42 protein-coding genes and 1 pseudogene (1 of these 43 running past the window's edge) are annotated in these 57671 nt (G+C 64.6%); 29 read left to right on the forward strand and 14 right to left on the reverse strand.

All coding sequences use genetic code 11. The features are described from left to right. A pseudogene (locus J3489_RS28890) lies at positions 1–185 on the forward strand (ShlB/FhaC/HecB family hemolysin secretion/activation protein); the annotation flags it as partial. Between the two features lie 67 nt (positions 186–252). After that, complete coding sequence (locus tag J3489_RS28895; protein WP_207004110.1) at positions 253–1170, forward strand: hypothetical protein; 918 nt, start codon at positions 253–255, stop codon at positions 1168–1170. A 148-nt stretch (positions 1171–1318) separates the two neighbouring features. Here J3489_RS28895 and J3489_RS28900 read toward each other — a convergent pair whose 3' ends face one another. The 3 genes from J3489_RS28900 to J3489_RS28910 all read right to left on the reverse strand — a co-directional run bounded on the left by J3489_RS28900 (position 1319) and on the right by J3489_RS28910 (position 6010). Further along, entirely contained in the window at positions 1319–2674 is a 1356-nt protein-coding gene (locus tag J3489_RS28900; RefSeq protein WP_207004113.1) for a sigma-54-dependent transcriptional regulator, read from the reverse strand. Then, positions 2667–4529 (reverse strand): sensor histidine kinase, encoded by a 1863-nt coding sequence (locus J3489_RS28905; protein WP_207004115.1) that lies wholly within the window; start codon positions 4527–4529, stop codon positions 2667–2669. Before J3489_RS28905 ends, J3489_RS28900 begins: the two co-directional genes overlap by 8 nt. Before the next feature lie 110 nt (positions 4530–4639). Then, the gene (locus tag J3489_RS28910) at positions 4640–6010 is read right to left on the reverse strand and encodes a 2-hydroxycarboxylate transporter family protein (protein WP_309491439.1); all 1371 of its coding nucleotides are present in this window, start codon (positions 6008–6010) and stop codon (positions 4640–4642) included. Between the two features lie 312 nt (positions 6011–6322). Here J3489_RS28910 and rbsK point away from each other — a divergent pair, with 312 nt between their 5' ends. The 22 genes from rbsK (at position 6323) to J3489_RS29020 (ending at position 37078) form a co-directional block, all read left to right on the forward strand. Further along, positions 6323–7213: a ribokinase gene (rbsK, locus tag J3489_RS28915; RefSeq protein WP_207004117.1), complete on the forward strand. Its 891-nt coding sequence runs from the start codon at positions 6323–6325 to the stop codon at positions 7211–7213. A 159-nt stretch (positions 7214–7372) separates the two neighbouring features. Further along, positions 7373–7771, forward strand: a complete 399-nt coding sequence (rbsD, locus tag J3489_RS28920) for a D-ribose pyranase (protein WP_207004126.1) — start codon at positions 7373–7375, stop codon at positions 7769–7771. A gap of 16 nt (positions 7772–7787) precedes the next feature. Beyond that, positions 7788–9296, forward strand: coding sequence for a sugar ABC transporter ATP-binding protein (locus J3489_RS28925; RefSeq protein ID WP_207004129.1), 1509 nt, complete (start codon positions 7788–7790; stop codon positions 9294–9296). A gap of 72 nt (positions 9297–9368) precedes the next feature. Next, positions 9369–10319, forward strand: a complete 951-nt coding sequence (locus J3489_RS28930; RefSeq protein ID WP_309491440.1) for an ABC transporter permease — start codon at positions 9369–9371, stop codon at positions 10317–10319. 131 nt (positions 10320–10450) lie between these two features. After that, positions 10451–11395 (forward strand): ribose ABC transporter substrate-binding protein RbsB, encoded by a 945-nt coding sequence (gene rbsB / locus J3489_RS28935; RefSeq protein WP_207004131.1) that lies wholly within the window; start codon positions 10451–10453, stop codon positions 11393–11395. Between the two features lie 86 nt (positions 11396–11481). Continuing rightward, a complete protein-coding gene (locus J3489_RS28940; RefSeq protein WP_207004132.1) occupies positions 11482–12495 on the forward strand; it encodes a LacI family DNA-binding transcriptional regulator in 1014 nt (337 codons plus the stop codon). Positions 12496–12998: 503 nt separating this feature from the next. Next, complete coding sequence (locus tag J3489_RS28945) at positions 12999–13601, forward strand: fimbrial protein (RefSeq protein ID WP_207004134.1); 603 nt, start codon at positions 12999–13001, stop codon at positions 13599–13601. An 84-nt stretch (positions 13602–13685) separates the two neighbouring features. Beyond that, complete coding sequence (locus J3489_RS28950; RefSeq protein ID WP_207004136.1) at positions 13686–14546, forward strand: fimbria/pilus periplasmic chaperone; 861 nt, start codon at positions 13686–13688, stop codon at positions 14544–14546. A gap of 72 nt (positions 14547–14618) precedes the next feature. Beyond that, positions 14619–17444: a fimbria/pilus outer membrane usher protein gene (locus tag J3489_RS28955; RefSeq protein WP_242540394.1), complete on the forward strand. Its 2826-nt coding sequence runs from the start codon at positions 14619–14621 to the stop codon at positions 17442–17444. Between the two features lie 23 nt (positions 17445–17467). After that, entirely contained in the window at positions 17468–18091 is a 624-nt protein-coding gene (locus J3489_RS28960; RefSeq protein WP_242540395.1) for a fimbrial protein, read from the forward strand. 38 nt (positions 18092–18129) lie between these two features. Next, positions 18130–18828, forward strand: a complete 699-nt coding sequence (locus J3489_RS28965; RefSeq protein ID WP_207004147.1) for a DotU family type IV/VI secretion system protein — start codon at positions 18130–18132, stop codon at positions 18826–18828. After that, positions 18825–20468, forward strand: coding sequence for an OmpA family protein (locus J3489_RS28970; protein ID WP_207004149.1), 1644 nt, complete (start codon positions 18825–18827; stop codon positions 20466–20468). Before J3489_RS28965 ends, J3489_RS28970 begins: the two co-directional genes overlap by 4 nt. Positions 20469–20708: 240 nt before the next feature. Then, entirely contained in the window at positions 20709–21245 is a 537-nt protein-coding gene (tssB, locus tag J3489_RS28975) for a type VI secretion system contractile sheath small subunit (RefSeq protein ID WP_207004155.1), read from the forward strand. A 53-nt stretch (positions 21246–21298) separates the two neighbouring features. Continuing rightward, on the forward strand, positions 21299–22801 hold the full coding sequence (gene tssC, locus J3489_RS28980) for a type VI secretion system contractile sheath large subunit (RefSeq protein ID WP_207004163.1): 1503 nt from the start codon (positions 21299–21301) through the stop codon (positions 22799–22801). Between the two features lie 288 nt (positions 22802–23089). After that, positions 23090–23572 carry an Hcp family type VI secretion system effector gene (locus J3489_RS28985; RefSeq protein ID WP_207004165.1) on the forward strand — a complete coding sequence of 161 codons (483 nt, stop codon included), beginning with the start codon at positions 23090–23092 and terminating at the stop codon, positions 23570–23572. A gap of 216 nt (positions 23573–23788) precedes the next feature. Further along, positions 23789–24271: a type VI secretion system lipoprotein TssJ gene (gene tssJ / locus J3489_RS28990; RefSeq protein WP_242540401.1), complete on the forward strand. Its 483-nt coding sequence runs from the start codon at positions 23789–23791 to the stop codon at positions 24269–24271. Further along, complete coding sequence (tssK, locus tag J3489_RS28995) at positions 24268–25617, forward strand: type VI secretion system baseplate subunit TssK (protein ID WP_207004174.1); 1350 nt, start codon at positions 24268–24270, stop codon at positions 25615–25617. Before tssJ ends, tssK begins: the two co-directional genes overlap by 4 nt. Continuing rightward, the gene (gene tssL, locus J3489_RS29000) at positions 25614–26948 is read left to right on the forward strand and encodes a type VI secretion system protein TssL, long form (RefSeq protein WP_207004181.1); all 1335 of its coding nucleotides are present in this window, start codon (positions 25614–25616) and stop codon (positions 26946–26948) included. Before tssK ends, tssL begins: the two co-directional genes overlap by 4 nt. A gap of 14 nt (positions 26949–26962) precedes the next feature. Next, a complete protein-coding gene (gene tssM, locus J3489_RS29005) occupies positions 26963–30895 on the forward strand; it encodes a type VI secretion system membrane subunit TssM (protein WP_207004186.1) in 3933 nt (1310 codons plus the stop codon). A gap of 116 nt (positions 30896–31011) precedes the next feature. Beyond that, positions 31012–33297: a type VI secretion system Vgr family protein gene (locus J3489_RS29010; RefSeq protein ID WP_207004188.1), complete on the forward strand. Its 2286-nt coding sequence runs from the start codon at positions 31012–31014 to the stop codon at positions 33295–33297. 87 nt (positions 33298–33384) lie between these two features. Continuing rightward, complete coding sequence (locus J3489_RS29015) at positions 33385–33648, forward strand: PAAR domain-containing protein (protein WP_207004190.1); 264 nt, start codon at positions 33385–33387, stop codon at positions 33646–33648. Between the two features lie 16 nt (positions 33649–33664). Beyond that, entirely contained in the window at positions 33665–37078 is a 3414-nt protein-coding gene (locus J3489_RS29020) for an RHS repeat-associated core domain-containing protein (RefSeq protein WP_309491441.1), read from the forward strand. Here the strand turns inward: J3489_RS29020 and J3489_RS29025 are convergent. From J3489_RS29025 to J3489_RS29060, 8 genes are all read right to left on the reverse strand, one after another. Then, the gene (locus J3489_RS29025) at positions 36989–38374 is read right to left on the reverse strand and encodes a GlcNAc-transferase family protein (protein ID WP_207004192.1); all 1386 of its coding nucleotides are present in this window, start codon (positions 38372–38374) and stop codon (positions 36989–36991) included. The two genes, J3489_RS29020 and J3489_RS29025, sit on opposite strands and share 90 nt — an antisense overlap. Positions 38375–38420: 46 nt before the next feature. After that, the gene (locus J3489_RS29030) at positions 38421–39470 is read right to left on the reverse strand and encodes a fimbrial protein (protein WP_207004194.1); all 1050 of its coding nucleotides are present in this window, start codon (positions 39468–39470) and stop codon (positions 38421–38423) included. 65 nt (positions 39471–39535) lie between these two features. Further along, a complete protein-coding gene (locus J3489_RS29035; protein ID WP_207004196.1) occupies positions 39536–40657 on the reverse strand; it encodes a type VI secretion system protein TssA in 1122 nt (373 codons plus the stop codon). 17 nt (positions 40658–40674) lie between these two features. Next, positions 40675–41718, reverse strand: coding sequence for a type VI secretion system baseplate subunit TssG (gene tssG / locus J3489_RS29040; protein ID WP_207004199.1), 1044 nt, complete (start codon positions 41716–41718; stop codon positions 40675–40677). 2 nt (positions 41719–41720) lie between these two features. Beyond that, on the reverse strand, positions 41721–43601 hold the full coding sequence (tssF, locus tag J3489_RS29045) for a type VI secretion system baseplate subunit TssF (RefSeq protein ID WP_207004209.1): 1881 nt from the start codon (positions 43599–43601) through the stop codon (positions 41721–41723). Between the two features lie 136 nt (positions 43602–43737). Next, complete coding sequence (gene tssE, locus J3489_RS29050; protein WP_207004220.1) at positions 43738–44256, reverse strand: type VI secretion system baseplate subunit TssE; 519 nt, start codon at positions 44254–44256, stop codon at positions 43738–43740. Continuing rightward, positions 44243–45112: a type VI secretion system accessory protein TagJ gene (locus J3489_RS29055; RefSeq protein ID WP_207004221.1), complete on the reverse strand. Its 870-nt coding sequence runs from the start codon at positions 45110–45112 to the stop codon at positions 44243–44245. Before J3489_RS29055 ends, tssE begins: the two co-directional genes overlap by 14 nt. Further along, the gene (locus J3489_RS29060; RefSeq protein WP_207004222.1) at positions 45072–45623 is read right to left on the reverse strand and encodes a TagK domain-containing protein; all 552 of its coding nucleotides are present in this window, start codon (positions 45621–45623) and stop codon (positions 45072–45074) included. The genes J3489_RS29055 and J3489_RS29060 overlap by 41 nt, the downstream gene beginning before the upstream one ends. A 303-nt stretch (positions 45624–45926) precedes the next feature. Here J3489_RS29060 and tssH point away from each other — a divergent pair, with 303 nt between their 5' ends. From tssH to J3489_RS29085, 5 genes are all read left to right on the forward strand, one after another. After that, positions 45927–48599, forward strand: coding sequence for a type VI secretion system ATPase TssH (gene tssH / locus J3489_RS29065; protein ID WP_207004223.1), 2673 nt, complete (start codon positions 45927–45929; stop codon positions 48597–48599). Between the two features lie 37 nt (positions 48600–48636). After that, positions 48637–49359 (forward strand): response regulator transcription factor, encoded by a 723-nt coding sequence (locus tag J3489_RS29070; protein ID WP_242540397.1) that lies wholly within the window; start codon positions 48637–48639, stop codon positions 49357–49359. 483 nt (positions 49360–49842) lie between these two features. Then, positions 49843–50157 carry an MCP four helix bundle domain-containing protein gene (locus J3489_RS29075; RefSeq protein WP_207004229.1) on the forward strand — a complete coding sequence of 105 codons (315 nt, stop codon included), beginning with the start codon at positions 49843–49845 and terminating at the stop codon, positions 50155–50157. A gap of 157 nt (positions 50158–50314) precedes the next feature. Continuing rightward, on the forward strand, positions 50315–51622 hold the full coding sequence (locus J3489_RS29080; RefSeq protein WP_207004231.1) for a solute carrier family 23 protein: 1308 nt from the start codon (positions 50315–50317) through the stop codon (positions 51620–51622). Between the two features lie 343 nt (positions 51623–51965). Further along, positions 51966–53249 carry an EAL domain-containing protein gene (locus tag J3489_RS29085; RefSeq protein ID WP_207004233.1) on the forward strand — a complete coding sequence of 428 codons (1284 nt, stop codon included), beginning with the start codon at positions 51966–51968 and terminating at the stop codon, positions 53247–53249. 164 nt (positions 53250–53413) lie between these two features. Here J3489_RS29085 and J3489_RS29090 read toward each other — a convergent pair whose 3' ends face one another. The 3 genes in view from J3489_RS29090 to J3489_RS29100 are tightly spaced (at most 20 nt apart) and all read right to left on the reverse strand, a layout consistent with a single transcriptional unit that may run on beyond the window. After that, positions 53414–54268 (reverse strand): class I SAM-dependent methyltransferase, encoded by an 855-nt coding sequence (locus tag J3489_RS29090; protein ID WP_207004235.1) that lies wholly within the window; start codon positions 54266–54268, stop codon positions 53414–53416. Beyond that, positions 54265–57282, reverse strand: coding sequence for a salicylate synthase (locus J3489_RS29095; RefSeq protein WP_207004237.1), 3018 nt, complete (start codon positions 57280–57282; stop codon positions 54265–54267). Before J3489_RS29095 ends, J3489_RS29090 begins: the two co-directional genes overlap by 4 nt. Positions 57283–57302: 20 nt before the next feature. Then, on the reverse strand, positions 57303–57671 hold the end of the coding sequence (locus J3489_RS29100) for a thioesterase II family protein (RefSeq protein ID WP_242540398.1). Its footprint extends 402 nt past the window's final position; only the last 369 of its 771 coding nucleotides appear in the window; its start codon lies beyond the right edge, outside the window; it ends in the stop codon at positions 57303–57305.

Consider the following 57671-nt stretch of genomic DNA (forward strand, 5'->3'; position numbering starts at 1 on the left):
GCCCGCAACTGGTCGCGCTGGTCGGCACGCAACTGGCGGGCGCGGCGATCGGCGTGAAGGGCAGCGTCGGCACGCGATTCGGCGCGTATGCGTATGACCTGTTCGCCGGCACGCCGGTCTACCAACCATCGGGATTCGACACCGCGCGCATGACGTTCGGATTCCAGTTGACAGCCCAATTCTGACGCTCTCGCGTCGTCGTTCCCGCCGACGCGAGGGCGTCGGCGCGCACTCATCAAGGAGGAAAACTAGATGTCCAAGAACAACAAACCATGGGGTTGGCGTGCGTCGTCGATTGTGACGGCGTTGCTCGCAGCAGCGTTGGTCGCGGGCTGCGGCGGCGGACGCGACATCACGTCCGCCACGATCGTCGATGCGAGTTCCTCGATCAACTCGCAGAGCTTTTTTGACAGCGTCTTTTTGACCGGTGTGGGCGAAGGCTATTTCCAGTTCGACGCAGTCATGGATCCGACGACAGGGCGGCCGACCGCGGCAGGGCGCACCGAATATTCCGTGTCCGGCGAGACGGATGAGAATTTCAAGCCGAGGGATACGGTCGTCGCCGGCGAATTTGGACAGTCGATGATGATTCAGGTATACATCGCGGCGGATGGCGCCGTGGAGTCGACCAGCTCGGCGTATACCAACATGGGCTCGAGCTCCCGCATCTTCAAGCGGATGCCGCAAGGCTATCAACTTGGCATGGAGGGTCTTCCGTCGCCGCTGTACGACGTCACGCTGACGCCCGTCGACGTATCCGGGCAAGCGGTTGGCGCTGTGATTTCAAAGGACTCGGGTTCCGCGACGAACGGGTTGTCGATTCTGCTGGCGAGCGGTACCGCGCCGATGCCGAAGGGAGCCAGGATATTTCAGGTTTCAGAGAACGTCTTGACGACACACCTGTGGTTCCGCTTGTCGTGGATGGGTAGCGGTTGGCCGTCGCTCGAAGCCGCCCAGGCGGCCAACGGCGGAACGATCCGCACGTTGGGAGGCTACCGTTACCTCGACGGAGGGGCCAAGCAAGGTGTCTACATTGAATACAAGGGCGTCGTGCATAGCGGCCAGCTCTTCAATGCGGGTGAGACACATGCGGCGTTGCCGGGGGCGTACAACCGCATAGCGGCCGAGTTCATCGCGCAGGAAGAGCAGACGGCCATGCAGGCGCATTGATGCGTTGCGATCGTTTGCGGCCGTGTTCGGTTTTGAGCAAGGTATCGATTGGTGAAGAAAGCCTTATCACGGCGAGCCGGCCGTCCGGCGTTAGCGAAGATCAATGCCGCTATTCTCTGGACGGCGCAAGCGCAAGCGGCGCGCAGGACTACTCCACCCCCGCCGCCCCCTCGCCCGCGGCGAGCTTGAACTGCCGCATCTTGTGATAGAGCGTCTTCTTCGGCATGCCGAGCGCGGCGCTCGCGTCGCTGACGTTGCCGTGATGGCGGCGCAGCATCTCCTCGATCAGCACGAATTCGAAGTGCGCGAGCTGTTCGGCGAGCGTGCCGGCGGGAGCCGCGCGGCCTTCGCCGGGCACGAGCGTGTCGCCGGCAAGACCGAGCACGAAGCGGTCGGCGACGTTCTGCAACTCCCGCACGTTGCCCGGCCACTGATGCGCCATGAGCTCGGAGACTTGCGCTGCCGAGACGATCGGCGCGGTCTGCCCGAAGCGGCGTGCGGCGGCCAGCACGAAGTGCTCGAAGAGGAGCGGCACGTCCTCGCGGCGTTCGCGCAGCGGCGGCAGCTCGAGTTGCGCGACGTTCAGCCGGTAGAGCAAGTCCGCGCGGAAGCGCCCGTCCTTCGCGAGCCCGGCGAGATCCGCCTTCGACGCCGCCACCACCCGGCAGTCGACCGCAATCGGCTCGTTCGCGCCGAGCCGCTCGATCTGCCGCTCCTGCAGCACGCGCAGCAGCTTGATTTGCAGCGGCACGGGCATGGTTTCGATTTCGTCGAGAAAGAGCGTGCCGCCGTGCGCCCATTCGACTTTGCCGACACGGCTTTTTACGGCGCCCGTGAACGCGCCGGGCTCGTGCCCGAAGAGCTCGCTCTCGAAGAGCGGCTCCGGGAGCCCGCCGCAATTGAGCGCGACGAAATGATGGTCGCGACGGTTGCCGAACTCGTGCAGGCCGCGCGCGATCAGCTCCTTGCCGGTGCCGGTTTCGCCCGTGATCAGCACCGACACCGACGTATCCGCGAGCCGCAGGATCTTCTTGCGCAGCTCGGCGATGGCGGGCGACTTGCCGAGCACCGCCGCCTCGATGCCGCGCCAGTTGCGCAGCGCGTCGCGCAGGCCCTGGACTTCGAGCGTGAGGCGCCGCTTTTCCACGGCGCGCGCAACGCGGCTCGCGATGAGTTCGGAGGAAAACGGCTTTTCGATGAAGTCGTACGCGCCGACGTGCATCGCCCCGACCGCGGTCGAAATGTCCGCGTGTCCGCTGATCAGTACGACGGGGATCTGCGCGTCGGCTTTGAGCACGCGTTCGAGCAGCTGGAGGCCGTCGATTTCCGGCATGCGGACGTCGGACACGACCACGATCGGCGCGCCCGGCGCCGCTTCGGCAAGCGCCGCGGCCGCCGACGCATACGCACGCACCGGAAAGCCCGCAAGCGCAATCGCCTGCTCGACGCCGACCCGCACGTTCTCGTCGTCTTCGACCACTATCACGCTGATTTCGTCATCCATCGACCCCCCCTGTTTCCGTCATGCTCATGAATTCGATCGTGAACTGCGCGCCGCCGTCGGGCCGGTTCGAGGCCGAGATGCGGGCGCCGAAGCCGAGCACGAGCCGCGACGTGATCGCAAGGCCAAGCCCCAAACCGCGTCCGCGCGGCTTGGTCGTGACGAACGGCTCGAACAGATGCGCAAGGACGTCGGGCGCGATGCCCGCGCCGCTGTCGGCGATCGAGAACAGCACGCGGCCGGGCTGATCGGCCTGGTGCGCTTCGATCGCGATGTGGCGCTGCGGCTCTGAAGCGACTGCGTCGAGCGCGTTGCCGAGCAGGTTGACGAGCACCTGCTGCAATTGGCTCGGCTCGGCGCAGACCGTCGTGCCGGCCGGAATGCGGACGTCGACCTGCACCTCGTCCGCGCGCATCCGCGATTCGTAGAGCAGGAGCGCGTGCGCGACGGCGTCGTCGAGCGATACCGCGACCCGCTGGACATCGGATTTGCGCGCGAACGTCTTCAATTCGCTCGTCAGCACCGCCATCCCGTCGACGAGCTTCGAGATGCGCTCGAGATTCGCGATCGCCAGCGCGTGCTGATCGCGCTCGATAAACGAGCGCGCATTGTCCGACAGCGTGCGGATCGCGCCAAGCGGCTGATTCAGCTCGTGCGTGAGACCCGCCGCCATCTGCCCGAGCACCGCGAGCTTGCCCGCGTGCACGAGTTCCTGTTCGGTGCGCGTGCGCTCCGCGATCTCGCGCTGCATTCCGACATTGGCCGCCGTCAGCTGCGCGGTGCGCGCCTCGACGGTCGCTTCGAGGTGATCGTTCGCGAGGCGCAGCGCGTCCTGCCCCTTGAGCTTTTCGGCGATCGCGCGGCGGCGCTGGATCGCGTACAGCGCGTACAGCCCGGCGATCATGAAGAGCGCGGTGACGAATGCGAAGGCCGTGCGTTGCTGGCGCATCGCGGGCTCGACGTCGAGCAGCACCCTGATCGAGTCGCCGTCCTGCGGCGCGGACCGCGACAGTTCGAGAAAGCGCTTGTCGCGGCCGGGCCGCGTCCAGTCGGGATAGCGGACGAAGCGCGCCGACGCGTCCCAGCCGGCGAGCCGCCGATGCGGCAACAGCGGTACGGCGCGGCCCGCGTATTGCTGGGACGCTTCGATCTGCCGCTGCCGGTCCGGCGTGATCGGCGTGAGCGCCGTGAACTTCCACGCGGGCACCGTGGAGATCACGATCACGCCGTTGCCGTCGACCACCATCGCGGCCTCGCCGGGCGAGCGCCACGCCGATTCGAGCGCGTCGACGCTGACCTTCACCGCCACCGCGCCGATCGGCTTGCCGGCGTCGAGCACGGCGCTCGCGAAGTAAAGTCCGGGCATCCCCGTGTTCGTGCCGATGCCGAAAAAGCGCCCCGAGCCGCGCGCGAGCGCGTCCTGAAAGTAGGGGCGATAGGAAACGTTGGTGCCGATGAACGAGAGCGGCCGGTTCCAGTTGCTCGCGGCGATCACCTCGCCTTGCAGGTCGATTACGTCGACCGCGACGCCGCCGGTATCGCCGTTCACCGCTTCGAGATACGGGTTCACGGCCGGCAAGAGCGCGTCGCGCGCCGTGCCGGACTGGGTGCGCAAGAGCGCACGCACGCTGTCCTGCCGCGCGACGATGCCGGGCACCGTCTCGTAGCGCCCCAACTCGCTTTTGAGCGCAGCGGCGTAGAGATCGAGCCGATGGCTGCCGACCTCGGCGATCGAATCGATCGACCGCTGCCACGCCAATTCGACGGCGAGCCCCGCTGCAACGAGATACAGCACGGCCGCCGCTGCCCATCCCCACAGGGGAATGCCCCGCACTTCGATGCGCGCGAACGACCTCATCGATGCCCCGCCGGCGTTTGACGTCGGCTCATTTTGGCAAATCGCCGATGTGCCGTACAGCTTGCCGAACCGGCGCGAGGCTCCGAAAAGGCGCTCGGGGCAGTGCCGAATCATCCGGCATGCGCGAGCACGATCAGCGTCAGCGTGACCACGATCGCGCCGCCGATGCGCGTCGCGATCTGCGCGAACGGCATCAACTGCATGCGGTTCGCGGCGGTGAGGATCGCGACGTCGCCCGTGCCGCCCTGGCCGCTGTGGCAGGCGTTCACGATCGCCGTGTCGATCGGATACATCTTCAAGAGGCGCCCGACGATGAAGCCGGTGCCCATCAGCGTCGCGACGGTGACGACGATCGTGATCACGTTGGCGAACGTGAATGCGGCGATGAGCTTGTCCCACGGCGTCATCGCGACGCCGATCGCGAACAGGAGCGGGTAAGTCACGGCGCTCGAGAAGAACTTGTAGACGACGAACGCCCCCTCCTGCAGCTGCGGCGACACCGCACGCGCGAGCTTCACCAACACCGCGATGAACAGCATCGCGACCGGCGCCGGCAGGCCGAACAGGTTGCGGCACATGAGGCCGAGCAGGTATAGCGTGATCGCGGTGATGCCCGCGGCGGCGATATGGGCGACGTCGACATGGCCCGTGATCGCTTCTTTCGCGGTATCCAAGTCGTCGTGCTCGCCGGCTTGCAAGCGGCCCTGGCCCGTGAGGTGCGGCAGGCGTTTGCCGAGCATGTCGAGCGCGCCGGACAGCACGATCGCGGTGAGGCTGCCGAGCATCACGGGCGGCAGCACTGCCGCGAACATCTCGCCCTGCGGCAGATGCAGGATCTCCGCATACCCGACCGACAGCGGAATCGCGCCTTCGCCGACGCCGCCCGCCATGATCGGCGCGACGACATAGAGGAACGTGTGACGCATGCCGAGGCCGAGCGCGGTGCCCACGGCGGTCCCGACGGCCATCGCGGCAATCGTGCCGGCAGCGAGCGGCACGAAGATCTTGATGAAGCCGCGGATCAGCACGCGCCGGTCCATGCCGAGAATGCTGCCGACGATGATCGACGCGATGAACAGATATAGGAAGTTCGTCTGCTTGGTGAACTCCGTCGTCAGCGACAGAATCGGCTTCGGCAGCCAGTGGTAGTAGGTGAGCGCCGACGGAATGAAGGTGGCGAAGATCGCCGCTGCGCCGATATGGCGCACGAGCGGCAGGCGCTTGCCCAACTCCGCGCACGTGAAGCCGAAGAACGCGAGCACGGCGATCGCCATCGAAATTTCGCCCGGCACTTTGCCGGAAATCGTGAAGCCGCCGATCAGCAGGAGCAGCATCACATAGACCGGCAGCGGGATGATCCCGATCCGGTATTCCATCAGCTTCCACCAGCCTTCCGGCCAGAATTTCTGATGAGTGTCGGCTCGCGGAGCCGATAGCGCCGATTGGGCCGGCGCAGGGGTGGCGGACGAAGGGCTAGGCACGCATGTCTCCTCAGTTTTGTCGGCGAAGACGTTGCAAGGGGCATGCCATGCGGCAAAGCCTTGCGCCGTGTCGTACGCGCCGTTGATTTGATTGGGTTTTTCCGTCCTTCGCTGCAGGAGGGCGGAAAGCGCTGGCTTAAATCTCAGAATCGGGCCGTCCAGGCGGCTGAAATCTCAGCTAGGTAATTCCCTAGTGCCACTTCCCTGCGCCAGCCGGCTCTGGTATAAATCTGCGTCAAGCTGATTACGTTTTAGCCGAGAGAATAACGATGCCGCAGCAAGTACGGCGTCGAGGCGCTCAGGGAGGCTGCGATGGCACGCGTGGTGGTGGTGGGCAGCATCAACATGGATCTGGTGACGGAAACCGATACGTTTCCGCGCCTCGGCGAGACGCTGTTCGGCAAGCGCTTTGCGCAGTACCCGGGCGGCAAGGGCGCGAACCAGGCCGTGGCGGCGGCGCGTCTTGGCGCCGAGGTCACCCTGATCGGCTGCGTCGGCGCCGATGGGTTCGGCGAGCAGATGAAGGCGATGCTCGCGCGCGAGGGCGTCGATACGCGCTGGGTTTGCACCCGGCGCGAAGCGACGGGGATCGCGGCGATTACCGTGTCCGCAGGCGACAACGCGATCGTCGTGGTGCCGGGCGCGAATCACGACCTGTCGCCGGCGGATGTCGACCGGGCCGAACAGGCGTTCCACGATGCCGACGTCGTGCTGGCCCAACTCGAAGTGCCGCTCGCGACCGTGCGCCACGCCGCGCGCGTCGCGCACGCATACGGCAAGCCGTTTTTCCTGAACCCGGCGCCCGCCGTCCCGCTCCCCGGCGAACTGCTCGAACTGACCACGCTCTTCACGCCGAACGAACACGAACTCGCGACCGCGCTGCAGACGCACGGCACCGATTGGAAGACCGTGCTGCAGCGCATGCCGGGCCGCATTGCGATGACGCACGGCAAGGACGGCGCGTACTACACGACGGACGACGGCGACCTTCAGCATCAGCCGGGCTTTGCAGTGGAGGCGGTCGATACGACCGGCGCCGGCGATACGTTCAACGGCGCGCTCGCGGCGTTCTGGCATAGGGGCGTCGCGGAAGCGATGCGCCGCGCGAACGCGGCCGGCGCGCTGTCGGTCACGCGCGCGGGCGCGCAAGGCGGCATGCCGACGCTCTCCGAACTCGAACAGTTCCTCGAGACGCAAGGATGAACTACCCCCACGCTCACTATCGTTCGCTGTCGGCCGGAGTTAGCGCTTTAGCGCTTACTCCGGTCCCATGCAAAGCTCCCCCCGAGGGGGCGGATGCCTCCCTTGGGGCGGCCCGGCGGGAGGCATCATGAAAAAACTCGGCCACCTGAATCGCGACATATGAAAAAACTCGGACACCTGAATCGCGACATCGCGCGCGTCCTCGCCGGCATGGGCCATACCGACAGCCTCGTGATCGCCGACTGCGGCCTGCCGATTCCCGATGGCGTCGAATGCATCGACGTTTCGCTGAAGATCGGCACGCCGGGCTTCTTAGACGTGCTCGATACCGTGCTCGCCGATTTCAAAGTCGAGCGCGCGGTGTTTGCCAGCGAAAGCCTCACGCAGAACGCCGCCGTTGCGGGCCGCGCCGGGCAATTCGCGAGGACGGGCGTCGGCATCGAATACGTCGCGCATGACGATTTCAAGCGCCTCTGCAAGCAGGCCAAAGCGGTGATCCGCACCGGCGAGTGCAGCCCGTACGCGAATGTGATCCTGCATTCGGGCGTTATTTTCTAAGGGTAAGGGGCGCGACATGCAAGTCACGCTGCGCGGCATCTGCAAGGCGTTCGGCCCGGTGCGCGTGCTCGACGACGTCGACTTCAACATCGGCGCCGGCGAGATCCACGCGCTGATGGGCGAGAACGGCGCGGGCAAGTCGACGCTGATGAAGATCCTCGCCGGCGTCTACCAGGCCGACGCCGGCCAGATCGCGATCGACGGCAAAGCCGTGCAGATTCGCAATACGGTCGACGCCGAGCGTCTCGGCATCGCCATCATCCATCAGGAACTGAACCTGATTGCGCAGCTGACGGTGATGGAAAACCTGTTCCTCGGCCGCGAGCCGCGCCGTTTCGGCGTGGTCGATACGGGCGCGATGCGCAAAGAGGCGCAGAAGTGGCTCGACATGCTCGGCGCCGCGCGCATCGATCCGCAGATGGAGGCCGGGCGGCTGTCGATCGGCCAGCAACAGATGGTCGAAATCGCGAAGGCGCTGTCGCTCGACGCGCACGTGCTGGTCATGGACGAACCGACCGCCGCGCTCACCGGCCGCGAGATCGAGACGCTCTTCAAGATCATGCGCGACCTGAAGGCGCGGGACGTGGCGATCGTCTACGTGTCGCATCGGATGGAAGAGATCTTCGACATCTGCGACAAGCTGAGCGTGCTGCGCGACGGCAAGTTCGTCGGCGAGCGGGCGATCCGGGAAACGCATTTCGAAGAGGTGGTGCGTCTCATGGTGGGCCGCGAAATCGGCGCGCGCTTTCCGCGCCGCGACAGCACGCCGGGCGAGGTGCGCTTCAAAGTGTCGAACCTCGCCGACGACGGCCGCATCTCCGGCATTTCATTCGAAGTCCGCGCGGGGGAAGTGCTCGGCGTCGCGGGCCTGATGGGCGCCGGCCGCAGCGAAATCCTCAAGGCGATATTCGGCGCGAGCCGCAAGACGGCGGGGCAAATCACGCTCGATGGCCGCACGCTCGACATCCGCGAGCCCTCCGGTGCGATCGGCGCCGGGATCGGCTTCGTCACCGAAGACCGCAAGAGCCAGGGCCTCGTGCTCGGCATGTCGGTGCGCGAGAACGCTACGCTCGTTCGCCTGAGCCGCTACGCGCGGCTTGGCGTCGTCAGCGATTCTGCGGAACGCGCGGCCGTCGCCGAGCTGATCAAGCAATTGCGCATTCGCACGCGCGACGCCGAACTAGACGTCAAGGCGCTCTCCGGCGGCAATCAGCAGAAGGTGGTGTTCGCCAAGTGGCTCGCTGAACCGCCGAAGGTCCTGCTGCTCGACGAACCGACGCGCGGCGTGGACGTGGGCGGCAAGGCCGAGATCTACCACATCATCAACCGGCTCGCGGCGCTGGGCGCGGCGATCGTGATGGTGTCGTCGGAATTGCCGGAAGTGCTGGCGATGAGCGACCGCATACTCGTCATGCATCAGGGCCGGCAGAACGGCATTTTCGCCGCCGCCGGCGCCACCCAGGAATCGATCATGACCGCCGCCACGGGCGGCACGCCGGCGCAAGCCGCGACGGCCGCGGCGTGAATCGCATGTCCGTGGCGGCGCCATCGTTCATCCAACCGGCGGCCGCTCCCGCCAATAGCGAGTACCGAGACCGTGCAATCCATCCTGACACCCAGTAACAAAGCCACGCTGCAAAAGCTCGGGCCTTTCATCGCGCTCGTGATCGTGGCGGTCGGCTTGTCGTTGACGAGCGCCGACTTCCTCACGGTCGGCAACCTGCTCAACGTGATGCGCCAGGCGTCGATCAATGCGCTGATCGGCTTCGGCATGACGCTCGTGATCCTGCTCGGGGGCATCGATTTGTCGGTGGGCTCGATCCTCGCGCTGTCGTCGGTGATGATCGCGAGCCTGATGCAGACGGGCATGCCGCCGATGCTCGCGACGTCGCTCGGCATCGCCGCCGGCGGCCTGATGGGCCTCGTCAACGGACTCGTGATCAGCAAGGGCAAAGTTGCGCCGTTCATCGCCACGCTCGGCTCGATGACGGTGCTGCGCGGCCTCGCGCTGGTGGTCTCCGACGGCAGCCCGATCAGCAACTTCAACAGCGACTTCTTCTCGATGCTCGGCGGCGGCTACGTCGCGCGCCTGATCCCGATTCCCGTCGTGCTGATGCTGATCATGTTCTGCGTCTTCTGGTTCGTGTTGCGCAAAACCGTGTTCGGCCGCCATGTCTACGCGACGGGCGGCAACGCCGACTCGGCGCGGCTTTCCGGCGTCAAGGTCGATCGCGTCCAGCTTTGGGTGTACTCGATTTCCGGCGTGATGGCGGCGCTTGCGGGCGTGGTGCTCACCTCGCGCCTCAATTCCGCGCAACCGACTGCCGGCACCGGCTACGAACTCGACGCGATCGCCGCGGTGGTGCTCGGCGGCACGAGCCTGACCGGAGGCCGCGGCTGGATCTTCGGCACGCTCGTCGGCGCGCTCCTGATCGGCGTGCTGAACAACGGACTGAATCTGCTGGACGTCTCGTCCTTCTATCAGCAGGTCGTGAAGGGCGGCGTGATTCTGCTGGCCGTGCTGATCGATCGCGCGAACAAGAAGTAAGAGGCAAGCGCCGGGCAACCGTCAACACCGCAGGCGCTCGAACCACGCAGCACCGCAGGACCGGCCCCGCCGGGCAGTACGAACGCGATAAAGCCACTCACTACTCGATGGACATGAACAGGAGATCACACATGAAACGAATCATTTCGCCGCTCGTCGCCAGCTTGCTGGTGCTCGTCATCGCCGCGTGCTCGAAGCAGGGCCCGGACAGCACGGCCGCAGCCGCCGGCGATCAGGCATCGGGCAGCACGGCCGGCGCCGCGGCGACCGTGGGCCTGTCGATTTCGACGCTCAACAATCCGTTCTTCGTCTCGCTCAAGAAGGGCGCCGAAGACGAAGCGAAGAAAGACGGCATCACGCTCATCACGGTCGATGCGCAAAACGATCCGGCCAAGCAGCAGGCAAGCGTCGAGGACCTGATCCAGAAGAAAGTCAACGTCATCCTGATCAACCCGACCGATTCGTCGGCCGTGGCCAATGTCGTGAAGGAAGCGACCGACAAGGGCATCAAGGTGGTGTCGCTCGACCGCAGCGTGAGCGGCGCGGACGTCAGCTCGCACATCGCGTCGGACAACACGGCAGGCGGCAAGATGGCCGCCGATTTCATGCTCCAGAAGCTCGGCGGCAAGGGCAGCGTGGTCGAACTGCAGGGCATTCCCGGCTCGTCCGCCGCACGCGAGCGCGGCGCAGGCTTCGACACGGCCATCGCCGCCGACAGCGGCGTGAAGGTCGTGACCAAGCAGCCGGCCGACTTCGACCGCGCGAAGGGCCTGTCGGTGATGGAGAACATCATCCAGGGCAACAAGGACATCCAGGGCGTGTTCGCCCAGAACGACGAGATGGCGCTCGGCGCGGTCAAGGCGATCCAGGCAGCGGGGCTGAAAAACGTGATCGTGGTCGGCTTCGACGCCACCGACGACGCCGTGGCTGCCGTCAAGGCCGGCAGCATGGCGGCCACCGTGCAGCAGCAGCCGGAGCTGATCGGCCAATACGGCGTGCAGACGGCGAAGAAGCTCGTCGACGGCCAGCCGGTCGACAAGTTCATCCCGGTTCCGCTCAACCTCTACAAGCCGTAAAGCGGCTGCGCGATTATTTTGCGCGCCACGCTGGCGTAGTACTATTTGGCGCTGACATCGCCAGTTTGCCCAGAGGAAACGCCAGCGTGACCCAGTTCGAGCGCCTGACCATCGACGACATTGCCCGCCTCGCGAAAGTCTCGCGCACGACGGCGAGCATGGTGCTCAACGGTTACGCCGAACGCTACCGGATTTCGGCGGCCACTGTCGAACGTGTGCTGCAGGTGGCGAAGGAACATCACTTCACGCCGTCGCAATCGGCCCGCGCGCTGCGCTCGCGGCGCAGCAACACCATCGGCCTCGTCATCCCCGATCTCACCAACTCCGCGCACGCGGCGCTCGCGCAAGCGATGGAAACGCTGTGCCGGGACGAATACGGCTATCAACTGGTCGTCGTGACGAGCGACGAAGACCCGGCACGGGAAACCGAAGGCATCGCCCATCTGGTCTCTCACCAGGTGGACGGCATGATCGTGGTGCCCTGCACAGCGGAGGCGAACCGCTATCAGAAGTGGGTCAAGCGGCTGCCGCTCGTGTTCGCCGACCGGCGCGTCGAAGACAGCGATATCCCCTACGTGGTGACCGACGCCACCGAAACCGTCGCGACGCTGATCGGCGACGCGCTCGCGCAGGGCGCGCGCGAGGTGGTGTACTTCGGCGGCCAGCCGGAGCTCTCCGCGAGCCGCGACCGGCTGGCGGGCTATCGCCAGGCGCTGGCGGCCCACGGCTTGACGGAGCGCGACGACTGGGTGTTCCAGCGCGACTACCAGCGCGAGTCGGGGCATGCGCTGATGGAGGCCTGGTTCGCCTCGCACGGGCGCTATCCGGAAGTGCTGTTCGCGGGCTCCATCACGCTGCTGGAAGGCGTGCTCGCGTTCATCAACCAAGCGCACAAGCTCGGCCTGGCGCCCGGCCGGCTGATGACCTTCGACGATCATCAATTGCTCGACTGCCTGCCGCTCTCCATCGACGCCATCGTGCAGGATAGCCAGCAGCTCGCGGCGCAAAGCCTGGAGCGCGTGATCGGCATGCTTGAAGGGGCGGGCAAGCCGGAGTCGCTGCTGGTGCCGGCGCATGTTCATTACCGGCGGGGACGGTAGCCGAGAGCCGGCTGCCGGGAACCGTACCGGGCAACTATTCTCGCAGCCTTGTCAAGTGGTCCGTTGGCTATCTATTTCGGTGTATTTGATAGGCATCCTAATTTTAGCCGGGCGATAAGAAGTCTTAAAGACCAGTTTGAGATAAGCCGCGCGATTTTTAAGATGGCCCGTGCGCCATGTGCCTCTGAATGAAGAGGCGGCAAGTTAAATGGTTTAGCGAGTTTAAGCAAATTCTTATTTCACTGGGTGTTCCCGCTCGGTAACCTTCCTTCAGGCTACGGAAGCTGCAACCGAAGCGTCCGTAGCTCTTTCCAGGCCGTGGGTGTGTCGCTCGCTGCCTCTGTCTCGCGCTCGCACTTAACTTACGGAAATCGCGGCGGTGCGCGCATGTTGCCTGAAGTCAGGGCGACCTGCGGCTCGTCTGCCGACAATCGACTTCCAACAGGTGAGGTCAAGCGCGATCACTCTCAAGTCATGCCTCTTTAACACCGAGGAGATTGCAATTGCAAGCCAAACTTAAAAAGCTTTCGCTGATCGCCGCGCTGGCCGGCGTGTTCGCTACACCGGCAGCGTTTGCGCAGAGCCGCCCCACTCCGGTTGATGCGGGCCAGGGCACGGTCCAGTTCATGGGCCTGTTGCAAGCCAACACCTGCTCAATCGCTACGGGTGACGAGAACAAATCGGTGACGCTGCCGACCGTCAATACTTCGTCGCTGGCGTCAGCTAACAATACCGCCGGCGCTACGTATTTCAATCTGTCGGTCACGAACTGCGATGCGTCCATTAACAATGCGCGGGCAAATTTCGAACCGGACAATATGGATGGAAGCGCGAGCGGTGCCGCTGCGGGCACTTATAGCAATCTGTTTGCGCCGAGAGATACTGACCCTAAGGATGCGACGGCGGCAAAGAATGTCAACTTGCAATTGTTGAACGAAAATGGAGCTGCGATTACTGCCGGCGTGAATCCGGCGTTCTTCGCTGTTAAGGGTACCGGCACGGCGCGCGGCGCCACGTTGACATATGGTGCTCGCTACTATTCCACCGGCGCGGCTTCGGCTGGTAATGTTAGAACGTACGTCAAGTACACGATGGCATATAACTAAGCAATACTAATTCAATATGCTGTTGGGCTGCTCCTCGCTGTAGCCGGGGCAGCCCGAATGCTTGACGGATCGGAGAAATTCAGCATGCGTTCCTGGAAGTGCCGTGTATTTGCGGCAGCTGTATTGGTTTGTAGTGTGATGGCATCCGCAGCGCATGCGGCCATCGTCATTACCGGCACGCGCGTGATTTACCCGGCCAAAGCACGAGAGGTCAACGTGCGTCTCAGCAACGTCGACAAAACGCCTGTATTGGTTCAGGCCTGGATCGACGACGGTCACCCTGGCGCTGCGCCCAGCGAGATTCGCGTGCCGTTCTTGCTGATGCCGTCGGTATTTCGCGTCGAGCCGAACAAGGGGCAATCGCTGCGGATCATGTTCACTGGCGCAGACCTGCCGACAGATCGTGAGTCGGTCTACTGGCTGAATGTGCTCGAGATTCCCCCGAAGCCTGCGAATTCGGATGACCGAAATTTGATACAGATTGCGTTTCGAACTCGCATCAAGATGTTCTATCGTCCGGCGTCGCTGACCGACGACCCAACCGCATATCGTTCCCAGCTCACTTGGCAATTCGCTTCAAACGACAAAGGCGAGCGTGTCTTGCGCGTGGAAAACCCGTCGCCTTACTACATCTCGTTGAATAGCGCATCGTTGGAGGCCGGCGGCAAGGCGATCGAACTGGTGCCCGAAATGGCGCCGCCATTTGGTCGTGTCGATCTGAAGCCGGTAGCGGGCGCGCTCGACGCAAAGGTTCCGGCGACCGTGTCTTTTTCCGTTCTCAGCGACTTTGGAGCGGAATCCAAGACCTCCGCTCAGGTTGGCGGCTCGGCTCAAGCGAACGGCTCTTCCACGAAGGTTGGTGGTGCAATTCAAGCGGGCAGCGCCGAGAAGGCAAGCGACGCGGTTCAAGTTGACGACGCAGAAAAGATAAAGCAAGTTCAGTAAGCCGGTGACGGGGTGCTTTGAGTGGAAAGCAACAAAAGATCGGCAAAGGTGCAACGTGGCGTGCGAGGGCCTTTGCGCTACCATCCGCTGGCATGGGCGGCGGTCGTAGCGTCGGGCGGTTGGGCGTTCAGCGCCGACGTATCGGCTACGGAATGCGGGCCAGCCGTTTCTCGCGAGAACGGCGCGGGGGACTGCGGTGATGCAGTGCCGGCGGTGCCGCCCGCACTCGCTTTGCCTTCCTCGCAGCCGGCGGACATTGCCGGAACGGCGGCACCGAAAGACGCCGCCGCGCCAGAAGCGCCTCCACAATCCTCCGTTCCCCAAGAAGTCGATTTCAATCCGGCGTTCTTTAGCGGCGATGTGGCAGATCTGTCGCGTTATACGCGCGGCAATCCTGTCTTGCCTGGACGCTACCCAGTCGACCTGTCCGTCAATGGGCAGGCGAAGGGGCGTTACGACGTTCAATTTCTGGAGGTACCGGGCTCGGACATCGCGGCCCCATGCTTTACGCTTTCGAATCTCGAGCGTATGGGAGTCGATGTTGAGCGCGTGATTCAACGGCTCAAAGCGGAGGGAAAGAATGACATTGCGGAACCGTCCCCGTCGATTTGCATTCCTTTTGCACAAGCCGTGCCCGGGACGGCGGTCAATTTCAATACCGCCGATTTGCAGCTCGATCTTACGGTGCCGCAGCTGGAGCTGCGTAAGGTGCCGAGCGGATACGTCGATCCGTCGCGTTGGGACAGTGGCATTACTGCGGGTTTGGTGCAGTACAGTCTATCGACCTATACGAGCCATGTGAATTCCGGCCAAGATCTGAGCAGTGCTTATCTCAGCTTGCAGAGCGGGCTCAACGTGGGCGGCTGGCGCTTTCATCAATGGTCCAATGCAAGTTGGCAGAATAGCGGGTCGGGTGTCCACTGGCAAAGCGTGCAACTGTACGCGCAGCACGACATCACGGCACTGAAGGGCCAACTGACGCTCGGCGACAGCTCGACAAGCGGTGACGTTTTCGATTCCTTCAACATCCGCGGCGTCCAGCTCTCGAGCGACGACCGCATGCTGCCGGACTCCGTGCGTTCGTACGCACCCGTTGTGCGTGGCGTGGCGGACACGAACGCACGCGTGAAGGTGCGCCAGAACGGCATCGTCGTTTACGAAACCAGCGTTTCTCCTGGGCCGTTCGAAATCCCCGATTTGCCGGCGACGGGCTATGGCGGTGATCTCGAGGTCACGGTGACGGAGTCGGACGGCCGCGAGCGGCGTTACCTCTTGCCGTTCGCAGCGGCCCCTCAACTGCTGCGGCCGGGCATTTCGCGCTACAACGTCAGTACGGGCGTCTATCGTGACGGGTCGCTGGGCGCGCAGCCGTGGGTTGCGCAGGCGGTGTACCAGCGCGGTCTCACCAACCTATTGACGGCGTATTCGGGAGTGCAAGCGTCCGAGGGCTACGGGGCCGCGCTTGTCGGCGTCGCGCTCAATACCCATCTGGGTGCGTTTGCATTCGACGTGACGTTTGCAAATACCCGATTGCCCGCCGGCGCGGGCGGGACCGGCTATAGCGGCCGCATCAGCTACAGCAAGACAGTCCCGGGCTTCAACACGAATTTCGCGCTTGCTGCGTACCGATATTCGACCTCGCGCTTCTATAGTTTGCGCGACGCGGTCTATGCGCGTAACCAGTCGGCAGCGCAGAACAACAACCTGCTCGACTTCCGTACGCGCAATCGCCTGCAGCTGAACATCAGCCAACCGCTTGGCGGAAGCCGTTTCGTCTATGTTTCGGGTAGCACCCAGGATTATTGGGACGGCTCGCGAGGTAACGATCTGCAATACCAGGCCGGCTTCAGCAGCACGTTCAAGCGCGTGTCCTATACGCTGTATGCGCAGCGCAATCGCGTTGTGAACTCGGGTACCAATACGCAAGTCGGGCTGAACCTCACCATACCGCTCGGTCGGACGGACTCGAACAAACACAGTATGTTCGACGCCGTGACGGTCAACGTGTCGCGCGGTTCGGGCGGTGTCAGCCAGATCCAGGCGAGCGCGGTCGGGAATACCGACGGCGTCACGCCGATCACCTACGGCATCAACGCGTCGCGCATGGTCAGCGGGGATGACAAGACTGTCCAAATGGGCGGCTATGGCACGTACCGCGCGCCGTTCGGCACGTATTACGGCAACGCGTCCGTCGGCAATCAAGGGCGTCAGGCATCGCTGAACGTCAACGGCGGGATCGTGGCCCACCAGGGCGGCGTGACGCTTACGCCGCCTCTCGGTCAGGCATTCGCCTTGGTCGAGGCGAAGGGAGCGAAGGGCGGCACGATCATCAACGGTCAAGGCGCGACGATCGATCGCAATGGTTATGCCGTGATTCCGCAGCTTACGCCGTATCGCGTCAACAGCGTCGCGCTCGATCCGCAAAATGTGCCGCTCGACGTCGAATTGGGGAACACGAGCGAGGAAGTCGTTCCGCGAGCGGATTCGCTTGTGTTCGTGAAGCTGGCGACCGTGCAGGGACGGCCGACCTTCGCCGAAGTGGAGGACGCTTACGGCAAGTCGCTGCCGATGGGGGCCGATCTCATCGACGCATCAGGAAAGTCGGTGGGCATGGTCGGTCAAGGGGGGATGGCTTATCTTCGCGGCATCGAGGGCAATGGCAAGCTGCGGGCCAAGTGGGGCGCCGGCCCGAATGACGCATGCGTGATGCCGTACTCCATTCCACCGGAAGAAAGATCCGCCGATGGCAAGTTGAACATCGTCGCGCGTGTGAAGTTGCACTGCGATTCGTCGCTGATGTGGGCGCCTTTGTCGCAACAAGCATCGGACCATGCGTCCGAGGCGGTCGAGACGCATCCGGTCGAGTCCGATGGGGTTGAGACGAATCCCGTCCATTGATCGAAGTCATCGCCCGGATACCTATGAAAATCATGATCGAGCAAGCGATCGAATCCGCTGAGGGGCGCGACATGGAGAATTTTGCAGGCGGTCGAGTCGGCGCGCGAGTTGCGGGCTTCGCTATCACGCTGGCGGCCAGCGTTGCCATATTGGCTGGTGCAAGTGCACATGCCGAGGCGTCGCCATCGGTCGAGCTCCGTTTCAAGGGGAGCTACGTGGCGGCCACCTGCACGGTGGTGGGCTCGGCAAACATCTCCGTGACCCTTCCGACAGTCAATACCCGTTCGTTGGCCACGTCCGGCAATACGGCTGGCGCGACCGTATTCACCATCCCGGTTCAATGCGACGGCGGATTGAGCAGGGTGCGTGCGTATTTCCAAAGCGGCGCGACAACAGACGCGAACACGGGCAATTTGATCGTACAAAGCGTGGCTGGCGAGACATCGGCAAGCAATGTGCAAGTAGCGCTGAAAAATATGGATGGCACCGCGATCAAGGTCGGCGACCGCAGCACGATGAAAACCGTGCCTATTACGTCGGCGAACACGACGATTCCGATGAATTTCATTGCCTCTTACTACTCGACTGGTGCGGCGACTGCCGGCGCCGTGCAAACCTTCGTGACGTACGTCCTGGAGGCCGACTGACTTCAATCGGCAGATACAACGGAACCCGCTAAAGAACGATGCTCGATTCACCCGCCACCTCGCTGCGCGCGCTCCTGCGCGATACCGCATTGCACGTCGCGCTGCTTACCGGCGGCGCGCAGATTCCGGCCGTCCATTCCTGGCGCGCACGCTGCATTGCGCTCGTCGACGGCCTTCAGCAGGCCATGCGCGATGCCGGATATCTCGACGCGGAAATCGACGAAGTCAGCCTCGCGCAATGCACGTTGCTCGACGACGTGACGTTGGGCGCGCTGCCCGCGGCGCAGCGCGGCGACTGGTCGCGCGAGTCGTTGCAGGTACGCTTTCACGACACGCAAGATGGCGCCGAGATCGTCTGCGAGCGTATCGATGTGCTGCTGCTGGGCGAACCATTGACGCCGGCGTCGCTGGAGATGTATCGGCTCGTGCTCGAGCTTGGCTTCAAAGGCGGGCAAGCCGAGCGTGAGTCCTATCGTCAACGCGTGTCGGCGGCGCTGAACAAGATGGGGCGCCTGGAAGATCCTGAGCCGATGCAGACCTTGGCCGAGACGGCGGCAGCGGTGGTGCGTGATCAAGGCGATACGCGCCGGCGCCTGCCGACGTGGGGCGCGATTTTCGCCGTGGCGGGCGCTGCCGTGCTGTGGCTGCTGCTCGACTCTCACCTGGATCGCTCGGTCGCCCGCTTGCCTGAGCCGTTGCCCGAGCACCTCGGTTCTCTCTCGCAAGGGCGTTCATGAATATCCCAAATCATCTTCGTGCGCCGCTGACATGGGTTGCCATTCTCGCGGCCGGCCTGACTTGGCTCTTTTTGCCGCTTGCGGTGCAGCCGTACTGGGTCCTCGTTTTCGGCATGGTGCTTGTGGTCGGACTCGGCATCATCGGACTGTCTGTCTATCGGCAACAGCGGCTTCGCCATCTGTCGACGGACGTTCAACTGAGCGCGATGCGGGAACTGCCGGTCGTCCTGGTGGTGGGGCCTTACGCGGCTGCGGCATTTCTCCGCGGCGCCCAGGAAGCGACCCTGCGCCGGGATGGCCGTGCGGTCTGGCTGCTCGTCAAAACGCCGGACGAGCTGGCTGCGACGATGGCCAGGGTCAAGGAATCTCACGGCCGCTTTCCGGATGCCGCATTGATGCCGGTCGTTCCCGAGGGCAATCCCGACGATGCCGTCATGCGCCGCGAATTCACGCAATGGCGGCGCGCGCTGGAGGAAACGTCTCGCTATCGCGCGTGCGTCTTGCCGTGCTATCTCGCTATCTTTGCGTGTCTCGGCGCACGCGACGCCAAGCTGGCGAAGCCGGTGTGGTTCGGCGATGTGATCGACATGACGATCACATCGCCCAGCATGGATAACGCCCGGCAGCGCGTGCAAATGATCCGGCGGCAACTCGATCAGGCCTCGCCGACGCCCGCGCAAGCGGGGCGCATGACCCGGGACGCATTGGGGCAATCGGTGCTGGACTGGCTGGAAGATGCGGCGCTGCTATCTTCCCTGGCTGCTTTGGCCAATACCGCGCCTTTCGCGTTGCACGGGCTTCTGCTGGCCGACATCGGATACACGCCCACGCGTGCGGGCGCGTGGACGCGTTGGCTAGTGCGCAAGACCGGCTTGCAGCCGCCCGTGGCCGCGCTGGCCGCGGAGCCTTTGCCGCTGCCCGAAGTCATTCCCATGCAGGTCGTGCGGACGAAGGCGTATCGCCAGATTGCGTCGCGCCATACGGTCCAGCATGCCGTCGCCGCGATGGCGGTCGTGCTTGCCGTGTCGTTTGCTGCATCTGGCTGGAAGAACAGCCAGATGGTCGAGCGCATTGCCGGCGACCTGAAGATCTACTGGGACACCGCCGACGAGCAGTTCAACGACAAGCGTGAAATGCTCCGCATGCTCCGCGGCGACTATGCCGAAGTGCAGCAATACGCGAAGGGCGGCATACCTGTGAGCCTCGGATGGGGACTCCATCGGGGCGGTGCGCTGCAGCCCGCCCTGGAGCGCGCGATCGCCGCCTATCGGCCACCGCCCGTCGTGTTGACGCTGGATAGCCTCTCGCTTTTCGACAGCGGAAAGACTTCGCTCAAGGCCGGCGCATCTCAGAAGTTGCAAGACGCACTCGAGCTGATACTGTCTAACCCGGATAAGCGAATTCTGATCGCGGGCCACACAGACAATATCGGTTCGAGCGATGCGAATTTTAAGCTGTCCGAGGCGCGCGCGAAGGCTATTCGCGACTGGTTCGTTGCGGAATCGTCGTTGCCGGTTACGCGTATTGCGATTCAGGGCTATGGCGACACGCGTCCGCTGGCCAGCAATCAAGATGTTGCCGGTCGTGCGCGGAATCGGCGTGTCGAAATCACCCTGGTTCCGGAAGTAAATTCCCGCTGACGCCCCGATGTCTCAGGGCGCCAGTCCTCGTTCCGGCGTCTTGAGAGTGGGTGAATCGTGACGCACATCGGCCTTTTTAAATATTTAGGATCGCGAATGGACTGGTGTTTAGGAATTGTCCTATATTCCGCAAAAACTTTCCGACATACGATCCAACCGGTTGCGATTCTGTTTTTATGCAGCTGTCTTGAAGCGCCGTTTTTTAAATACTTTTTCGCACGACATCAGGCCGGAGTACACATGTCAGCATCCAATAGTTCGCAGAAGTTCATTGCGCGCAATCGCGCTCCTCGCGTACAGATCGAATACGACGTCGAAATCTATGGTTCGGAAAAAAAGGTAGAGCTGCCTTTTGTGATGGGCGTTTTGGCGGATCTGTCGGGTAAGCCGCTCGAGCCGCTTCCCTCTGTCGGCGATCGCAGGTTCTTCAACATCGACATCGACAACTTCGATGAGCGCATGAAGGCAATGAAGCCCCGCGTGGCGTTCTCGGTGCCCAATACGCTGACGAACGAAGGTCAGTTGATGGTCGATATCACGTTCGAAAGCATGGACGACTTCTCGCCCGCGGCAATCGCGAAGAAGGTCGACGCGCTCGCGCAATTGCTGGACGCGCGCACGCAGCTTGCGAACCTCCAGACGTACATGGACGGCAAGTCCGGTGCGGAAAGCCTCGTCAGCAAAGTCTTGAAGGACCCGGCGTTGCTGAATGCGCTCGCAAAGGCGCCGAAGCCCTCGCAAGCGAGACCGGTCGATGAATCGGCGAGCAACGAGTGAATTTCGCGAATTAAGGCGAAAAGCAAATATTGCCTAATAGTGTTGGGGAAAACATGGCTGAACGTTCATCACAGGCTCGAGTTCAAGAGACATCGAGCGCAGCTGCACAATCCGATTTCAATGCGCTGCTGTCGCGCGAATTCAAGCCGAAAACCGAGCGCGCGCGCGAAGCAGTGGAAAGCGCCGTCAAGACGCTGGCCGAACAGGCTCTCATGACGTCGGTCACGGTGTCCGACGATGCTTATAAGAATATCGAAGCCATCATTGGCGAAATCGACCGCAAGCTTTCCGAGCAGATCAACCTGATCCTGCATCACGAGGATTTCCAGCAACTGGAAAGCGCATGGCGCGGCCTGCATCACCTCGTCACGAACACCGAAACGGACGAAAAGCTGAAGATCCGCTTCTTGGACGTGACGAAAGAAGATCTCCGCCGCACGATGAAGCGCTACAAGGGCGTGGCCTGGGATCAAAGCCCGTTCTTCAAGCAGATCTACGAAGAGGAATATGGTCAACTGGGCGGCGAGCCGTACGGCTGCCTCGTTGCCGACTACTATTTCGACCACACCCCGCCCGATGTCGACCTGCTCGGCTCGATCGCCAAGGTCGCCGCGGCCGCACACGCACCGTTCATCACGGGCGCGGCGCCGTCGGTGCTGCAAATGGATTCGTGGCAAGAACTCGCGAACCCGCGCGACCTGACCAAGATCTTCACGCAGAACCTCGAATATGCGCCGTGGAACTCGCTGCGTAATTCGGAAGACGCGCGCTATATCGGTCTGGCGATGCCGCGCTTCCTGTCGCGTCTGCCGTATGGCGTGAAGACCAATCCGGTCGACGAATTCAACTTCGAAGAAGCGACGGACGGCTCGGATCACCGCAAATACGTCTGGTCGAACGCGGCGTACGCGATGGCCGTGAACATCAACCGTTCGTTCAAGCACTACGGCTGGTGCACGCTGATTCGCGGCGTGGAGAGCGGCGGCGTGGTCGAAAACCTGCCGTGCCACACGTTCCCGACCGACGACGGCGGCGTCGACATGAAGTGCCCGACCGAAATCGCCATTTCCGATCGTCGCGAAGCGGAACTCGCGAAGAACGGCTTCATTCCGCTGATCCACCGCAAGAACACCGACTACGCAGCCTTCATCGGCGCGCAGTCGCTGCAAAAGGCGACGGAGTACTACGACGCGGATGCAACGGCCAACGCCAACCTGTCGGCGCGTCTGCCGTACCTCTTCGCGTGCTCGCGTTTCGCGCACTACCTGAAGTGCATCGTGCGCGACAAGATCGGTTCGTTCAAGGAACGCGAAGACATGCAGCAATGGCTCAACGAATGGGTCATGAACTACGTCGACGCCGATCCCGCGAACTCGTCGCAGGAAACGAAGGCGCGTCGTCCGCTGGCGGCCGCTGAAGTGGTCGTCGAGGACGTGGAAGGCAATCCCGGCTACTACCAGGCCAAGTTCTTCCTGCGCCCGCACTTCCAGCTGGAAGGCCTCACGGTGTCGCTGCGTCTCGTCGCCAAACTGCCGTCGGTGAAGGAAGCCGCTTAAGCGCCGCGCCACCCACCCTGTGCAGCAGGAGGCATCCGATGAAGCATCGCTTCGGGGTGCCTCCTGATCACCATCGCTTCGAGCCCATAGCCTGCACCCACCTTGGCCCGCAGCATGCCGCGGAAGCGGGGTGGTAACGCTCGACCGGACTAGGGTCGAGCAAGGCTGCGTCATGGGCATTGAAACGCCGGTGTTTCTGTCCGGATGAGCGATGGGCAGGCGCTCACAAAAAATTCCTGACTTTTGTGGAAGCAACGTAAATCTAACCAGGCACTAAGGAGCCAATCCATGGCGCAAGACATCTTCATCAAGATCAACGGCATTGACGGTGAATCGGAAGACGCCACGCACAAGGGCGAAATCGAAGTTCTGAGCTGGGGATGGAACGTCTCGCAGCAGTCGAACATGCACGCCGGTTCGGGCGGCGGCGCCGGTCGTGCGACCGTCGACGATCTGGAGTTCGTTCACTACATCGATCGCGCAACCCCGAATCTGACGCAGTACTGCCTGACCGGCAAGCACATCGACGAAGCCAAGCTGGTGGTGCGCAAGGCCGGCGGCAACCCGCTCGAGTACCTCAAGTTCACGATGGGCGACGTGCTGGTGACGCAAGTCACGCCGTCCGGCGTCAGCGACAGCGAATCGCGTCCGTCGGAAACCGTCCGTCTGTCGTTCTCCCGCATGAAGCAGGAATATGTGGTCCAGAACGCACAAGGCGGCAGCGGCGGCGCAATCACGGCAACGTTCGACATCAAGAAGAACACGGCCTAAGTGGCATAACCGGTCTTCCCAGATCGTGACCTCGCCGACGCTCGGCGAGGTTTTCCGGGCTGCTGACCACAGTGCCTCGCATGCCAGGGGCAATGTGGTCAGCACATCGCCTGACCACGATGATCGCGACAACCTTGACTCACTCCGATGGTTCTGAACTTTCTTTCTCGATTCGCGGCCGGGCGCGGTTTCTCCGGTTGGCTTGCCATCGGCGGAATGGGCCTGTGTCTGACCGCGTGCAGCAGCGGCAGCCCGACGGTCAAAGCGCAAACCGACCTGCAGGTGCAGGTTGTCGCGAGTGCGAATGTCAATCCGGACGATTGGGGGCGGGCCGCGCCCATCATGGTCCGGGTGTACGAATTGAAGTCGGCCACGGCATTCGAGAGCGCAGATTTTTTTACGCTGCAAAACGACGGCAAGAAGGCGCTGGGCGATGACGTGCTTGCCGTCGACGAATTCATCTTGCGCCCTGGAGATCGGCGCGAAATACGCCGCAAGTCCAATCCGGCCACTACGGCCATCGGCGTGCTGGCGGGTTATCGGGAGCTTGGCAAATCGGTCTGGCGCGATGTTTTCCGCTTGCCGACGGCCCCGGATGCCTCGTGGTACAGCGCGGCCATTCCAGATAAGAAGCAGAAGCTGACGATACGTCTCGATCAGCGAACTGTATCGATTACCGAGCCGGAGTCATTGCAATGAGTTGGTATAACAAGGTCGTTTGGAGTGAGGGGCTGTTCCTGCGCCCGCAGTTATTTCAGCAGCAGGAGCGTTACTTCGAGTATTTCGCACATAAGCGCAGTGCGGCCCTGAGTCCCTTCTTCTGGGGGTTCGGCCAATACGAAATCGACCAGGGGTCGTTGTCGTTCGGCAAGCTTGTTTTCAAGAGCGGGTCCGGGATTTTTCCCGACGGTACCCCGTTCGACGTCCCCGGACACACCCCGCCGCCGCAGCCGCTGACGATCGCGCCTGAGCACCAGGATCAAGTGATCTATCTGGCCGTCCCGCTGCGCCTGCCGAACATGGAGGAAACCGCGTTCGTCGAGCAAAGCGGCTCGCTCGCGCGTTATATGGCTTTTGACGAGGAGCTGCGCGACAGCAATGCGATCGGCCAAGGGCTGAAGCCCGTTCAGCTGTCGAATCTGCGCTTGCGCTTGATGCCCGAGAAGGAGCTCACGCAGTCGTGGATTGGGATCGCGTTGACGCGCGTGAAGGCGCTGCATGCGGACGGCGCCGTGTCGCTGCATAGCTCCGACCACATTCCCCCTGTCACCGGCTACGGCGCGAACCCGTTATTGCGCGAATGGGCGTTGCAGTTGCACGGCCTCGCCAAGCTGCGCGCCGATGCGCTCGCAGCACGCTTGTCCGGCGGCGACGGCAAGGCCGGAGCGGCCGCAGAAGTCGCCGACTACCTGCTGCTGCAGGTGCTGAACCGGTACGAGCCGCTGCTCGACCACATTTGCAGCATCGACGAAACCTCTCCGGTGGACCTGTATCGCGAACTCGCGATGCTGGCCGGCGAGCTTTCGACGTTCGTGCGTCCGCAAACCCGCCGGCCGCTCGCGGCGCCCGGATACGACCACGCGCAGTTGTACGGCAGCATCAAGCCGCTCGTCGACGAGATTCATTTCCTGCTCAACCAAGTGCTGATTCGCGGCGCGCAGCCGATTCCGCTCACGGAGCAGGCGCACGGCATTCGCACGGCCAGCGTGCTGCCGAACGAGCTCGCGGGCTACTCGAGCCTGGTGCTCGCCGTGGGCGCGCAGATGTCGCCGGACGTGCTGCAGCAGCAATTCGCCGCGCAGACCAAGATCAGCCAGCCGCAGCGGTTGCCGGAACTCATCCGCTCGCATTTGCCGGGGCTCACGATGACGCCGCTGCCGGTGCCGCCGCGGCAGATTCCGTTCAACTCGGGTTTCATCTATTTCGAACTGTCGCGCTCGGGTCCGTTCTGGGAGCAGATCGCGCAGCAAGGCGGCTTGGCCATGCACATCGCGGGCCACTTCCCCGAGCTCAAGCTTGAACTGTGGGGAGTGCGGCAAAAATGAATACCAACGCGTTCGACGATCGCGCCTTCGATTTCTTGAACGGTTCCGATGAATCGGGCATGAACCGCGGCGGCGCAGCGGCGTTCCAGCCCGGGCGAAGCCTGGCGGGCGCCGGCTTCGAGCGGGAGCCGGTCGCCGACCTCGGCGCCTTCGATCCGCCCGAGGATTTCCAGACCCGTCTCGAGAACGTGCTGGCCGCTCAGAACCCTGTGCAAGAAGCCGCGCAGCCGTTGTTGCGGATGCTCGCCGACATGCCGGCCTCGCTCGACTCGCAAGCGGCGATCGCGAGCTTGCGCGCGCTGCTCGTGCGCGAGGTCGTCGCGTTCCAGAAGCTGTGCGACAAGGCGAACCTGCCGTGGAAGCACATGGCGGCCGTGCGCTATAGCCTGTGCACCGCGCTCGACGAGGCGGCGAACCGCACGCGCTGGGGCGGCGGCGGTGTGTGGGCCGTCAAGAGCCTGTTGATTACGTTCGAGGGGGAAGTCGACGGCGGCGAGAAGTTCTTCCTGCTGATCGGCCGCATGGCGACCGATCCGCAAGCGTATGTCGACGTGCTCGAAGTCATGTACCGCATCCTCGGCTTGGGCTTCGAGGGGCGCTATAGCGTCGTGGTGGATGGCCGCCGCCACCTCGAACAGATCCGTCAGCGTCTATTGACGCTCATCAGCGGCGCGCGCGATACGGTGCAGCTCGAGCTGTCGCCGCATTGGCGCGGCGTCGAGCCGGGCAAGATGCGCCTGCTCCGCAGCGTGCCCGTCTGGGCGACGGCCAGCGTGGCCGTGTTGACCATCTTTGCGATATTTGCCTGGTACAAGTATCAGCTGCTGACGCAAGGCAATGGGCTCGAGGCACGCATTCTCGCGATCAGCAAGCTTGCGCCTCCCGCACCTTTGCCGCCTGCCCAGCGCTTGCGTCTCTCCGTTCTCTTGAAGAACGAGATCGCGCGCGGCCTGGTGACCGTCGACGAGGACGACCGCCATAGCAGTGTGGTCTTCAAGGGCGACTCCATGTTCGTGCCGGGGCAGGCTCGGGTTCGTCAGGAGATGGACCCGATTCTCGCGAAGGTGGCGCGAGAAATCGCGCGGGTTGGCGGCGAAGTCGTGGTGATCGGCCATACGGACAGCCAGCCGATTCGCACGAAGGCGTTTCCTGATAATCAGGTGCTGTCCGAAAAGCGCGCGGCGTTTGTCGCACAGGTCTTGAAGCAGTACGGAACGCCGGCTGATCGCATCCAATCGATCGGCAAGGGGGATACGCAGCCTGTTGCCGGCAACGGCACCGCGGAAGACCGCTCCCGCAATCGACGCGTGGAAATTCGGGTCACGCAATAACGGGAAGGCCTGACATGTCCGATGTGAATCGCTTCTTTAGATTTGTTTTTTCGCGCCAGACGCTGATATTCGTGGCGATCATCCTGGCCGCCGCAGCCGTCTGGTTCATCGGCCCGTTGCTGGCGTTCGGCGAGTCCCGCCCGCTGGAGAGCGTGTCCGCGCGCGTGATCGTGATCGCCGTGCTGCTGGCGCTGCTGCTGCTGTGGCTGCTGAGATTGCCGCTGAGCCCGGTTTGGGCCGCCGTGGCATCGCTGGCGTTCTGGCACCTCGGTCCGCTGCTGGCGTTCGGCGAAGCGCACCCGTTCGAGCCGATCTGGACGCGCGTGCTGCTGATTTCGGTGCTGGTCGCCGGTTACGCCGCTTATGGGCTGTACCGTTTGTGGCAAGCCATGCGCAGCAGCGATGCATTCTTGCAGCGCATCCTCAATCCGTTTGCCGGCAAGTCCAAGCCTGAAGTCGTCGCGCGCAACGAAATCCGTGTCGTCAATTCGGTGGTCGCGAAGGCCGTCGACAAGCTCAAGCGCATGCGCAACAGTTCGACGATGTTGCGCCGTCTGCTGCAAAGCCAGCGCTACTTGTACGAATTGCCGTGGTACATGGTGATCGGCTCGTCGGGCGCGGGCAAGACGACGATGATCCTGAACTCGGGGCTGAATTTTCCCGAAGCCGATCAGATGAGCGCGTCGTCGATCAAGCGTCGCGTCGAAACGGCCAATTGCGACTGGTGGTTCACCAACGAAGCGGTCCTGATCGACACGGCCGGACGCTATACCGTGCAGGACGGCGCGACGGCCGATACCGCAAAGGACGGCGAGTCCGCCAAGGCGAATGCGGCCGAATGGCAGGGATTCCTGGCGGCGCTGCGCAAGCGCCGTCCGCGCGCGCCGATCAACGGCGCGCTGCTGACGGTCTCCGTCGAGGAACTGCTGCGCAAGTCGCCGACGGAGCGTACGGCGCTCGCAGCTGCGATGCGCGCGCGCCTTGGCGAGTTGCGGCAGCAGCTCGGCATCCGGTTCCCGGTGTACGTGCTCGTCACCAAGCTCGATCTGCTGCCCGGCTTCCCGGAGTATTTCCAGTCGCTGACGGCGGAAGGCCGCGCGCAGATTCTGGGCTTCACGTTGGCCTACCAGGACGATGGCGAACCAAACGACCGTGAGGATTTGCGTCAGCGCTGCTTGGGCGAAATGACGCTGCTCGAGCAGCGGCTCGAGGACGGCATCAACGTTCGCCTGCAAGAAGAGTACGAGGCTGACCGGCGCAAGAAGCTCTACGCGTTGCCGGGCGAATTCCGCAGCCTGGCATCGCAACTGGTCGAGCTGATCGGTCTGGCCTTTCTCGATTCCAAGTACGACGACACGCAGTTGAAGAGCACGCTGCGCGGCGTGTATTTCAGCAGCGCTGCGCAGACCCACAGAGTCGTTCCGGCCGACCGGACCACGCTGCTCCAGCGTTTGCGGCGCGGTCTGGCCGGGTCGACGGGCGACGCGGCGGCCGCCGCCGATGCCGCGTCGAGCAACGCGCCGACCGGATATCGCGGCTACTTCCTGCGCAACCTGTTCCAGCGCGTCATTTTTGCCGAAGGGCATCTGGTGCGGCCGAACCTGCGCTGGGAGTTGCGCTTCCGGACGCTGCGCGTCGTCGGGCATGTGCTGTCTATCGCCGTCGCCGTGTGGCTGATCGGCTCGCTGATAGTGAGCTTCGACAACAATCGCGAGTATTTGGCCGCGATCGGCAAGAAGACCGATACGCTGGATTCGCAAGTGAAGACGTTCCGCAAGACGCCGCAAGCCGGCGCCATGGCGGCGGTGCTCTCGGCGTCGCACGATCTGCCGCAGTTCCGTCACTTGAACCTGGACAGCCCCGGTGGTGCGTATCGCTATGGCTTGTACACGGCGCCCGGCGTCGCGGGTGTGTCGAGCACGACCTACGGCAACTTGCTGAACCAGATGTTGCTGCCGCAGATCGCCAGCCGTCTCGAAGCCGTGTTGGGTGCGCAATTGAGCATGGGCGATGCGGATAGCGTCTATCGCACGCTGACGATCTACCTGATGCTCTTCGACAACGCTCACTACGACGCGAAGGCGATCAAGGCCTGGGTGCTGCAGGATTGGGAGAAATTCGATAGCGCCGCTTCCATGGGCGATCGCAACATCATGGCGGCGCATCTGGATGCGCTGTTCGCAGACGGCAAGCCGGTGACGCCGCGCGCCTCGCAGAACGCCGATCTGGTGCAGCGCGCGCGAGATTTTCTCGGTCGCAACCCGGTGCCGGGGCGGCTCTACGAACGCGCCACTGCTGAGATGGCGAAGGACGCCCCGGAGAACGTCACGCTGGTGCGAGCGGCCGGGCCGCAGGCGGGGGCGGTGTTCGCCTTGTCGGCCGGCTCGCCGCTCGGGGGCGGCGTGCCCGGACTCTATACGTACGAGGGGTATCACGAGGTTTTTAATCAGCGCCTGCCCGAGTTCCTCGCGCAGGCGCAAAGCCAGGATGCATGGGTGATGGGCCGGACCGGCCTGAGCGCGCAGGTGGACGGCGCCGCGCAGGGCGGGGCGTTGCGCACGGGCAAGGAGCAGCTCGCAAACGAAATTCGACGCCAGTACCTGACCGACTACGGCAACTATTGGCAGCAGTTTCTGGCGGACATCCGCCCGGTGGCCGCCGATTCCGACGGCACGCTTGCGCTCGACCTGCAGACGCTGCGCACGCTGGCAGCGCCCGATTCGCCGCTCGCGCGGCTCGCGCGCACGGCCGTGCACGAGACGTCGCTGTCGGCCGCCAGCGGCGGCGACGATCCGTCGCTTGGCGACGCGGCGATGTCCGCCCTCGCCAAGCGCTCGCAGGCGGCCCGCGCGGCGAGCTCGCTCAACGCGGCCACCGCGACGATCGGGCAGCTCGCGCAGCAAAAGATGGAGAAGGAATTAGTCGACAACCGCTTCGCCGCGTTGCGCGAAGTCGTGACCGGCCAGGCCGACACGGGCCGTGGCCCGGCAATGGACAAGGTGGGGTCCGCGAGCGGCGGCGCCATGCAGCTCGACGCCATCATCGGCCTGATCAACGAGCAGTACGCGCGGCTGATGGTGGCCGGCAACGCGCTGTCGACCAACAGCATGCCGCCCGCGGCGGATATCGGCACCTCGCTGCAGATGGAAGCCGAGAAGCTGCCGGCGCCGTTCCGCGCAGTGCTGGCCGGCATCGCGTCGCAATCGATGCGCAAGGTCGATCAGGGCGTCGGGGCGCTGCTCGCGATGCAGGTGGATTCGAGCGTCGGCGATCCATGCCGCCGTATGGTCGAGGGCAAGTACCCGTTTGCCGACAGCGCGCAGGAGGTCGATATCGACGATTTCGAACGCGTCTTCGCCGCTGGCGGCTTGCTCGACGACTTCTTCCAGAAGACGCTCGCAAGCCAGGTCGACGCGAGCATCCGGCCGTGGCGCTACAAGCCGGTGAGCCCGGGAATGCCGCCGATCAAAGGTCCGAGCCTGGAGCCGTTCGAGCGCGCCGCGGCGATTCGCCAAGCGTTTTTCCGCGACCCCGGCGCCAATCGCATGGCCTGGAAGACGGGCGTGAAGGTGGTGTCGATGGACCCGGAGATCACGGAGCTGGCGCTCGATATCGATGGGCAGGGCGCGCGGTACGCGCACGGCCCGGTGACGGTGTTCCCGGTGACGTGGCCCGGTCCGCGCGGCGGGGCGATGGCGGGCATCACCGCTAATCCGCGTGTTCGGCCCGATACCTCGACTCTCATGGCGGAAGGCCCGTGGGCGCTGTTCCGCTTGACGGACCGCGGCCGGGTGACCGGGACGGCATCGTCGAGCCGCATGTCGGTGGATTTCAATTTCGACGATCGTCACGCCGTGCTCGAACTGGTGTCCAGCGGTCAGGCCAATCCGCTGTCGAGCAATCTGCTCAAGGGCTTCCGTTGCCCCGGCAGCGCGGCGGGAGGCTGAGGTTCGCGCGGGGCCGCCGGCATGGCGGATCGCGCAAGCGTTGTCGATGCGAAGACCGGCGCTGGGAAGCCCGGCACAAGGAAATGGTTTGCGATGCGTAGGATCGAGAGGAGTGCATGTCAAATAATCCTTTAAAAAGAATTGTTTCAAAGGACCGCATCGTAACGGTCTCGAGCGCGGCCATGCCGCAGCTGATCGGTCAGCCTGCCCTTCAGTTCTTGTCGATGAGCGGCGGGGAGATGCTGAGCCGGATCGACTACTCGTACACGCTGCAGCTGCGTACGCCGGACGACTACCACGTCCCGCTTTCGTCCAGTGCCAATCTGGATCTGAAGGCGCTGCTCGGCAAGGAAATGACCGTCACGATTCAGCTCGAAGGCATGGGCGAGGGCGTGCTCGGCGGCGTCGGCGCCGGCAAGCGGGAGATCAGCGGCCTCGTCGTCAAGGCGGGGTACTTGCGCAAGGAAGCGCGCTACCACGTGTACAGCGTGGAGCTGCGCCCGTGGCTGTGGCTCGCCACGCTGACGACCGACTACAAGATCTTCCAGGATAAGACCGTCATCGACATCATCGACGAGGTGCTGAAGGACTATCCGTATCCCGTGGAAAAGCGTCTGGATGTCGCCAAGTATGCGGTGAAGGGTGACAGCGAGCGCAACGAGCCGCGCGCGTTCCAGGTGCAGTACGGCGAAACGGACTACGGCTTCATCCAGCGCTTGATGGAAGAGTGGGGGATCTACTGGTTCTTCGAGCACTCCGAGGGCAAGCACCGGCTGGTGCTGTGCGACCACATCGGCGCGCACCGCAAATCGGACAGCGAGGCGTATCAGACGATCGCCTATCAACCGCAAAACGGCAAGAGCGATGCCGAATACATCAGCGCGTTCAACACGTACGAAGCGATTCGTCCGGGATGCTATCTGACGAGCGACTACGATTTCATCCGTCCCGGCGCCGATTTGAGCGCGGTCAACCAGCAGCCGCGTGAAACGAGCTGGAACACGCAAGAGCGCTTCGAATGGCCGGGCAACTTCGCCGACAGCAAGCATGGCGAACGGGTCGCCCGCACGCGCATGGAAGAACTGCGTGCGCCCGGCACGCGTGCTCACGGCGAGGGGAACGTGCGCGGGCTCGGCTGCGGACAGACGTTCGTGCTGAGCCACTACGACCACACGGACGCCAACCGGGAATATCTCGTCATCTCGTCGAAACTCACCTTGGTCGAGATCGCGCAGGAGTCCGGCAGCGGCTACCAGTACGACTGCGATACCAAGTTTGAAGTCCAGCCGACGGCCGAAGTATTCCGGCCGCCGCGAGTGACGTCCAAGCCGCTTGTCAACGGGCCGCAGTCCGCGATCGTGGTCGGACCTGCCGGCGAGGAATTGTGGACCGATGAATTCGGGCGCGTGAAAGTTCGCTTCCTGTGGGACCGCTATGCTCAGGAGGACGAAACGGACTCGTGCTGGGTGCGCGTCAGCCAGGCTTGGGCCGGTTCCAACTTCGGCGGCATCTATATTCCGCGGATCGGCCAGGAAGTCATCGTCGACTTCTGGGGGGGCGATCCGGATCGGCCGCTGATCACCGGCAGTCTCTACAACAACACCACGCGGCCGCCTTGGGATCTGCCCAAGAACGCGACGCAAAGCGGTTTCATGAGCCGTACGGTGACCGGCGGCCGCGAGAACTACAACGGCTTCCGCTTCGAAGACAAGGCGGGCCAGGAAGAATTCATGATGCAGGCGGAGAAGGACATGAACCGCCTGACGAAGCATTGCGAATCGCATACCGTTGGCTTCGACTTCTCGCTGGGCGTGGGGCTGGCCTACGGCCTCAACGTCGGCGGCTTGCTTGCCTGCAACGTCGGCGGCGCTGCTGCGTATACCGTTGGCGGTGCGCAGTCTGTCTCCGTGGGGGGCGCTGCCGCCATGAATGTCGGCGGCGCTTACGCGATATCGGTGGGCAAGGACTTCTCCATCGTGTGCGGCGATGCATCGCTGACGATGAAGTCCGACGGGACGATCAAGCTGATCGGCAAGAAGGTCAAAGTCGAGGGGGCTGACAAGGTCATCGTTCAGGGTTCGCCGCTGGACTTGAATCCGGGTGATTCGGATTCGGGCGACGGATTTGGATTTGGCTTTGGGGCTCTGCTCCCGATGGTCACGATGCGGATGGGTTCCATGCGGAGTGGACCGTTGCCGCCGAAGCCGACGGAGTCGACGAAGTTCCCGCCGCTGACGGAGCCGCCGCCGACGGAGCCGCCGCCGACGGAGCCGCCGCCGACAGAGCCGCCGCCGACGGAGCCGCCGCCGACGGAGCCACCTCCGACAGAGCCGCCGCCGACGGAGCCACCGCCGACGGAGCCGCCGCCACCGCCGCCGCCGCCGACAGAGTCGGAGATTTAAGGAATGACTAGAGAGCGCGTGCATCGGAACGCTTCATGCACCCCGATGCACGCACCCCTCGTTTTTTCCAAAAAAGGAGTATTTGTCATGCCAAAGGCAGGAAGGCTAGGCGATTCGATCGCACACGGCGGATCGATTGTCAGTGGTTCTGGAGATGTCTTTATCAACGGCAAACCGGCCGGTTACGCCAACGGGAGCGCCACCGTCTGCTCCATTCACGGAGGAGGCTCGGTGAGCTCCGGTGCGAGCACCGTGTTCGTCAACGGATTCCCGGCTGCCATCATCGGCGGTTCGACAGGATGCGGCGCAGAGGTAGTCGCCGGCTCGCCGGACGTGAGCATCGAAGGCTGATCGCGAGGACGATGAAGTGAGTGGAATCGGTGGATTGGGCGGTGTGCTGGCCAAGTTGCCGGTGATGGTGCTGCCGTCCGTGAACGCGGCGCGGCCGGGTGACATCTGCCTGCGGCTGGGCGACATCGCGGATCGCTACGGCGTGCGTCGCGCGCTATCCGGCGTGCTGTGCGGCTCCGTCGACATGGTCACCGGCAGCAAGATCTGTCCGCCGGCCCGTGAAGCCGACTTCGCGTTGCGCGGCCGTTTGCCGCTCGAATGGTCGCGCTGCTACTCGAGTGCGGTGCGGACGGCCGGCGTGCTGGGCGCCGGCTGGCGAACCGGTTGGGAGATCACGCTGCGCCAGGCCGGCGGCCAGCTTACCTATGCCGACGAATACGGCCGGCTCCTCACGGTGCCGCTGCCCGAGCCCGGCTCGCAAGTCATCGTCTTATCCGAACAGTTGCATATTGCTTGTCTGCCCGACGGCCGCATGGTCGTCGCCGATCGGACGCCGCGCTATCGCGTATTCGGCGAATTCGACCCCAACGGTGTCGCAAGGCTGAAATACATCGAGGATCTGCACAAGCAGCGCATCGGGTGCATCTGGGATGCGGAAGGCCGCTTGCTGCGCATGCGCGGCACGTGCGGACACGAGCTGAGGATGCACTACGACCCCGTGACGGGCACTCGCCTTGGCGCGATCGAATGCGTGGCCGGCGGGCCGACGGGGATGCTCGCCGAATACGGCTACAACGAGAACGGCGAGCTCGCAGAGGTTCGCAACCGGCTCGGCGAAACCGTCCGCCGGTTCGCTTACCGCGACGGACGTATCGTCGAAGAGGCGGGCCCGCTCGGGATGGCCGCGCGTTACGTGTGGCAAACGGTGGACGGCGTCGCGCGCGTCATCGAGCGATTCACCTCCGAGGGCGCGCGCGAGCGCTGTTCGTATAGCGCCGAGAACCGCTCCAGCCAAGCCACTGACGTCTTCGGCAATTCGGCCTATTGGCAGTGCGACGCGCAAGGCCATGTCGTCGCGTTCTCGGATTTCGACGGACGCCGCTATACGTTCGACTATGACGAGACGGGAGCGCCGAATACGCTTGGGTTGCCGAATGGCGGCGTGGTTCGCCTTACCTACGATTCGCTCGGGCGAGTCGTGCAGGAAATCGACCCGATGGGTCAGACGAGCACCACGGTGTACGCGTTCGCTTCGCGCCAGCCGGTGGTCGTCACCAGGTCGGACAAGCGCACCTGGACCTGGCATCGCAACGAGGCTCTCGATCCCATCAAGCGCCAGGCTCCTTGGGGGGAAGCCACGAACGTCGAATATGGCGAGGACGGCTTGCCCTCGCGGTGTACGGATGCCGGCGGTGCGGTGACCACGCTGGAGCACAACGCGCGTGGACAAGTGACCCGGCGCATCGATGCAGACGGGAACGCCACTCAGTACGACTACGATATCAACGGAAACATCGCTGCTGTCGCCGACCCGTCGGGCGCGGTCACGCGCATCGAATGCGACGCGCTCGGGCACCCGCTGACCGTGACTCGGCCGGATGGCCGGCATGAGCGCCATGTCTGGAACGCCGCGGGCCAGAGAACGTCGTTCGTCGGCGCGAGCGGCCAAAGCCGGCATTGGCACCGCGACCGGCGCGGCAACGTGGTGCGCGCCGTCGATGAGGAGGGGCACCTCACGGCCTATCGCTACGACGCGCATGGCCGGCCGATCCGTATCGAAAGCGCTAACGGCGCCGTGCGGACGCTCGAGTGGGGCGCGATGGGCTGCGTGTCCATTACGGACGCGGACGGCGTGATCCGCGCGTTCAACTACACGGAGTCTGCCCAGATCCGGCGCACGACGACCAGGGCCGGGCCGCACGAGCGCCATGAAACGTTTGCGTACGACGTGATGGGCCGTTTGGCGCGGCGCGATACGCAGCACAATCACTATGTCTATCGCTATTCGGCGCGAGGCAAGCTGGAGCAGATCAACCGCACGCCCACGAAGGAAGGGGAGCGGCTCGGCATGACGTCCGATGAAATCCGCTTCGAATACGATCCCGGCGACCGGCTGATTGCGGAACATGGCATCAATGGCGAGCTGCGCTATGCCTACGACGATTCGGGCGCCCTGGCCGCGGTGACGTTGCCGCAGGGGCAGGTCGTGCGGATGCGGCGCTATGACAACGGGACGGTCGGTTTGATCGAGATACGCGAGCGTCCCATTGCTCAATTCTGGTATGACGCGATGCGCCGCGAAACCGTGCGCACGCAAGGCGCGCTGCATACCAACACCGGCTATACGGAACTGGGCTGGCCTGCATGGTGGCGCTCCGCTTCCGCCCTCGACGATTCCGGCCGCGGCAAGCCGACCGGCGACGATATGCAGCTATGGCGGGATGTGAGCTATAGCGCGTCCGATGTCGTGGTCCAGACGAATGGCCCGGCTTCCGGCCAGACTTACTACGACTACGACAAACGCGGCTGCTTGCTGCGCCGTGTTTCGGACCAGTTGGGCATCGAATATTTCACGTGGGATGCCGCGTGCAACTTGCTCGATCCCCCCGCCGGGAATGGGTTTCCGGCCGTCTATTCCAATCACCGCATAAAAGAGTGCCGCGGGTCCCGCTACGAATACGACGCGTGGGGACAGGTCGTCCGGAAGAGTGGCCGCGATCATGCGTTGTCACTCGATTGGGATGCGGAAGGGCGCGTCATCGCAGTGCGCCGTAAAGGACGGACCATCCGCTATCGATACGATGCGTTGGGGCGGCGCATCGAGAAACGCGTCGAAGCGTCGCCGGCGAACGGGCCGCTCACACGGACGGGGGCCGATAGCACGCGATATGTCTGGCAAGGCAACCGCCTGCTGCAAGAGCTGCGTTCGGGAACGGTGCGGACGTACCTGTATCGGCCGACCGCGGGCGATTCGCTCGGATATGCGCCGTTGGCGTGCATGGATCAGTCGCGTCCCGAAAGCGGCGAGCTGAACGACACGCGGGTGTATCACTATCACGTCGACCCCGCGGGCACGGCCGTGGCGTTGACCGACGATGCCGGCAAATTGGTCTGGCGCGGACGCTATCAGGCCTGGGGCACGCTGTTCGCGCAGGAGTGGGGCGGCGGCAAGCAGGTCTATCAGCCGCTTCGGTTTGCCGGCCAATCTATCGACGAAGAAACGGCGCTCCACTACAACGGCCGGCGATTTTACGATCCGGATGCCGGGCGTTATATCAGCCCGGATCGTATGAGCCCGGGCGGCGTGAGTCCGTATCGCTACGCGCCGAATCCACTGACATGGAGCAATCCGCTTGGAGGCGCCACCCCGGTGCGCTTCGCCGACGTGGGGGCGAATGCGTCAGGTTTCGATTGTCTGCTTGACCCGAGCCAGCAAGTGGCCGGCATCATCGAAGAGATCGACAGTGAGGCGGGCTGGAATTTTCTCTAGTTCGCCTTCGAAGACAACATTAAAATCAAGCCAACTGTCTTTTGCGTGCTCGGCAAGCGCGCCGGAATCCAACGATTTGGTGTGCAGCGCCGTATCGTTTTGATCGTATAGGGTGGCGACGCCGGATGACGCTGATTCCAATACGCCAAGCTCGCTTGGTTCGATTGCGCTTTGGTCGAGCGCCGGCAGGTACACACACACTCGAATGTCGTTGGAGCGCAGCAGGGATGCTTTCCAAGCAGCTTCCGAATCGGCAATCGGCGCGTTCAAAACGGGCGGCACGCGATCAAGCGTGCGCTGCTGTACGCCGCGATGCTCAAAGCTGATACCCGCATAGCGTTCGTATTGAGTCAGCGTTCGTTCGGAACCGAGGCCATACTTGCCGAGTTCGACCCCCGGTTCAACATCGTGGCTCATGCCAAATAGCGCGCGATTGCGACGATGCGAGCGATCGTTGCGCTCTACCCAGTCCTCCGAAATGTCGCCGCTTTCTTTCGCTTGGGGCGTGTGGTCGTTCCACATTTTCGGGCGATATTTTCGCTGGTACTCGTGCCAGGCGATCAGTCGATGCGGGTGGTAAAGATCGTAGCCGTGAGTGAATGCGCGTGCCGCTATGGAAATTTCCTCGCCATGGAAGAATAAGAAAGGATCGTGTGGGACGACTTCGGCAAAGTGCCCTTCGGCGAATGCGAAGTGTGCGCTATAGAACCTGGCGGGTATGGGGCGTTCGCACGTTTCCCATTCATCGAGGGGGGCGGTCCTGAAAAACACCGCGCCTTCCGGGCTGAAGCGGCTAAACCTCATGATGGTCGGGTAGGCTTTACGCGCGTCGGGGTCGTTTTCCGGATCGAACGGCGGGAGATACGTGGTCAGTACGGGGCGCTGACTCACCGGGCGGAGCGAATTCAGCATCTCGATCAACTGGCGGTCCCATTCAGGAACGAAGCGATGGTGCGAGTCGAGCTGCAGCATGTATCGTTCGCCGCGGTAATGCTGTTGGATCAGATTGCGCGCCCAGCATGCCCCCTGCGTTTTTAAATGGGGCACGTCGATCAACTCGAGCTTTGCCTCGCCGTACCTCATCGAATGAATCTGCCAATCGCCCACGGTTTTACAGTGCCAAGCACCAAACCCGCGGCGCCAGAATTCCGCGAGTGTCTCTTGCTGAGCGTGCTGCCAGCAGACGACGATGCGCAGCAGTTCCGGTCTCGTCGATTGCCGGATCAGATCGACGAGAGTCGGTACCAGCTGGGAGTCGCGGTAGCTGGCCATCTGGACGAAAATTGTGTCTTCCATCGCGTGGTCAGATGCGCTGCTCATGAGTTGGCCGCGCGTGGTGCGATTAGAGAATCGACAACGTGATCGTCGCCGTAGCGTCGATCTTGCCGGTGGTCGGTGCGGCTGTGCCGGTGCGAAGGACCGTTGCCTCGAGTGCAAAGGCATCCTGCTTCGCGCCGCCGGGCAGGTGCACGATCGCACTGGTGATGTCGTTGGGAACGAGCATCTTTCCCGATGATGTCTCCTTCAGCTGGATGCCCAGGTTTTGGGCCCCCGTGTCCGAGTTCTTGATCAGCTTCCGATTGGTCGTGTCGGGCGTAGCGGCCAGTGTCGCGGTGATCGACGCCGGCGGGGTTGGGCCCGAGCAAGTCAAATTGAAGTTGACGGGCCGGGTGGGGCCGCTTGTGGTCGAGACGTCGCGCGGACCGAACGTGCCGAAATCGATGTCCAGCGTGTTGGCGTTGACGGCACATTTGGGTAGCACCTTAACTTTCATGCTGCCGCTGCCTGATATGGTCACGACCGGAGAAGTTGCTGTGGCTCTAGCGAGCGATGGCAACGTCACCGTCGCTTCGCTGGCGATCGGTCCGGTTTTGACAAACTGAAACACTATCTTTCCGCGTGCGCCAAGGCCGATGAAGTATTCCTGACCAGGTAGGCCCGTGGGATTCACTTTAGTCGTGAATTCCAGCAGGCTGGGGTCCCCGGTGTTTACATAAGAGACTTTGACTCCAACGCCTGGAACGCCTGTTTCATAGGCGCCGTCTACTGTTGCAGACCTATTGGCAGACGTGAAAGTCCAAGCCAATTCGCCGCCATTGATACAGACCATGATGTAGGTGCGGACACCGATTTGCGGAGATTCCGCTGTGGCAATCGTTCCGCCGATCGCCAGATCGGGGTCGATGTCCGCCGTCGCCGGCAGGCTTACATTGAACTCGTACAATTGAGTTGCTGCTCGACTCTCCAAGTTGTCGACCATTCCTTTTTGGATGGCCTGCACCTGAGTGGCGCTCAATTGACTGCAAGCGGCGAACGCGGTGTTCGAGAGCGCGACACCGGCGAGAACGGCGCACGTGGCGACGCTTTTGAACGTACCGAAGCGTTTAATCATGAAGGTGCTTGGAAATCCGGATTGAAATTGATGGAAGACGCCTGTGCAGGCGCAGCAGACCGACCTCAAACGTCGACCTCATCCCATTTGGCGAGCAAATCGGCCGGAATGATATGAGCAAGTTCTGAAAAACGCTTCCCGACCATACGCTCCGATTGCCGAAGCAGCACGACGACCGGGCTGCTCGGCTCGTTTTGCTCGAACCACATGCGTGTCTCCTGGATTTTCGCGAGCGCGCTCCAGCGGTCCATGCGCTCGGGCTCGGGGGCGACGGGCTGTGTCGGTGCCTCATAGGCGGCGATGGGCGCGGAAGCTGGCGCATCCGCGGCGCTCGAGGCGCTCGAGGCGGCGGCTGCCGCCGCTGGCGCGTCCCCGGCGGTTTCGGTTGCCGGCTTTGCTGCCACAGGGGCCGGGGCCGGGGCCGGGGCCGGGGCAGGCACCGCAGCCATGCCGCCACCCTCCGCTTGAACCTGGCCAAACGGCTGCAGTAGCTTGATTAGCATGCCAAGATCCGGCGCATCGGCATCGAGCGTCTGTTGGCACCAGTCAGTTGTCTCTTTGAGCAGTTGCTGCGCCTCGACGAGCGCTGCCGTCACCGTATCCCGCCGCCCCCACAGTTCCTTGAGCAAGCGGCTGACCGATTCCTGCGCAAGCGCATCTTTCTGCCGCGGCACGGCAAACGACTTCTCGATATCGCGCAACTGCAATTGCAAACCAGACGCCTTCGGCATCGCGATATCGCGCACGTCGGCGAGGGCGCCGTCCGGATCGGCCAGCGCGGCGATCGCGTTGGAATACATGACCGGATCACGCTTGCCTTCAAATACGGGCAGCGGATACAACGCCTCACCGTAGCGTTCGAGCATGGTCTTGAGAAGCGCAAGACCGTCGCGCAGCCCCGCTGCGCCGCTTTGACGAGTCCGGCATCGCAGCAAAATCACGGCGAGCCGAATATCCTTCGTGCGCAACAACAGCGAGCGACAATCGCGCTCGATCTCGGCCCAGTTGGCCGCCTGCGGGACGTCGACAAAGTCGCCGTATTGCGCTCCGGCTTTCGGCGCGACCGCGGCTTGCAGCATCACGAAAGCCGCGTCGTACTCGAGGTCGGGGCCGCAGGGCTCGCCGGCCGAAATGGGTTCGAGCAGGTCCGCGTAGCGCAGCATGCCGGCAGGCGTTTTTGCGTTCATATAAGAGAGCGTTGGAGTCAGTCGCTGTACTGTTCGGGTTCGAAGACCATGCCGACTACCGGCAGATCGTCCATCGATTCGCCCAGCCAAGTGGAATAGCCGAGCCGTTGCGAGGCGTCGGCGCGCGCGGGCGGCGCGGCACGCGGCTTGACGAGCAGCTTCACTTCCCAGTCGTACTCGTGGCCGACGAAGGCCCGCACCCATTCCACGAAGATGGGCAGATCCTCGCCGTGCGGCGTGAGGCGCAGGTATGGGTCGAGATCGAGCGGCCCGACCACGAGCCGGAATTTGTGCTGCCGGTCGGGGATCATTTCGCCGAGCAGCGCGCCTTCGCCCAAGATGGCGGGCGGCCCCGGGATGCCGATCTTCGTATGCTCCGCCGGTTCGACCGGCATCCAGTGAGAGACGAATTCCTCGACCGTCATCGGCACGCCGAAGTACTGCGACAGCGCCGCGGCGAGACCGTCCGGATTGCGCGCCTCGCGCACCAGATGCGCGGCTGCGCTGAAGCGTGCGTGCGTGGGCAGCGGAGAGTGCCGGGCCTCTCGCGGCTCGATGCCGATCAGGCTCCCGACGTAGAACGAGAACGTCTCGTCGCCCGGCCGGTCGAGCGATGCCGTCGCTTGCGACGATGCCCACGCGCGGTAGAACAGCGACAGCGCGCGATGATGAAAGAGGTCGCTGAAGTGGACGAGCGTGGGGTCCTGATGGCCTTCCGTGCGGCTGTAGGCCACCTCGGTCATATGCAGCGGCAGCGGTCCTTGCGGACCCCAAAGCCCCAGCCCGAACAGCTTGATGTCCAGGCGGCCGTCGCGCGTCGCAAGCGAGGCGATCTCGCGCGGCGCGAATGCCAGGGACGGCTGCTGGCCGATACGGAACGGCTCTTCCCGAGGCAGGCGCGCGGTGCCCGGCAACGGCATCTGTTTATCGCGCGCGGTGATGGCCCGCAATAGGCTCAAAAAGCCGGCTTGCCATGGCGTGCGCTGATTGAACCAGGCCTCCAGCGCTTCCGGGCCGAGGTGCGGCCCGTGTTCCGGCGCGGTCATGTTCGGAGCGTCCATCCTTACACCGCTCCGCGTCCGCCCATGCGCGGCTGCCAACGTGTGATGAGGCCGCGCTGCATCGAGTGAAGTTCGGTCTCGGTGAACACGTTGATGGAAACGTGCCGGGCCAGATAGTGCTCGAGCACCAGACCGAACAGGTAAGGGCTGATGCCGGAGAAGCCGGTTTCGTCGACGGTCAGTTCGCAGCGCACGCCGCGCCCGTAGACGAGCAGCCCGTGGCCGGGCAGGCGCCGCACCACGGGCTCGGTCCGCGCGCCGACGAGCGAGTCGATCTGCGCGGTCTGCTCGCGCTCGCCGGACGAGACGAACAGGCGCAGCATGTTGCGCAGCGCCTGGCCGCCGTCGCCGTGATCGAGCTCGGCAAGCGGCATGTAATTGAAGCTCAGCTGGCGAATCAGCCGCCACGCCGTTTCGCCTGCCGCATAGGGCGGCCGCGGCGCGCTCGGCGGATGCACGAGCCGCACGCCGTCGATCGGCACCGAATCCGACATGATGAGATCGGTCATGCCGTTGCGCGGAATCACGCGCGGCAAGTCGCGGTTGGTCACCCAGGCTTCGACCGAGAGGTAGCGCATGTCGTCGGGGTACGGCGCTTCGGCTTGATCGACCAGCGAGACGTACACCTCGGTGCCGACGTACGGCGTGCGGGTGCCGTATTTGCGCGCATTGGCCGACAGCGCGCGCTGCTCGCGCCGGATCGAGAAATAGCGGCCGTGATTGCCGACGTCGCTGTGCAAGGTCTGGTAGAGCGGATTGAAGGTGATTTCCGCGGACGTCTCGGCCTTCTGGCCGAACACGCGCGAGACCGAGAAGATCTCGTAGTCGAGCGGCCGGGTGCGATCGGCGAGCAGGTGGAATTCGGTCAGGGCGCGGTTGACTTCGACGCGGTCGGTCCGCTTCGGGAACAGGTTGACGACCGGCGTGCAGAACAGCAGGAAACGCGACGCGTCGACGTGCGTGCTGAGCGCTTCCGGCAGGCGGTTGAGGAGCAGCACGATTTCGGCTTCCTTGCCGTCGATGCGCGAAAGCCCGGGCGCGAGCTGCGTCAGCGCGAAGAAGTAGAAGCGCTGGCGGCACGCGAAATACTCTTGCAGCAGGTTGTGCCCGTGAAAAGCGTTCCACGGCAGCGGCAGCAAGCCTTGATTCGATTGCAGGCCTTCGAAATCGACGGGCGTCTTGGCGACCACGTGGCCTTCGCCGCGGGCCGCGCCGTAGGCGCGCACCACCGACGCCACGCTGCCCGCGTGGATCAGCTCGAACAGATGCGAGGCGATGCGTTCGTCACCGCCGATGTAGACCGGCAGGCGCTCGAACCCGGTCATCTGGTTGAACTTCACCTCGCCGACCGTGCGCAAGCGCAGCCGCAGCGCGCCGCGCATCGGCATGTGCGGCAGCAGATAGCGCTCGGTATCGGGAATATCGGGCGGGACGGCCGTGAGCTTGGCTTCGACGATCTCGATCGGCCACAGCGTCACGTCCTGGCCGCTGCGAAACTCGCAAGCGGTTTGCTCGCCTGCGGGAATCGCGGAGCGCAGCATGCTGTGGCGCGGCACCGTGAAGCCCTTGCTGAAGTCGCCTTCGCGCAGGCTCGGCCGCAGTTGCGCGACGGCGATCGACGGCGTGGGCGCGACGTAGTTCGGGTAGACGACCTCCAGCAGCCGCTCGGTGAAGCGCGGAAATTCGGCGTCGAGCTTGAGCTGGGTTCGCGCCGACATGAAGCAGAAAGCCTCGATCAGCCGCTCGACGTACGGGTCGGCCACTTCGATGCCTTGCATGCCCAGGCGGCGCGCGATCTTCGGGTGCTGCTCGGCGAACTCGCCGGCCATCTCCCGCATGTAGGTCAACTCGCGACTGTAGTAATCGAGGAATTTGGGATCCATGTCAGTACCTGCCGGGCCGCCGCAAACGTACCGGCACCCCCTTGGGGGGCGCTTTGCATGGGACCGGAGTAAGCGCTAAAGCGCTAACTCCGGCCGACAGCGAACGAAGAGAGCGTGCGAGTGGTTTCATTTCATTTCAGTTCTGCTTGCGTGAGCCCGGCTCGAGCGTGACTTTGTCCATCTCGACGTCGAACATGCTCTGGATGCGGAATTCGAGCGGGTAGGGCGACCACTGCATCAGCCCGTGAATCTCGAACGTGAGCTTGTTGTATCGCATCGGCTCTTTGCCGTTGACCGGACGAATCCGAAGCGATTCGGGGATCAACCGCGGCTCGAAGCGCGTGATCGCGAGACGGATCAGCTTCTCGATCGATTCCCAGTTGCGATCGGTGAGATAACTGCCCGACAGCGCGGGAATGCCGTAGTTGACGACCGAGGCCGCAGCGGCCGGGTGGCTGGACATGTCGATCTCGTCGTCGAGATTGGTCGTGTTGAGCAGCAGGCTCAAGTCGCGCTGGACGATGCGGCGCATGCCCTCGTGATCGGGGGCATACGCATCTGGGCGCTCGCTCTTGCGCTGCGGCTCATCGTCCAGCAGGCGGTCGAGCAGCGACGGCAAGTAGGCCTGCTTGTGCCAGGTCTCAGGCTGCCGCATCGCCGCTCTCGGTTGCCGGCGTCGCTTCGTCCTCGCGGATGAACCGGCAGTGGCCGATTTCGAGGAGGCCGAAGTCGCCCTGATCCGTGCTCCAGGTCTTTTGGCCCAGCGCGATCACGCCGGTGTTGCCAACGTCGGTCCAGGTCGTTTCGCGCCCGAGCTTGATCGGCATCGGGCCGATTTCGGAGCCGGGATAGCGGGTCGGCAGATAGCCGCGCAGGACCGTCGCGTTGCGCAGGATCGCGGTGACCGGGCGCCAGACCAGATCGGTCAGCGTGGCGGCCGGCGTCAGCGTCAGCGACTTCATTTCGTCGAACGGAATCCAGCGGTAGCCGCCCGCGACCGCCATTTCGCAGATCGGGCCGAGCCGGCTGTCGCTCTCGGCGAGCCACTCGAATGCGCCCATTTGCGCGCTTTCGCCGCGCGTCGCCGGCGCTTCGTTCAGCGCGGCTTCGCGCAGGGCGTCGGCCTCGGCCAGCTTGCCCTCGCCGAGCTTCGCATTCGCTTGCAGCAGCGTCTCGACCCAGGCGGGATGCGGATCGATGGAACCCGGCGTGCGCGTGCCCGCGAAGACTTCCGCGCGGAACATCTCACTCTGGATCAGACCGCGATGCAACTGAGCCTTGGCTTCGCCCTGCGGCTCCAGCGATGCCCACGTCTGCAGTTGCTTGAGCGCGCGCGCCCATGCGCCGTCGAGGCACAGCAGTTGGAACAGCAGCCAGCGCTCGCGCGCATTGGCGGGCTGCTTGCGGACGGTTTCGGCCGCGCGGGCCTTGAGGTCGCCGTAGGCCTGTGTTTGCAGCAGGTCGTGAAGCTTAGGCATGCCCGATGCGGGCAGCTCGGCGTCGCTTTTCATCTTCGGAGTCCTGTTCGTCGTATTGGGTGAAGTCGACCATCGGAATATGGCTGTCCACGCTAATCAGGTGATGTTCTTGGCGAGCCAGCATGGCCGGTTGCGGGAAGCGCTGGCTGGGCGCATTGCCGGGCGCGAGGAGCGCGAGAATCTCGTGATGCTCGTCCGCTTCGAAGACTTGGCCGCCGCCGAACGGGTCCAGGCTTTCCAGGACGGCATCGATGTTGCGGCCGTTGCCGAGCAGGTCTTCGAGCAGCGAGCCCTCGCCGTAGCGTTCCGGCGCGTCCATGAACGGGTCGTCTGGCGGCGCGATGACCGGTGCGTTTTCTGTCGACACGTTTTTCAGCTCGTGGGCGGAGCCGCGCGTGCGATGCAAGAGCGCCTGCTGATACTCCGCGCTCAGCGCGGCGAGCGGGTCCGTTTCGTCGCCGTCGAACTGAACCGGCCGGACGTACGTTTCGAGATCGCTTGCATCATTTGGGGCGATATTCCACCGCGCATAGTAGCCGGTCATGGTTCGACAACTCTCTTGATGATCTTGAGGAAAGGACGCATGCCGGCGAGGCTGCGTGCGGGAATGCGCGTGACGAAAAATAGCCGAGCAGGAAGTGCACGCGCCGGAGTCCGTCTCGATGGGATGCTACTTCTCAGTGTGACGAGGAGATATCGGAATTGTCCTAAAGATGGGGCAGCGCCGCTGCGCTATCGTTGGGGCTCATCTGAGCTCTTTGCGTCTTTTCACTGCCTTATAAATTGCTTGGCAGTTCATAAGATGAGTCGATGAGTCAAGCCAATTAAATTGTTTATCGAGCGTCCTATGACCATTTCACGCCAGGCCCTGTTCGGCAAGCTCGGAGCCACGCTATTCAAGAGCATCGAGTCGGCCACGACATTCTCGAAATTGCGCGGCAACCCGTATGTCGAGCTCGTTCATTGGCTCCACCAATTGATGCAGCTTCCTGACAGCGACCTGCATCGCATTGTCCGGCATTGCGGAATCGACCGCGCGGGGCTCGATCAAGACATGACCCGCGCGCTTTGCGCATTGCCGGCCGGCGCGAGTTCCATCAGCGATTTCTCCCACCATATCGAGACGGCGATCGAGCGCGCCTGGGTGCTCTCGGCGCTCGCCTTCGACGACGGCCGCATTCGCAGCGCGTGGCTCGTTGCCGCACTCGTGGAAACGCCCGAGCTGCGCCGCGTGCTGCTGTCCATTTCGGTTGCGTTCGGAAAGATTCCTGTCGACGGCTTGCACGAGGCGCTGCCGGCATGGATCGGCGGTTCGCCCGAGGCCGAGGACGCGCCCTACGGCCACAACGGCTTTGCATCGGGGGTGCCGGGCGAGGCGTCCCACGCCATGGCCGCGCCGGCCAAGGGCGGCTCGGCGCTCGAGCAGTTCTGCGCGGACCTGACGGCGCGCGCACGCGCCGGCGAGATCGACCCGGTCGTCGGCCGCGAGCTCGAGATTCGCACGATGATCGACGTCCTGCTGCGCCGCCGGCAGAACAATCCGCTCCTGACCGGCGAGGCCGGGGTCGGCAAGACGGCCGTGGTCGAGGGGCTGGCGCTCGCGATCGCGAGCGGCGACGTGCCGCCGAAGCTGGCCGGCGTGCGGCTGCTGAGCCTCGACGTCGGCGGCCTGCTCGCGGGCGCAAGCATGAAGGGGGAGTTCGAGGCGCGCCTGAAGTCCGTGCTGGAGGCGGCGGCGAAGTCGCCGGTGCCGGTCATTCTGTTCGTCGACGAAATCCATACGCTGATCGGCGCCGGCGGCCAGGCCGGCACCGGCGACGCGGCGAACCTGCTCAAGCCGGCCCTGGCGCGCGGCACGATCCGCACCGTCGGCGCGACGACTTGGGCCGAGTACAAGCGTCATATCGAGAAAGATCCCGCGCTCACGCGCCGTTTCCAGGTCCTGCAAGTGGGCGAGCCCGAGGAGGCAGCCGCCATCGACATGGTGCGCGGCCTCACGCAAACGTTCTCGAAACACCATGGCGTCGCCGTGCTGGATGAAGCGATTCGCGCTGCGGTGACGCTGTCGCATCGCTACATCCCGTCGCGCCAGCTGCCGGACAAGGCGATCAGCTTGCTCGACACCGCGTGTGCGCGCGTCGCGCTGTCTCAATTTGCGCCGCCGCGCGAGTTGCAGGATGTGCGGCAGCGCCTGCAGTCTGCCCGCCTCGAATTGGCGCTGCTGGAGAAGGAAGCGCGCATCGGCCTCGACGGCAAGACGCTCGCGCCGGTTCGCGCACGCATCGAGGCGCTCGAGACCGAAGAGCACGCGATCGAAGCGCGCTGGCGCGCGCAGGCCGAAGCGGCCCAAGCGCTTTTGAGCGCGCGCGAGGCCGCTTGCGCCGAAGCTGAAGAGGAAGGCGAAGTTCCGGCGCAACCGTCCCTCGACGCGCTGCGCGCGCTCGAGCGCGCGCTGGCGGACCTGCAAGGCGATGCGCCGCTGGTGTTCCCGGAAGTGGGCGAAGCGATCGTCGCGGAAATCGTGTCGGACTGGACCGGCATTCCGGTCGGCCGGATGGTGACCGACGAAGTGCTTGCGGTCCGTTCGCTGCCGGCGACGCTGGAAGCGCGCGTGATCGGCCAGTCGGAAGCGATCCGGCAGATCTGCGAGCGCGTGCAGACCGCGCGTGCCGGCCTGACCGATCCGAAGAAGCCGCTCGGCGTGTTCCTGCTGGCGGGTCCGTCGGGCGTGGGCAAGACCGAGACGGCGCTGGCGCTGGCCGAGGCGCTGTACGGCGGCGAGCAGAACCTGATCACGATCAACATGAGCGAGTATCAGGAGGCGCACACGGTGTCGGGTCTCAAGGGCGCGCCGCCGGGTTATGTCGGTTACGGCGAAGGCGGCGTGCTGACCGAAGCGGTGCGCCGGCGGCCGTATTCGGTGGTGCTGCTCGACGAGGTCGAGAAGGCGCACCGCGACGTCCACGAAATGTTCTTCCAGGTCTTCGACAAGGGCTATATGGAAGACGGCGATGGCCGCTATATCGACTTCCGCAACACGACCATCCTGCTGACAAGCAATGCCGGTTCGGATCTGACCGCGAGCCTGTGCGCCGACGAAGACCTGGCGCCGGACCTGGAAGGCCTGCGGACCGCGCTCACGCCGGCATTGCTGAAGGCGTTCCCGGCGGCGTTCCTCGGACGCGTGTCGGTCGTGCCGTACCAGCCGCTCGCGCAGCAGTCGCTGGCCCGGATCGTGCGCCTGCATCTCGATCGCGTCGTCGAGCGCATGGCGGAGCAGCAAGGCGTCGAGCTCTCGTACGACTGCCGCGTCGTCGACTACATCGTTGGCCGTTGCCTCGTGCAGGAGACGGGCGCGCGCGTCCTGATCGGCTTCATCGAGCAGCACGTGCTGCCGCGGCTCGCGGCCCTGTGGCTCGATGCGATGTCGTCGAAGCTGTCGTTCATGCGGGTGGCGATCGACGTCGCCGACGAGTCGGCAGCGCCTGCGGCCGCCCTGCTGTTCCGGGCGGAGCAATAAGCGATCCGCGGCCCGCGCACAAAGGTTGGAGTGCAAATTGAACGGAAACCGGACGCCGATACGCGTCGCCATTCTGGACGATCATGCCGTCGTCAGGCTTGGCATCCAGGCTCATCTTGCCGAGCAGCACGATATTGCGGTGGTCGCCAGCTTTGCGCATTCGCGCGAGCTGCTTGATTGGCTGCCGAAGAATCGAGTCGACGTGCTCGTGCTCGATTACTCGCTCGGCCCGGACGAAATCGATGGCCTGAACCTCATTCAGATGATCCGGTCGCGCTTTGCGGATTGCCGGATCCTGGTGTCGTCGGCTTTCAATGCGCCGATGACCGTCGCCCTGACGGCCCGCGCCGGCGCGCGTGGCTTTTTCGGCAAGGACGAGAGCTTGCGCGACCTCGTTCGCGCGATTCGCAAGGTGCACGCGGGCGGCACCTACTTCAATTCGCTATTGGGAACGGACGCAGCCCCTCTTTCCCCGAGGCGGGCGAGCCGGCCTGAAGCGCCGGCCGGCGCGTGCATCGGGCATGGCGATGCAAGCGGCGATGCGAGCGGGGCGCCGCCGAGCGCCAAGCTTCTGCTGAGTCCGCGCGAATACGAGGTGCTGCGCTGTTGTCTCGCGGGCATGACGATCTCGGATATCGCGAGCAAGTTTTCGCGCAGCCCGAAGACGATCAGCGCACAAAAGCACGCGGCCTTTCGCAAGCTCGGTATTCGTTCCGACTACGAGCTCTATGGCGTGTCCGAGGAGATCAAGGCGACCTGAGGCATTTCGCACGCGTACTACGGTGTTTCGATAGATCGTGTTTTCACGCCGAGCGTGGCGACTGCCTTCCGAACAAAAAAAGCCGCTCAAGCTGGCGGCTTGAGCGGCAACGGAGGATTGCAACACTCGCTGCATGGCCCAAACAGACATGCAGGTCTTGAGTGTAGGCAGGTCAAGCGTCCGCAAGAATGAGATAACGCCTAAAAATCGCTTTTCTTCCCGTATTCGATTTCGAGATGTTTAGGCCGCCACCGGTCGATGGTCTCGATATGTCGTCCGCTATTTATAAAACGATAAGCGTCGCCGGAAAATGGCACGCTCGATCGTTTCGTTTGAACCACTATTCGCCTGGCCTTATGCCCAATATCCGACGCATCAAGAGCGGATAGCGAGTGCCGCAAACGCAAGTTGAGCGCGTTCCGGAGCGGCGGGAGACACCGCGGCATGCGCGCCTGACTTCAATTGCGTGATAAGGATGGCGAAATGAAATGGATCGACCAATCGACTGTCCTGAGAAGGCTGCTGGGCGCGTTCGGCGTCGTCATCGGCTTTGGCGTGCTCGTGGGGGCGGCCGGGTTGGCAAGCCTCGCGTCGATGCACCAGATCGCGGACGACATCGGCAGCCGCCACATGGACGGCCTCTATTGGATGGAGGAAGCGAACAAGCACAAGCTCGACACCGATCTCGCCGCCGCGAACATGGCCGTCGCGGTGTTCGATCTCGGCCGGCACGAGCGGCGCCGCGCGGGCGCGCTGCAAGGCGAACGGCAGGCGCTCGCCGATTGCGCGCCTTTCTGATTCGCTTGTCAGCGCCGGTGGCGCTCCTTAAACTCGCGCGTGATTCCAATACCCGCGCCGCATCGAGCGTCGGACGCCCCGCGCCCGGCGCACCGACGCCCGGCGTATCCACGCCCGGCGCTTCCACGCCGCCTAGAGCAAGAGGAGAACCCCCGCAATGGCCAATTCCTATTTCCCGCGCTGGCGCGAGCAGCCGCGCGCCGTCGAAGGCCGCGTCGTCAATACGGACGAACGCCTGCCATGGCCGCAGATGCTCGCGATGGGCGTGCAGCACGTCGTCGCGATGTTCGGCTCGACCGTGCTGGCGCCGCTCCTCATGGGCTTCGATCCGAACCTCTGCATCTTCATGTCGGGGATCGGGACGCTGCTCTTTTTCGTGCTCGTAGGCGGGCGGGTGCCGAGCTATCTGGGCTCGAGCTTCTCGTTCATCGGGCTCGTCATCGCGGTGACCGCCTACGCCGGGCACGGGCCGAACCCGAACATCCCGGTGGCGCTCGGCGGGATCCTCGCCTGCGGCGTGGTGTACGCGATCATCGGGCTGATCGTGTCGGCGGTCGGCACGAAGTGGATCGAGGCCTTGATGCCGCCCGCCGTGACCGGCTCGATCGTCGCCGTGATCGGCCTGAATCTCGCGCCGATCGCCGTCAAGGGCGTGAGCGGGTCCACGTTCGACTCGTGGATGGCGCTCGTGACGGTGCTGTGCGTCGGCGGCGTCGCAGTGTTCGCGCGCGGCATGCTCCAGCGGCTCCTGATACTGGTCGGCCTGTTGATCGCCTATGTGATCTACGCGATCGTCACGAACGGGATGGGGCTCGGCAAGCCGGTCGATTTTTCGATCGTCGCGAACGCCGCGTGGTTCGGGCTGCCGCATTTCATGGCGCCGGCCTTCGACCCGCACGCGATGGCGCTCCTCGCGCCGATCGCGGTGATCCTCGTCGCCGAGAACCTCGGGCATATCAAGGCGGTGAGCGCGATGACGGGGCAAAACCTCGATCCGTACATCGGCCGGGCCTTCATCGGCGACGGGCTCGCGACCGTCGTCTCGGGCTTCGCGGGCGGCACGGGCGTGACGACCTACGCGGAGAACATCGGCGTGATGGCCGTCACCAAGATCTACTCGACGCTGGTGTTCGTCGTGGCGGCGGTGATCGCGATCCTGCTCGGGTTCTCGCCGAAGTTCGGCGCGGTGATCCAGACGATTCCGGGGCCGGTGCTGGGCGGCGTGTCGATCGTCGTGTTCGGGCTGATCGCCGTGACCGGCGCGCGGATCTGGGTGGTCAACAAGGTCGATTTCTCGGACAACCGCAATCTGATCGTCGCGGCGGTGACGCTCGTGGTCGGTGCGGGCGACTTTTCGCTGAAGCTCGGTGGCTTCGCGCTCGGCGGGATCGGGACGGCGACCTTCGGCGCCATCATCCTCTACGCGATTCTCCGGCGGGAGGCCGTGCGCGGGCCGGTGGCGTAACTGCAGTTGTGGCGGTAGTTGCGGTAGTGGCTTCAGGTGCCGCAGACAGCCTCGTCCGGGCTTGCGCCGCCTTCCACTGCGACGGCCGGGCTGCACCGCTACGGCGCAGCCGCAAGCCGCGCGGCCGGTGCGGTTTGCACCATGGCGGTGCGGGCAAGCTGGCGCACGGCGCCACAGACCGTGCATGGCATTTGATCCACACGATGGACCGCCGCGCCGGCGTCCGCCGCCGTGCGCATGGACCTTGCTTTAACGTGCCCTGAGACTACATTGAGAAAATTCAGAGGCCGTCGATGACGACATCCGTCTTCCGTTCTTGCTTTGCCTATGCGCCGAGGCCGACATGGTGACTGCGCTGCAGGAGAGAAAGCCCGTCCCGGCGCTGCCGCCCGGGTTCGAATTGAGCGTCACGTCGGGGCTGCAGCGCTACGCCGTGCGGCACGACGACTTGACGCTCACCAGCGTGTTTCAGCCGATCTTCAGCGTGTCGCACATGCGCGCGGTCGGCTACGAGGCGCTGCTGCGCGCGCACGATGCGCTCGACCGCGTCGTGCCGGCGCTCGACGTGTTCGGCGAGGCGGCGCGGCACGGCGAGCTGCATCTCGTCGACCGGCTCGCACAGGCGCTGCATCTCGAGAACTTCAAGATGCTCGGCGCGGAGCGCGAGTGGCTGTTCCTCAACGTCCATCCCGAGGCGCTGACCGATCCGTATCATGCGGCGGCGCTGCTCGCGAACCTGAAGCGCCTCGACCTGTCGCCGCGCCGGGTCGTGCTCGAAGTGCTCGAGCAACGCGCCGACGACCTCGAAAAGCTCGCCGAAGGCGTGCGCCGTTTTCGCGAAGAAGGCTTCCTGATCGCGCTCGACGATTTCGGCGCGGGCCACTCGAACATCGAGCGGATCTGGCAGTTGAATCCCGATATGGTGAAGCTCGACCGCATCATGCTTTCGCACGCCGCGCACCGCACGGACATGGCGGCGATCCTGCCCGGCCTCGTTGCGCTCCTGCACGAGGCGGGCAAGCTGGTGCTGATCGAAGGGATCGAGACCGAGCACGAGGCGCAACTCGCGCTCGGCTGCGACGCGGATTTCGTGCAGGGTTTTTTCTTCGGCAGACCGAACCCCGGGCCCGCGGACGGCACGCAGGCGGCAGCCTGCATCGGCGAGCTGACCGAGCGCTACCGTGCGCAGGCCGAGGCGCGCGAGCGGGCCAATGCGAGCCGCCTCCAGCCGTATGTGCGCGCCTTCGAGCGCGCGGCCGAGCGGCTGGCGGCGGGCGAGCCGCTCGAAGAGGTGTGCTGGAATTTCCTCGCGCTCGATCACGCCGCGCGCTGCTTCCTGCTGGATTCGAACGGCCGGCAGGCGGGGCGCAACGTCGTGCTGCGCGCCGACCGCGCCGCCAGGGAAACGGGCTTCTTGCCGCTCGCCGACGCGCAAGGCGCGAACTGGCTGCGCCGGCCCTATTTCCGCGACGCGATCAATGCGCCCGAGCGCGTGCATGTCACGCGGCCTTATCTGTCGATCAACGAGGCGATGCCGTGCGTGACGCTGTCGATGGCGACGCGCGTGGGCTCGCAGATGTGCGTGCTGTGCGGCGATATCGACTGGGTCGAGGAACCCTCCGCCTGAGCTTGCTGCGTCAACCCATGCTTCACGAAGCCGTTTCGTGCGACCAGGCGGGGCGAACACGGCTGAAGCCAGCGAGCACCAGACACGGGCTGCATCGCGCGCTTCGATATCGACGCCCACCCGCCGTCTGCCGTCAAGTCGACGGTCAATCCAGTCGTGCCTGTTCAGGCCCTGCGGCTTTGGATGCGCACTGCGCTCGGCGCCGCGTTGCGAAGACCGGGCAGACGCATCGCCGCACGCAGCAGCGTCCAGCCGAAGCCGCTGAAATAGTTCCACGGTACGGCTTCGACGGCGGCGACATGGGGGCCCCAGTCGCGCAGCCGTTCGATTTCGTCGCGGTTGATGCTCCACGGCATGGGCGGCACGCGGTAGTCGAGCGTCTTTTGAAGACCCCGCAGCGTCTTGCGCGAGTACCAGTGAGGAATCGCGTCGAACAGGAGCTCGGCTTGCCGGAAGTGCCCGGCAATCGCGCCGATCACGGTTTTCACCTCGGCCTCCCGCAGATACATGAACAACCCTTGAGCCGTGACGAACACGGGGCCGGCAGGCGGCGTCCGGCCTTCCGGCTGCGCTGCCGCGAAATGGTCGACCTCCGTCATCCACGACAGGTCCAGCACGCTCTTGCGCACGTATCGGCAGCGCTCGCTCTCGGGCAGGAAGCGCTCGCGAACGGCGATGGCCTCCGGCACGTCGACGCAGACCCACCGCACCCGGCCGTTGTCGCAACGCTGAAACTGCGTTTCGAGGCCGCAGCCGAGTTCGATCACGACGCCCTCCGGATGCCTGGCGAGCCAAGGCTTGAGCACGTCGTCGAACACGCGCGAGCGCACGGCATGCGACCTGTCGGCCGTGCCGAAGCGGCGCGCGTAGTCGTACTCGATGGAGCGGAAGATGCGTATCGCCTCCGGGTCGACGAGGAGCGGGCGCGGGCGTTGCGCCTCGCAGGCCCGGTTATACAGCGTCCACAGCATCGTTTCGGGGATGCCGGAGAGCACGACGGACCGGCGTTCGCCGTTCATGACGCCGCCTCCGCGCGAGACGCGCGGGGCGCGGCGCGCAGGTGCCGCGCGACGCTCGCGAGCTTCTCGCAGGTCTCGGTCCACTCGCGCCGCGGGGCCGAGAGCGGCACGAGTCCGGCGCCGGCCTGGAGCCAGCAGCGCGCACCGTTGCGGTAGACGGAACGCAGCACCAGCGCGGCGTCGAGGGCGCCGCCGCTGTCGACGATCATCACGCAGCCGCTATAGAGGCCGCGCGGGCCGCTCTCGTGGCGGCGGATGCTTTCGAGCGCTTCCCGTTTCGGGATGCCGGAGGCCGTCACGGCGGGGAACAGGGAGACGAAGGCGTCCCACGCACGGCGTCCGGCAGCGAGCCGCCCTGTGACGCGCGAGGCGAGATGCTGCACGGTGCCGCGCGCCCGCACCGTCATGAATTCGCTGACGTTCACCGAGCCCGCTTCGCAGACGGCGGACATTTCCTGCATCGCCAGCTGCACCGACACCGCGTGCTCGGCGATTTCCTTCGCGTCTTGCAGCAGCTCGCGCCGCAGGCGCTCGTCCTCGGCCGCGTCGCCCGTCAGCGCGCGGGTGCCGGCCAGCGGCTGCGTGCTGACGAAGCCGAGCGAGTCGACCTCGACGACGGTCTCCGGGCTGAAGCCATAGGCCTGGAAGTTGCCGTCGCGCAGCAGGAACGAGCGTGCCGGCGTATTGACCCGGCGGCCTTCGAGAAAGCTGAGCGGCATGTCGAGCGAGAGCGGCGCCTCGACGGCACGCGACAGGATGACCTTCTGGTACGTCTCGTCGCGCATCTCGCCGACAGCCGAGGCGACCTTGGCCTCATAGGCAGCCTGCGCGCCTGCGTGGTCCGTGGCGGCAAGCGGCTCGCCCGGGGCGGGGGCGGGCGCGGCGTCCTGCGTCGCGACAAGCTCCGCCAGCGGGCCGAGCGCGGCCGCGTCCAGGCTGCGGATCAGCGCGACGTTCTCGCGCAGGCGAATCTCGCTTTGCGGCACGAAGAGCCGCAACAGCGGCTCGCCCGCGGCGGGCGCTTCGAGCCCGTGCGTCAGGTAGGCCAGCTCGAAAGCGGCGCGGCCATACAGGCGCCAGCCTTCGAACGGCAGAGCGTCGAGCGCGGCGGCAAGATCGGCGCCCGCCGCCGCGCCGTCGCTGCGGCGGATCGTGCCGTCGCGGTCCATGGTGAGGTCCAGGGCGGCGTCGAGCCCGATGCTCCATTCGCCGCGGCACTCGTAGACGGTGTAGCGCTTGGCTTTGACTACCCGCGCGAGCCGTGAGGCCAACTCCATTGGCGGGCTCGCAACCGGGACGCGCGTTTCGGCGTAGCGGCGTCTGGCCGGCGCAGATGCGGGTACGGAGGCCGGCCCGGATGCCGGCGCGGCGGCATCCGGCGCCATGGCGGCGCGGCGCTCCTTCGCGAGGGCGGCGAGCCGCGGCTTGTCGATCTTGCCCACCGGCGTGAGCGGCCATTGGCCGATCGTTTCGAACTGGCCGGGGCGCTTGAAGTCGCTGAGCCCGCGCGCGCTCAATGCCGCGTTCAGCGCGGCGGCGCCGGGCGCCTCGCCATGGGGCTCGGGCAGCACGAACGCGCAGATACGCTCGCCGAGCACCGCGTCCGGCACGGCCACCACGACCGCGTCCCGCACGCCCGGCACTTCGACGAGCAGCGACTCGATTTCGGCAGCGGAGATCTTCTCGCCGCAACGGTTGATCTGTTCCTTGAGGCGGCCTTCCACGATCAGGTTGCCCTCCGGGGTCAGCCGCACCAGATCGCCGGTGCGATAGAAGCCGTCGGCGGTGAAGCTCCGGGCGTCGTGCTCGGGCGCGAGGTAATAGCCACGGATCGTGCAGGGGCCGCGCGTCAGCAGCTCGCCGGCGGCGCCGGCCGGCACGTCGCGCTGGTGTTCGTCGACGATGCGGATTTCGTCGTCAGGCGACAGCGGCCTGCCTTGGGTATGGAAGACCGTCTCGGGCGGGTCGTCGAGCCGCGTGAAGCAGAGCAGGCCCTCGGCCATGCCGAACACTTGTTGCAGGCGGCACCCGAGCCGTTCGGTCAGCGCCTTCGCGAGCGCGGGGTCGAGCCGCGCTCCGCCGACTTGCACGACGCGCAGGCTCGAGAGGTCGCTCGTCTCCCAATCGCGGGCCTGCACCCAAAGCTGCGCGAGCGGCGGCACGAGCGCCGTGTGCGTGACGCGCTCGCGCTCGATGAGCGGCATGACTTCGTCGCAGCTCGCTGTGCCGGAGAGCACGACGGTGCCGCCGCAGGCGAGCGTGCCGAGCACGCCGGGACACGCGAGCGTGAAGTTGTGAGCGACGGGCAGCACCGCCAGATAGACGCTATCGGCGCCAAGGCCGCAGAGCTTCGCGGAAGCGGCGGCGTTGTAGGCGTAGTCGCCGTGCGTGCGCGGGATCAGCTTGGGCGTACCGGTGGTGCCGCCCGAGAGCAGGAGCAGCGCCGTCTCGCGAGGCGTGGGCGCCGGCCATGCCGCCGGTTCTGCGCTGCGCGCAACGTTCGCTTCGAGGGCGTCGAGTGTGACGGCCTGGCCGGCGTGATCGCCCGGATCGCCGTCCACGATCACGTGCCGCAGCGACGGATGGGCCGCGGCGATCTCGCGAGCGAGCGACCGGCAGTCGTTCCCCTGGCTGCGCTCGGCGATGAAGTAGGCCACCGGCTCGGCGATGCGGCAAAGCGCGTCGATGTCGTGCGCGCGCTGCGCCGGCATGGCGAGCACGGGAACGGCGCCGATGCGCAGCAGCGCAAAGAACGCCGTGACGAAGCCCATGCCGTTGGACAGTTGCAGCATGGCGCGGTCGCCCTTACGGATGCCGAGGCGGTCGAGGCCGAGCGCGAGACGCTCGACGCGCGCCTCGAGCCCTGCGTACGAAAGCCGCTCGCGGCCGGCGACGAGCGCCGTGCGCTCGGCGTATGCCGCCGCCCAGCGCCGCGGACACTCGCCGAGCAAGGGCGCGAGCGGGTCGCGGCCGTCGGCGCAGGTGTCGAGGGAAGGATGCGGATGCGTATTCATGAAGTTCTCCGAAGACGGGGTCAGCAGGAAGCGAGGAGGGCCTCGAAGCGGCGCAGCACCGCGCCGACGAACGCGCGTGGGCGGCGCGTCACATAAAAGTGGTCGCCGGCGAGCGCGGCCGGGTCGCCGGCTTCGTGCAGCCAGATTCGCCACGCGTCGACTTCCTCGGGCCACGCCTCGTCGTCGTCACTGCCGTGGACGAGCAGCGACGGCGTGCGAACGCGCGCATGCCCGGCGGCGCGTTCGCGCCGGTAACCCTCGGTGGCGCGGAAGTCGGCACGCAGGAGCGGCAGAAAAAAAGCGAGCAACGCGGGGTCGGCCAGCAACTCCGGGCTCATGCCGCCGATCTCGTTCAATTGCTCGACAAAGGAGCGGTCGTCGAGGTGGCT

Source organism: Trinickia mobilis (assembly GCF_017315705.1).
Taxonomy (GTDB): domain Bacteria; phylum Pseudomonadota; class Gammaproteobacteria; order Burkholderiales; family Burkholderiaceae; genus Trinickia_A; species Trinickia_A mobilis.

Coding starts and splice junctions, on each gene's coding strand:
- J3489_RS28895 (WP_207004110.1), top strand. CDS start 253: ATGTCCAAGAACAACAAACCATGGGGTTGGCGTGCGTCGTCGATTGTG.
- J3489_RS28900 (WP_207004113.1), bottom strand. CDS start 2,674: ATGGATGACGAAATCAGCGTGATAGTGGTCGAAGACGACGAGAACGTG.
- J3489_RS28905 (WP_207004115.1), bottom strand. CDS start 4,529: ATGAGGTCGTTCGCGCGCATCGAAGTGCGGGGCATTCCCCTGTGGGGA.
- rbsK (WP_207004117.1), top strand. CDS start 6,323: ATGGCACGCGTGGTGGTGGTGGGCAGCATCAACATGGATCTGGTGACG.
- rbsD (WP_207004126.1), top strand. CDS start 7,373: ATGAAAAAACTCGGACACCTGAATCGCGACATCGCGCGCGTCCTCGCC.
- J3489_RS28925 (WP_207004129.1), top strand. CDS start 7,788: ATGCAAGTCACGCTGCGCGGCATCTGCAAGGCGTTCGGCCCGGTGCGC.
- rbsB (WP_207004131.1), top strand. CDS start 10,451: ATGAAACGAATCATTTCGCCGCTCGTCGCCAGCTTGCTGGTGCTCGTC.
- J3489_RS28950 (WP_207004136.1), top strand. CDS start 13,686: ATGCGTTCCTGGAAGTGCCGTGTATTTGCGGCAGCTGTATTGGTTTGT.
- J3489_RS28960 (WP_242540395.1), top strand. CDS start 17,468: ATGAAAATCATGATCGAGCAAGCGATCGAATCCGCTGAGGGGCGCGAC.
- J3489_RS28965 (WP_207004147.1), top strand. CDS start 18,130: ATGCTCGATTCACCCGCCACCTCGCTGCGCGCGCTCCTGCGCGATACC.
- J3489_RS28970 (WP_207004149.1), top strand. CDS start 18,825: ATGAATATCCCAAATCATCTTCGTGCGCCGCTGACATGGGTTGCCATT.
- tssB (WP_207004155.1), top strand. CDS start 20,709: ATGTCAGCATCCAATAGTTCGCAGAAGTTCATTGCGCGCAATCGCGCT.
- tssC (WP_207004163.1), top strand. CDS start 21,299: ATGGCTGAACGTTCATCACAGGCTCGAGTTCAAGAGACATCGAGCGCA.
- J3489_RS28985 (WP_207004165.1), top strand. CDS start 23,090: ATGGCGCAAGACATCTTCATCAAGATCAACGGCATTGACGGTGAATCG.
- tssJ (WP_242540401.1), top strand. CDS start 23,789: ATGGGCCTGTGTCTGACCGCGTGCAGCAGCGGCAGCCCGACGGTCAAA.
- tssK (WP_207004174.1), top strand. CDS start 24,268: ATGAGTTGGTATAACAAGGTCGTTTGGAGTGAGGGGCTGTTCCTGCGC.
- tssL (WP_207004181.1), top strand. CDS start 25,614: ATGAATACCAACGCGTTCGACGATCGCGCCTTCGATTTCTTGAACGGT.
- tssM (WP_207004186.1), top strand. CDS start 26,963: ATGTCCGATGTGAATCGCTTCTTTAGATTTGTTTTTTCGCGCCAGACG.
- J3489_RS29010 (WP_207004188.1), top strand. CDS start 31,012: ATGTCAAATAATCCTTTAAAAAGAATTGTTTCAAAGGACCGCATCGTA.
- J3489_RS29015 (WP_207004190.1), top strand. CDS start 33,385: ATGCCAAAGGCAGGAAGGCTAGGCGATTCGATCGCACACGGCGGATCG.
- J3489_RS29025 (WP_207004192.1), bottom strand. CDS start 38,374: ATGGAAGACACAATTTTCGTCCAGATGGCCAGCTACCGCGACTCCCAG.
- J3489_RS29030 (WP_207004194.1), bottom strand. CDS start 39,470: ATGATTAAACGCTTCGGTACGTTCAAAAGCGTCGCCACGTGCGCCGTT.
- J3489_RS29035 (WP_207004196.1), bottom strand. CDS start 40,657: ATGAACGCAAAAACGCCTGCCGGCATGCTGCGCTACGCGGACCTGCTC.
- tssG (WP_207004199.1), bottom strand. CDS start 41,718: ATGGACGCTCCGAACATGACCGCGCCGGAACACGGGCCGCACCTCGGC.
- tssF (WP_207004209.1), bottom strand. CDS start 43,601: ATGGATCCCAAATTCCTCGATTACTACAGTCGCGAGTTGACCTACATG.
- tssE (WP_207004220.1), bottom strand. CDS start 44,256: ATGCGGCAGCCTGAGACCTGGCACAAGCAGGCCTACTTGCCGTCGCTG.
- J3489_RS29055 (WP_207004221.1), bottom strand. CDS start 45,112: ATGAAAAGCGACGCCGAGCTGCCCGCATCGGGCATGCCTAAGCTTCAC.
- J3489_RS29060 (WP_207004222.1), bottom strand. CDS start 45,623: ATGACCGGCTACTATGCGCGGTGGAATATCGCCCCAAATGATGCAAGC.
- tssH (WP_207004223.1), top strand. CDS start 45,927: ATGACCATTTCACGCCAGGCCCTGTTCGGCAAGCTCGGAGCCACGCTA.
- J3489_RS29075 (WP_207004229.1), top strand. CDS start 49,843: ATGAAATGGATCGACCAATCGACTGTCCTGAGAAGGCTGCTGGGCGCG.
- J3489_RS29080 (WP_207004231.1), top strand. CDS start 50,315: ATGGCCAATTCCTATTTCCCGCGCTGGCGCGAGCAGCCGCGCGCCGTC.
- J3489_RS29085 (WP_207004233.1), top strand. CDS start 51,966: ATGGTGACTGCGCTGCAGGAGAGAAAGCCCGTCCCGGCGCTGCCGCCC.
- J3489_RS29090 (WP_207004235.1), bottom strand. CDS start 54,268: ATGAACGGCGAACGCCGGTCCGTCGTGCTCTCCGGCATCCCCGAAACG.
- J3489_RS29095 (WP_207004237.1), bottom strand. CDS start 57,282: ATGAATACGCATCCGCATCCTTCCCTCGACACCTGCGCCGACGGCCGC.